The sequence below is a fragment of the Ilumatobacter nonamiensis YM16-303 genome (genome assembly GCF_000350145.1).
GTDB classification, from domain to species: Bacteria; Actinomycetota; Acidimicrobiia; order Acidimicrobiales; family Ilumatobacteraceae; genus Ilumatobacter_A; species Ilumatobacter_A nonamiensis.
On record NZ_BAOL01000037.1, the window covers coordinates 1 to 44,474 of the forward strand.

At 67.5% G+C, this 44,474-nt stretch carries 40 protein-coding genes; 18 read left to right on the top strand and 22 right to left on the bottom strand.

From position 1 onward, the window contains the following. Positions 1-56 precede the first annotated feature (56 nt). The 4 genes from ON45_RS04815 (at position 57) to ON45_RS21065 (ending at position 3,712) form a co-directional block, all read left to right on the top strand. A complete protein-coding gene (locus ON45_RS04815; protein ID WP_040492401.1) occupies positions 57-1,604 on the top strand; it encodes a glycosyltransferase family protein in 1,548 nt (515 codons plus the stop codon). Next, positions 1,601-2,203 carry a class I SAM-dependent methyltransferase gene (locus ON45_RS04820; RefSeq protein ID WP_040492402.1) on the top strand — a complete coding sequence of 201 codons (603 nt, stop codon included), beginning with the start codon at positions 1,601-1,603 and terminating at the stop codon, positions 2,201-2,203. Before ON45_RS04815 ends, ON45_RS04820 begins: the two co-directional genes overlap by 4 nt. Before the next feature lie 3 nt (positions 2,204-2,206). Further along, positions 2,207-3,130 carry a lysylphosphatidylglycerol synthase domain-containing protein gene (locus ON45_RS04825; RefSeq protein ID WP_040492404.1) on the top strand — a complete coding sequence of 308 codons (924 nt, stop codon included), beginning with the start codon at positions 2,207-2,209 and terminating at the stop codon, positions 3,128-3,130. Positions 3,131-3,262: 132 nt separating this feature from the next. After that, on the top strand, positions 3,263-3,712 hold the full coding sequence (locus ON45_RS21065; RefSeq protein ID WP_051062477.1) for a Fur family transcriptional regulator: 450 nt from the start codon (positions 3,263-3,265) through the stop codon (positions 3,710-3,712). Positions 3,713-3,716: 4 nt separating this feature from the next. Here ON45_RS21065 and ON45_RS04835 read toward each other — a convergent pair whose 3' ends face one another. Then, on the bottom strand, positions 3,717-4,484 hold the full coding sequence (locus tag ON45_RS04835) for a metal ABC transporter ATP-binding protein (RefSeq protein ID WP_051062492.1): 768 nt from the start codon (positions 4,482-4,484) through the stop codon (positions 3,717-3,719). 106 nt (positions 4,485-4,590) lie between these two features. Between ON45_RS04835 and ON45_RS21070 the strand changes: the two genes are divergently transcribed. From ON45_RS21070 to ON45_RS04850, 3 genes are all read left to right on the top strand, one after another. Further along, a complete protein-coding gene (locus ON45_RS21070) occupies positions 4,591-5,712 on the top strand; it encodes a metal ABC transporter substrate-binding protein (RefSeq protein WP_051062479.1) in 1,122 nt (373 codons plus the stop codon). A 39-nt stretch (positions 5,713-5,751) separates the two neighbouring features. Next, positions 5,752-6,633: a zinc ABC transporter permease AztB gene (gene aztB / locus ON45_RS04845; protein ID WP_085946504.1), complete on the top strand. Its 882-nt coding sequence runs from the start codon at positions 5,752-5,754 to the stop codon at positions 6,631-6,633. A gap of 72 nt (positions 6,634-6,705) precedes the next feature. Further along, positions 6,706-7,689 (top strand): glycosyltransferase family 2 protein, encoded by a 984-nt coding sequence (locus tag ON45_RS04850; protein WP_040492405.1) that lies wholly within the window; start codon positions 6,706-6,708, stop codon positions 7,687-7,689. On the opposite strand, the gene ON45_RS04855 is transcribed toward ON45_RS04850, so the two are convergent. The 8 genes from ON45_RS04855 to ON45_RS04890 all read right to left on the bottom strand — a co-directional run bounded on the left by ON45_RS04855 (position 7,675) and on the right by ON45_RS04890 (position 17,208). After that, a complete protein-coding gene (locus tag ON45_RS04855; protein WP_040492408.1) occupies positions 7,675-9,336 on the bottom strand; it encodes a hypothetical protein in 1,662 nt (553 codons plus the stop codon). The two genes, ON45_RS04850 and ON45_RS04855, sit on opposite strands and share 15 nt — an antisense overlap. A 28-nt stretch (positions 9,337-9,364) precedes the next feature. After that, a complete protein-coding gene (locus ON45_RS04860) occupies positions 9,365-10,447 on the bottom strand; it encodes a phosphatase PAP2 family protein (protein WP_051062481.1) in 1,083 nt (360 codons plus the stop codon). 67 nt (positions 10,448-10,514) lie between these two features. Further along, positions 10,515-11,105: a dienelactone hydrolase family protein gene (locus ON45_RS04865; protein WP_040492410.1), complete on the bottom strand. Its 591-nt coding sequence runs from the start codon at positions 11,103-11,105 to the stop codon at positions 10,515-10,517. Between the two features lie 9 nt (positions 11,106-11,114). After that, the gene (locus ON45_RS04870; protein ID WP_040492411.1) at positions 11,115-11,942 is read right to left on the bottom strand and encodes an FAD binding domain-containing protein; all 828 of its coding nucleotides are present in this window, start codon (positions 11,940-11,942) and stop codon (positions 11,115-11,117) included. Then, on the bottom strand, positions 11,939-14,386 hold the full coding sequence (locus ON45_RS04875) for a xanthine dehydrogenase family protein molybdopterin-binding subunit (protein WP_083914354.1): 2,448 nt from the start codon (positions 14,384-14,386) through the stop codon (positions 11,939-11,941). Before ON45_RS04875 ends, ON45_RS04870 begins: the two co-directional genes overlap by 4 nt. Positions 14,387-14,423: 37 nt before the next feature. Then, complete coding sequence (locus ON45_RS04880; protein WP_040492448.1) at positions 14,424-14,882, bottom strand: (2Fe-2S)-binding protein; 459 nt, start codon at positions 14,880-14,882, stop codon at positions 14,424-14,426. Positions 14,883-15,084: 202 nt separating this feature from the next. Continuing rightward, positions 15,085-15,762 (bottom strand): DNA alkylation repair protein, encoded by a 678-nt coding sequence (locus ON45_RS04885; RefSeq protein ID WP_040492412.1) that lies wholly within the window; start codon positions 15,760-15,762, stop codon positions 15,085-15,087. Positions 15,763-15,798: 36 nt separating this feature from the next. Beyond that, positions 15,799-17,208 carry a WS/DGAT/MGAT family O-acyltransferase gene (locus ON45_RS04890; RefSeq protein ID WP_040492413.1) on the bottom strand — a complete coding sequence of 470 codons (1,410 nt, stop codon included), beginning with the start codon at positions 17,206-17,208 and terminating at the stop codon, positions 15,799-15,801. A 100-nt stretch (positions 17,209-17,308) separates the two neighbouring features. Between ON45_RS04890 and ON45_RS04895 the strand changes: the two genes are divergently transcribed. Both ON45_RS04895 and ON45_RS04900 read left to right on the top strand, forming a co-directional pair. Further along, positions 17,309-18,094, top strand: coding sequence for an alpha/beta fold hydrolase (locus ON45_RS04895; RefSeq protein WP_148288530.1), 786 nt, complete (start codon positions 17,309-17,311; stop codon positions 18,092-18,094). 24 nt (positions 18,095-18,118) lie between these two features. Beyond that, complete coding sequence (locus ON45_RS04900) at positions 18,119-19,603, top strand: wax ester/triacylglycerol synthase domain-containing protein (protein ID WP_040492414.1); 1,485 nt, start codon at positions 18,119-18,121, stop codon at positions 19,601-19,603. A gap of 108 nt (positions 19,604-19,711) precedes the next feature. Here the strand turns inward: ON45_RS04900 and ON45_RS04905 are convergent, their stop codons facing one another. Continuing rightward, a complete protein-coding gene (locus ON45_RS04905) occupies positions 19,712-20,959 on the bottom strand; it encodes an MFS transporter (protein WP_040492415.1) in 1,248 nt (415 codons plus the stop codon). An 80-nt stretch (positions 20,960-21,039) separates the two neighbouring features. Between ON45_RS04905 and ON45_RS04910 the strand changes: the two genes are divergently transcribed. Next, positions 21,040-21,564, top strand: coding sequence for an ArsR/SmtB family transcription factor (locus tag ON45_RS04910; protein ID WP_040492416.1), 525 nt, complete (start codon positions 21,040-21,042; stop codon positions 21,562-21,564). A 65-nt stretch (positions 21,565-21,629) separates the two neighbouring features. On the opposite strand, the gene ON45_RS04915 is transcribed toward ON45_RS04910, so the two are convergent. From ON45_RS04915 to ON45_RS04925, 3 genes are read right to left on the bottom strand one after another with little or no spacing between them, the layout of a single operon-like run. Continuing rightward, positions 21,630-22,091 carry a hypothetical protein gene (locus ON45_RS04915; RefSeq protein WP_051062484.1) on the bottom strand — a complete coding sequence of 154 codons (462 nt, stop codon included), beginning with the start codon at positions 22,089-22,091 and terminating at the stop codon, positions 21,630-21,632. Then, positions 22,088-22,783, bottom strand: coding sequence for an HAD hydrolase-like protein (locus tag ON45_RS04920; RefSeq protein ID WP_040492418.1), 696 nt, complete (start codon positions 22,781-22,783; stop codon positions 22,088-22,090). The genes ON45_RS04915 and ON45_RS04920 overlap by 4 nt, the downstream gene beginning before the upstream one ends. 36 nt (positions 22,784-22,819) lie before the next feature. Then, a complete protein-coding gene (locus tag ON45_RS04925; RefSeq protein WP_040492419.1) occupies positions 22,820-23,815 on the bottom strand; it encodes a potassium channel family protein in 996 nt (331 codons plus the stop codon). A 49-nt stretch (positions 23,816-23,864) separates the two neighbouring features. On the opposite strand from ON45_RS04925, the gene ON45_RS21075 reads away from it, so the two are divergent. Then, positions 23,865-24,314: an SRPBCC family protein gene (locus tag ON45_RS21075; RefSeq protein WP_051062486.1), complete on the top strand. Its 450-nt coding sequence runs from the start codon at positions 23,865-23,867 to the stop codon at positions 24,312-24,314. Here the strand turns inward: ON45_RS21075 and ON45_RS04935 are convergent. The 3 genes from ON45_RS04935 to ON45_RS04945 are packed head-to-tail and all read right to left on the bottom strand — an operon-like array spanning position 24,301 to position 26,920. Further along, positions 24,301-25,122 carry an ABC transporter permease gene (locus ON45_RS04935; RefSeq protein ID WP_040492421.1) on the bottom strand — a complete coding sequence of 274 codons (822 nt, stop codon included), beginning with the start codon at positions 25,120-25,122 and terminating at the stop codon, positions 24,301-24,303. The two genes, ON45_RS21075 and ON45_RS04935, sit on opposite strands and share 14 nt — an antisense overlap. Continuing rightward, positions 25,119-25,952 (bottom strand): ABC transporter permease, encoded by an 834-nt coding sequence (locus ON45_RS04940; protein WP_040492422.1) that lies wholly within the window; start codon positions 25,950-25,952, stop codon positions 25,119-25,121. The genes ON45_RS04935 and ON45_RS04940 overlap by 4 nt, the downstream gene beginning before the upstream one ends. Then, positions 25,949-26,920 carry a daunorubicin resistance protein DrrA family ABC transporter ATP-binding protein gene (locus tag ON45_RS04945; RefSeq protein WP_040492424.1) on the bottom strand — a complete coding sequence of 324 codons (972 nt, stop codon included), beginning with the start codon at positions 26,918-26,920 and terminating at the stop codon, positions 25,949-25,951. The genes ON45_RS04940 and ON45_RS04945 overlap by 4 nt, the downstream gene beginning before the upstream one ends. A 104-nt stretch (positions 26,921-27,024) precedes the next feature. Here ON45_RS04945 and ON45_RS04950 point away from each other — a divergent pair, with 104 nt between their 5' ends. Continuing rightward, positions 27,025-27,693 carry a pyridoxamine 5'-phosphate oxidase family protein gene (locus ON45_RS04950; protein WP_040492425.1) on the top strand — a complete coding sequence of 223 codons (669 nt, stop codon included), beginning with the start codon at positions 27,025-27,027 and terminating at the stop codon, positions 27,691-27,693. 4 nt (positions 27,694-27,697) lie between these two features. On the opposite strand, the gene ON45_RS04955 is transcribed toward ON45_RS04950, so the two are convergent. Both ON45_RS04955 and ON45_RS04960 read right to left on the bottom strand, forming a co-directional pair. Then, the gene (locus ON45_RS04955; protein WP_040492427.1) at positions 27,698-28,252 is read right to left on the bottom strand and encodes an HD domain-containing protein; all 555 of its coding nucleotides are present in this window, start codon (positions 28,250-28,252) and stop codon (positions 27,698-27,700) included. After that, the gene (locus ON45_RS04960; RefSeq protein ID WP_040492429.1) at positions 28,249-30,549 is read right to left on the bottom strand and encodes a xanthine dehydrogenase family protein molybdopterin-binding subunit; all 2,301 of its coding nucleotides are present in this window, start codon (positions 30,547-30,549) and stop codon (positions 28,249-28,251) included. The genes ON45_RS04955 and ON45_RS04960 overlap by 4 nt, the downstream gene beginning before the upstream one ends. Positions 30,550-30,740: 191 nt before the next feature. Here ON45_RS04960 and ON45_RS04965 point away from each other — a divergent pair, with 191 nt between their 5' ends. Further along, on the top strand, positions 30,741-32,618 hold the full coding sequence (locus ON45_RS04965; protein ID WP_206537646.1) for a potassium transporter Kup: 1,878 nt from the start codon (positions 30,741-30,743) through the stop codon (positions 32,616-32,618). 3 nt (positions 32,619-32,621) lie between these two features. Here the strand turns inward: ON45_RS04965 and ON45_RS04970 are convergent, their stop codons facing one another. The 3 genes from ON45_RS04970 to ON45_RS04980 all read right to left on the bottom strand — a co-directional run bounded on the left by ON45_RS04970 (position 32,622) and on the right by ON45_RS04980 (position 37,124). After that, entirely contained in the window at positions 32,622-34,184 is a 1,563-nt protein-coding gene (locus ON45_RS04970) for a SulP family inorganic anion transporter (protein WP_083914360.1), read from the bottom strand. Between the two features lie 215 nt (positions 34,185-34,399). Beyond that, complete coding sequence (locus tag ON45_RS04975; RefSeq protein WP_040492431.1) at positions 34,400-36,343, bottom strand: 1-deoxy-D-xylulose-5-phosphate synthase; 1,944 nt, start codon at positions 36,341-36,343, stop codon at positions 34,400-34,402. Positions 36,344-36,389: 46 nt separating this feature from the next. Further along, positions 36,390-37,124: a class I SAM-dependent DNA methyltransferase gene (locus ON45_RS04980; RefSeq protein ID WP_040492454.1), complete on the bottom strand. Its 735-nt coding sequence runs from the start codon at positions 37,122-37,124 to the stop codon at positions 36,390-36,392. Between the two features lie 76 nt (positions 37,125-37,200). On the opposite strand from ON45_RS04980, the gene ON45_RS04985 reads away from it, so the two are divergent. From ON45_RS04985 to ON45_RS05005, 5 genes are read left to right on the top strand one after another with little or no spacing between them, the layout of a single operon-like run. Beyond that, the gene (locus ON45_RS04985; protein WP_148288531.1) at positions 37,201-38,184 is read left to right on the top strand and encodes a hypothetical protein; all 984 of its coding nucleotides are present in this window, start codon (positions 37,201-37,203) and stop codon (positions 38,182-38,184) included. A gap of 11 nt (positions 38,185-38,195) precedes the next feature. Beyond that, positions 38,196-38,921, top strand: coding sequence for a DUF4129 domain-containing protein (locus ON45_RS04990; protein ID WP_148288532.1), 726 nt, complete (start codon positions 38,196-38,198; stop codon positions 38,919-38,921). Continuing rightward, positions 38,921-40,216, top strand: a complete 1,296-nt coding sequence (locus ON45_RS04995; protein WP_040492437.1) for a DUF4350 domain-containing protein — start codon at positions 38,921-38,923, stop codon at positions 40,214-40,216. Before ON45_RS04990 ends, ON45_RS04995 begins: the two co-directional genes overlap by 1 nt. After that, positions 40,213-41,238, top strand: coding sequence for an AAA family ATPase (locus ON45_RS05000; RefSeq protein WP_083914363.1), 1,026 nt, complete (start codon positions 40,213-40,215; stop codon positions 41,236-41,238). The genes ON45_RS04995 and ON45_RS05000 overlap by 4 nt, the downstream gene beginning before the upstream one ends. A gap of 47 nt (positions 41,239-41,285) precedes the next feature. Next, positions 41,286-42,584: a DUF58 domain-containing protein gene (locus ON45_RS05005; RefSeq protein WP_040492439.1), complete on the top strand. Its 1,299-nt coding sequence runs from the start codon at positions 41,286-41,288 to the stop codon at positions 42,582-42,584. A 123-nt stretch (positions 42,585-42,707) separates the two neighbouring features. Here ON45_RS05005 and ON45_RS05010 read toward each other — a convergent pair whose 3' ends face one another. Beyond that, complete coding sequence (locus ON45_RS05010; protein ID WP_158412195.1) at positions 42,708-44,135, bottom strand: HNH endonuclease signature motif containing protein; 1,428 nt, start codon at positions 44,133-44,135, stop codon at positions 42,708-42,710. Positions 44,136-44,474 lie beyond the last annotated feature (339 nt).

Consider the following 44,474-nt stretch of genomic DNA (forward strand, 5'->3'; position numbering starts at 1 on the left):
CCATCGGGTGTCTGACACCCGATGGTTCACGGTTTTCGAGCCGTAGCATCGCGTCGATGGTCGACCGCCTGAGCTCGCTGACGCTCGACTGGCGGCGGCTCGCCCTCCCGGCGGTGCTTCTCCTCGCGGCCGTGCTGGCCGTCATGCTGCATCGTCCGGGACACCTGCTCGGTGACGACTTCGCGCTCTACCTCCGCCAGGCGCGCAGCATCTTCGACGGCGACACGGGAGCGGTGATCGCCGACAACCGCTTCTCGGTGCTCAACTCCGATCCGCTGTTCAGCCCGGTCGGATACCCGTGGGGCTGGCCGCTGCTGCTGTCACCGTTCGTGTACCTCTGGGGTTTCGATTACGACCGGCTGAAGCTGGTCGAGGTCGCATTGATGCTCGTGTGGCTCACGTTCGTGCACGGAATCGTCCGTCGCCGGATCGGAGCCCTCCCCGCGCTCGCCGTCGTGACCGTCCTCGGGACGGCCCCGATCCTGCTCGGCCACACCGAACAGCTGTTGAGCGAGTTCCCGTTCCTCGCAGCGTCCGGATTGTTCCTGTGGATGCTGGACCGGACCCTCGATCGCGGTCGGCTGATCGACGCCTCGATCCGCGACCTCGTCGTGCTGGGGGTGATTGCCGCCGCGGTCTTCAACATCCGTCGCGAGGGCATCGTCCTGCCGCTCGTGATCGCCTCGATCCAGGCAGCAGAACTGTGGAAGGTGGGTGGGGACCCGGCGCTCGCGAGAGTCCGAGCCGACTGGGCCCGGATCGTTGCCCCTCACCTCGCGTTCTTCGGTGCGGTCGTGACGTTCCAACTGCTGCTGCCGACGACGCTCTTCCCCGAGAACGGCAACAGCCCGGGCAACCTCGATGATCGCTGGAAGGAGTTCCCGCTCATCCTCAGCGACCAGCTCGGTCTCGGCGAAACGATGTGGGTGGGGCTGGTGGTGCTCGCGCTGGCAGCGGTGGGGATCGTGGTCGGTCTCCGGACTCGGCCACGACTGGACCTCCCGATCCTCGTGCTCGCGGTGCTCAGTGCGCTCACGATCGGGACGCATGTCCGGCGGGTCGATCGCTACTGGTTCCAGGTGACCCCATGGGTGCTCTACTTCGCCGTCGCGGCGTGCGTCGCCGCCGGCGTGTGGCTGTGGCGAGGTCGCCGATCCGTCGGCCGATGGCTCGGCGTCGCCCCCGTCGCCGTGCTCCTGATCGCACACGCGGTCACGCTGCCGACCGAGATCGATGATGTGCGCCAGTTCGCCGCAGACGGGCGGACCCTGAGCGGTCCGTCGAACCCCGACAGCGTTCCGCTCTACGACGCGGTGAACGAGATGACCCCACCCGACGCGGTGATCGCCTTCTATCGTGCACGGACGATGACGCTGCTGACCGATCGCCGCTCGTTCCAGTCGAACCATCTCGACAAGGTCAGCCTCGGTGCCGACTACTTCGCCCAGCGCCGACGTGACTCCGGATGGCAGCCCGATGTCGACGAGATGGCGACGTCGGGGTTCGTGGAGATCTGGTCGGACGACACGTGGATCCTGTGGCGAATCCCCGACCCGGATGACGGCGCGACCGCCGAATCAGATGTTCCGATGGAGGAAACATGACCGACACCGACGTCCCCACCGGGAACACGTACGACAAGTACGGCACCACGAATCCGATCGAACGGAAGATGATGGAGGGCTTCTTCGCGGCGCTCGATCGGTTCGTCGACGGCTTGGCGCCGACTCGGATCCTCGAGGTCGGAGTCGGCGAGGGCATCGTCTCCGAGCGGCTCGCGACGCGCTTTCCGGATGCGAAGATCGTCGGACTCGATCTCCCGGACCCGGAGCTCGCCGCCGAGTGGACGGCGCAGGACCTGATGTGCATGTTCGCGGACGTGGTCGCGCTCCCGGCGCCCGACGATGCCTTCGACCTCGTCGTGGCGATCGAGGTGTTCGAGCACTTCGACGACCCGCCCGCTGCGCTCCGTGAACTGGCTCGCGTGTGTACGTCCGATCTGCTGGCTTCGGTTCCGTTCGAGCCGATCTGGAGGATCGGGAACATGGCGCGTGGCCGGTACCTCCGTGACCTCGGGAACACGCCTGGCCACATCAACCACTGGGGTCGCCGCGGGTTCACCAAGTTCGTCGACGGTGAGTTCGAGGTGCAGGGCGTGGCGAGCCCGCTCCCGTGGACGATGGTCCACGCTCGTGTGCGCTGAAGCGTGAACCGACAACGCCTGGTCGCCAGCCTCGGCGCAGTCATCGGCATCGCTGGGATCGCGTTCGTCGCCGCCAAGCTGTACTCCGGGCGCGACGAGTTCATCGAGGCCCTGCGCCAGTCCGATCCGGCCTGGCTGATCGCCGCCGGTGTCGCCGGCCTGACGGCGATTCTCGGGATCGGCGTGGTGTGGATCGCGATCGTGCGCGCCCGCGACGCCGTGGCCCCGGCGGGAGCCGGAATGAGGTGGTTCTGCGTCGGTCAACTCGGCAAGTACGTCCCCGGCGGAATCTGGCCGGTCGTCGGGCAGGGAGAGTTGGCACACCGCGGTGGTGTCGGGCGGACCGACGCGTACGCCGGCACCGCCGTCTCGATGCTGTCGACGCTCGCGGGCGCGGCCACGGTGGCGGTCGTCGCTGGATTCGCCTCGCCGGACGACCGGTGGGTCCCGGCGCTTCTCCTGGGTCTCGGGCTCGTTGTCGGACTGGCGGTGCTCGGACTCGATCCACTGCGGCGCCGCGCCGCGGCGGTGACGGCTTCGCTGTCCCGCGGTCGGCTCACACTGCCGTCGGCCCTCAGCTTCACGAGATGGACCCTGTTCCACGTGCCGGTGTGGCTGGCGTTCAGTGCGGCCAATCTCTTCGCAATCATCGCATTGAACGGTCCGCACGGGGTCGGATTCACCGTCGACCTGGTGTTCGTCACCTGCGTTGCGTGGATGGCCGGATTCGTCATCGTCGGGCTTCCGGGAGGCATCGGTGTTCGGGAAGCCGTCTTCGTGTCGCTGATGACGCCGACGCTGGGAGCGGGCTTGGCAGTGACCGTCGCGGTGGTCGCCCGATTCGTGTCGATCCTCGTCGATCTCGTTGCCGCAGGAGGCTCGGTCGTGGTCGCTCGGCGCGTCGACGATCGTCGTGCCGCCGCCTGACGCGTGACGAGCCGCGACCGGCACCACGAGACCGGTACGTCGAGTCGGCGGATCGCTCCGCCCGATGCCCCGGGTGACCCGGCGAGGTGCGCCTGCGTGAGCGGCCCCGGAATCGCTAGTGTTCCCGTCGTCATGGCTGCGACCACCGAACTCGACCGCGTCGTCACCGATCGGCTCGAGCGCCACGAGCTCCGATACACCTCGGGACGGCGAGCGATCGTGGCTGCGCTGCGAGCTGCGGACGGTCCGATCACGCTGCCCGATCTGTTGGATCTCGCGCCGACGCTTCCGCAGAGTTCGGCGTACCGCAATCTCGCCCTCATGGAAGAGGCGGGCGTGGTGCGCCGAGTCGTGCACCGCGCCGACTATGCCCACTTCGAGCTGGCCGAGGAACTGACCGAACATCACCACCACATGATCTGCGAGAGCTGCGGCTCGGTTCAGGACTTCACGCTTCCTGCCAAGGTCGAGCGGACGCTCGACGCGGCGTTCCGCGAGATCGCCGAACAAGCCGGAGCGACCGAAACCAGTCATCTGATCGACCTCTTCGTGGTCTGCGGCGACTGCCCCGCTGATCGATGACGAATCAGTGGTGGTGTGCGTCGTCGACGGTGATCGAACCGTCGCCCAGGTCGAGCACTCGGCCCTGATAGGCGCGGCGCAGGTTGCGGGCAACGAGTACGTCCGACGGTGATCCGGCGGCGATGAGGTCGGTGTTCAGCATGAGCACTCGGTCGGCCCTGGCCGCCTCGTCGAGATCGTGGGTCGCGACCACGACGACCCGGCCGGAATCGCGCTGTTCGTCGATCGCATGCCGGATGAGCTGGGAGGACGCGAGGTCCAGACCGGCAACCGGCTCATCGAGCAGGATGATCTCCGCGTCTTGCGCGAGGCCCTGGGCGATGAACACTCGCTGGCGTTGACCGCCGGACATGTCCGCCAGCTGGCGGTTCGCGAGGTCGGCGACACCGAGGAGTTCGAGGACGTCGTCCACCCGGCGACGGTCACGAGCACTGGCGCGACGGAGTCGCCGCCGTGACGGTTGCGCTAGCGCGACGACTTCGCGCGCGGTGACGAGGAGATGTCGTGACGCGTGCTGCGACTGCAGGACGTATGCGACCCGCGAGCCGAGACGGGGCGGCTCGCCACCGATGAGGACCGTTCCCCGACGAGGTGAGATCAATCCGCTGATGACGTGCAGCAGCGTCGACTTGCCCGAACCGTTCGGACCGACCACGGCGGTGTAGCCGGGCTCGATTCGGACCTGATCGATTCTCAGCACGGAGTTCCCGCCCCGGTCGACATCGAGGTCGTCGATGTCGACCGCGAGCCGCTCGGTGTCGGTTGTGTTCATGGGATCCATTCGTTCGACCCGAGCAAGAGTTGTGATTCTTGGAATCATTCCCATAACCTCCGAAGCTATGGGAAGAATTCTCAATACTATCCGGGCCTCGGCGATTGTGACCCTTGCAGCCAGCGCCGTCGCGTGTGGGTCGGATTCGAGCGCGGACGATGCCGGCGCACAAACGGACGGGTCGGCAGCTCCGGAGACCGCCGACCTGCCCACGATCGTCGTGACCACGAACATCCTGGGCGACATCGTCTCCGAAGCCGTCGGTCCCCATGCCGAGGTCGAGGTGATCATGTCGCTCGGGACCGATCCGCACGACTTCGCACCGTCGGCCCGTCAGGCCGAGACGATGGAGAACGCCGACCTGCTCGTCGTGAACGGCGCAGGCTTCGAGGAGGGGATGCTCGACATCATCGCGAACGTCCAGGACTCCGGGACACCGGTCTTCACGTTCGCCGACCAGGTCGAGCTCCTCCAGTTCGACGGCGAGCGCAGCCACGAGGACGAGCACTCGGACGAGGAGGAGCACGCCGACGAGGAACACAGCCACGACGACGACCACTCGGACGACGAGGGGCATGCTGACGACGAGCATTCCGACGAGGAAGAGCACTCGGACGACGAGGAGCATGCTGACGAGGAGCATTCCGACGGGGAAGAGCACTCCGACGACGAGCATGAGCACGAGGAGGGAAGCGACGACCCGCACATCTGGACCGACCCGACTCGCATCGCCACGGCCGTCGCCGAGTTGGAGGTCGCGGTCGCGGAACTCGACGGTGTGGACGACGCCGCACTGGCGACATCGTTCGATGAGTACGTCGCTTCCCTCGATGAACTCGACGCCTCCATGGAGTCGACGCTGGATGTCGTTCCCGACGAGGGCCGAATCCTGGTGACCAACCACGAGGTCTTCGGCTACTTCGCCGATCGATACGACTTCGAGGTTCTGGGCGCGATCATCCCGTCGCTGACGACGAACGCCGAAGCGTCGGCGTCCGACATCGAAGAACTCGCCGCGTTGATCACCGCCGAAGGGGTTCCCGCGATCTTCGGCGAGACCACCCAGTCATCACAGCTGGCCGACGTTCTCGCGGACGAGATCGGAGGCGACGTCGAAGTCGTCGAGCTCTACAGTGAGAGCCTCGGCGAGGAGGGTTCCGGCGCCGAGACCTACATTGCGATGATGAGCACCAACGCGAACCGCATCGCTGAAGCACTCGCGCCGTGACCCAACGGGTCTCGTCCGTGCGAGACGGCACCGAACGACATGATCAACTTCTTTCTTGACGCTTACGCATCGGACATCACGCGACGAGCGCTCGTCGGAGGTCTTCTCGCCGCCACGATGACATCGTTGATCGGGACATGGGTCGTGATCCGTGGGCTCGCGTTCTTCGGCGATGCGATGGCGCACGGTGTTCTGCCCGGGATCGCTCTCGCGGTGGTGTGGGGGTTCGATCTCACCCTGGGCGCCGCAGCCAGCGCGATCGTGATGGTGCTCGGGATCAATCTCGTCCACCGCACGACGAAGCTGTCCGACGACACCGGGATCGGATTGCTGTTCGTCGGCATGCTCGCATTGGGTGTCGTGATCATCAGCAAACAGAACTCGTTCGCGGGCGACCTGACCGGGTTCCTCTTCGGCGACGTCCTCGGCGTCCGCAACAACGAACTTCTCCTCGGCCTCGCAGCCCTCGTCATCACGATCGTCGGCGTCGTCGTCGGACACCGCTCGTTCCTCGCGCTCTCGATCGGTGCGGACAAGGCGGCGACACTCGGCCTCCGACCGGGGCTCGCACACGTGGCGATGCTGGTGTTGCTGTCACTGACGGTCGTCGCCAGCTTTCGTGTCGTCGGGACATTGCTCGTGTTCGGATTTCTCGTGGCGCCGCCCGCCACCGCTGTGCTGCTGGTGCGACGCGTCCCCACCGCCATGGTGGTCGCCGTCGGCTTCGGTTGGCTCGCCGTCGTGCTCGGGCTCGCGATCAGCTACCACGCGGACACCGCAGCGTCGGCGACCGTTGCCGGCATCGCCGTGGGGCAGTTCTTCGCCGTGCTGATCGTCTCCGAAGCGGTCCACGCGATCGGCCGGAGGCGACAGTCGGGTGCCGCCAGAAGCGATGCTCCGGTCGCGAGCGCTTCGACGTGACGTCGTTGGAACCGTCCGGCGCCCGGTGCGCACCACGTCTCCCGCACGTTCGATCGCTACGCTCTGCTCGCAGTGTCCAGGCCCGTCAAGCTCATCATCCAGATTCCGTGCTGGAACGAAGAGGCAACCCTTCCTGAGACGCTCGCCGACCTCCCACGTGAGGTGCCCGGCGTCGATGTCGTCGAATGGCTCGTCATCGACGACGGCAGCGACGACCGAACGGTGGAGGTCGCCCGCGAGAACGGCGTGGACCATGTCGTGTCGCATGCGCGGAACAAGGGGCTCGCCGCTGCGTTCATGACCGGGCTCGACGCGTGCCTCGCTGCGGGCGCCGACGTCATCGTCAACACCGATGCCGACAACCAGTACCGGGGTGATTCCATCGTCGACCTCGTGGCCCCGGTGGTGACCGGTCGGGCGGACGTGGTCGTCGGAGAGCGGCCCATCGACAGCATCGACGACTTCTCGCGGTCGAAGAAGTTCCTGCAGCGCCTGGGAAGCAGGATCGTGCGACGTTTCTCGGGCACCGGCGTGAAGGACGCCGCGAGCGGATTCCGTGCGTACAACCGTGACGCCGCGCTCCAGGTGCAGGTGTTCGGCCGGTACTCCTACACGATGGAGACGATCATCCAGGCCGGGTGGAACCGGTTGGCCGTGGAGTCGGTGCCGATCGAGGTCAACCCCAAGACCCGGGACTCCAAGCTGGTGCGCAGTGTGCCGCAGTACCTGTGGCGATCGGGTCAGGCGATCGTGCGGAGCTTCGCGCTCTACAAGCCGTTCCGGTTCTTCTTCTTCCTCGGCTGCGTGCCGCTGCTGATCGGAATGCTCCTCGTGCTGCGTTGGCTGCTCCTCTACGCGATCGAGGACGAGTACCAGAGCCGAGTTCCGAGTCTGCTGACCGGATTCGGCTTCCTGGTCGTGGCGGTCCAGATCTGGGGGATCGCGTTCCTCGCGGATCTTCAGGCGGCCAACCGGCGCGTGCTCGAGGACCTGCGGGTGGCCGCCCGACGTCGGGAATTCGACGCGAACAGCTCCGATTCGTCACCGGACGACTGACCGGTCCCACAGACTCATCCGGCCGAATCGGTCGGTCCAGAGGAGGAGCGCGCCGGCCTCGTCCAGTGCGGTGTCGCCGGGTGGAGCGAACACCAACGGGGACGATGCAACCTCGGAGGAATCCTCCACCACCGTGAACTCCGACTCGGGCAGATACATCTGATAGAGCATCAGCCGGTTGGTGGAATTCGACGCGGCCGGAACGAGGAAGTCGACGGGTGCTCCCGATGCGAGTGGTCCATCGGCCAGTTCGGCCACGGCGTCGTGACCTCCGCGGCCCGACCATTCGCGATCGAGGATGTCCGCGGTGAAGGCGTCGCCGACGACGACCAGCGCAAACGCTGCGATGGTGCCGGCGAGGAGGGCGCGACTTCGGAGGAACGTGGTCGCCAGCAGGACAGCACCCACCGCAAGCGCGAGCACCGTGATACGGAACACGTCGATCCGGTCACTCGATCCACGGAACGGCTGGAGCCCGAGAATCATCGGCTCCAACCCGTTCGAACTCGCCAGCGCATCGTGGCGAGAGATGACCGTGACGGCCGCCGTCGCGATCGTCGCCGCTGCGATCCCCACGGCGGCGACCACCCGGCTTCGCGCCGTTGTCGCGGTCGCCGCCGTCACGAGCGTGGCGAGTCCGATCAGCAGCACCGGGGCGGTGACGACGTCCGAGTACCGGCCGTAGACCACCTGGTCGGCGCGCAGACGCCCGGCCATGAACGCGATCGACAGGCCGGCGCACGCGGCGACGGTGAGACCGACGAGGCGCGCATCGTCGCGCGTGGGCACGCGGGTCGTCGAACGGTCGGACCCGGAGGCGAAGCTGTTGCGGGCGAGTACCCATCCTCCGACGCCGATCAGCCCCGCCGACGCCACGAGCTGGTACCAGGTCTGCCCGGCGAACGACAGGAGCAGCGCACCAGGATCGGTCAACCGATCGGCGACGGCGCCGGCGGAATTGTTCGATGTCGGGTTCCGCCACAGTTGTGCGACGATGAGCCGGGTCGCGATCTCGACCGCGATCAGCCCGCCGACTGTGCACGCTGCGGCGATCGTGGCGTCGACGGCGGAGAGGGATCGCCGGCGGACGGCGAGCGCCATCACGACGAGCGCGATCACGACGAGCGGCAGGAGGCGGCTGTGCGCCCCGACCGCCGCGGCTGCTGCGAACCCGAGCAGGACGCCGCTCGATCGGGACGGCGCCGACCAGAACCGGAGCAGCGCGAGCAGCGCCACGAGGAACATCGCGGCGGTGAGCGATTCGGACCAGACGAAGTCGGTGGTGAACAGGCGCGCGGGCGTCAGCGAGACGATGACGGCGATCGCCGCACAGCCCCACGGGCCGAGCGATGTCAACCGTCGAGCCAACACGACCAGCAACAGGGCGGCCACTGCACCGAGCACGGCGTTGACGACCAGCGCGAGTCGGAACACGATCGCCGGATCGCTGGTGAACCAGTGGATCGGCGCCAGGAGCGCGGCGTATGCCGGTCGCCACGTGCTGTGGTCGTGCATGGTCCATGACGTGCCACCGCCGAGGAACCGGGCCATCGCCAACTGAGCGGGTTCGTCGGGCCAGATGGAGTATTCGGTGCGCCCCCAGGACGCGCCGACCCGCACGAGGAACACAGTGACGGCGCTGAGCAACCCGGCACGTCGCCAGGTTGTCGGTTCGTCAGGCAGACGCCGACTCCAGCGACTCGGGCTCCTCGAGGGTGGGTTCGCCGGCAGGAACCGGAGCGGTCGCGTCCCAGCGTCGTTCGATGCGATTCCAGATCAGGAACGAGACTCCCACGGTCGCCCATCCTGCCAAGGCATCGGCGAAGTAGTGCTCTCCGAAGTACATCAGTGCGACCGCCATGCTGAACGGATAGAGCAATGCCAGGTACCGCAGCCCGACCGGACGGATCTTCGGCCAGAAGAAGACCACGACGAACAGCGCGTACGCAGAGTGGAGCGATGGCATCGCAGCGACCTCGTTCGCCCAGTCGCGTCCCACGTCCCACGCCTCGACGAAACTCTCGAGCCCGATGTGTCGCCAGCCGTTGCCGGTCGGACGCCGGACCGGGGGGAGTGCGTCGAAGGCGTACCCGGATCCGTTGACACCACCCGCCGCCATCCACGGGGGCGCCGTCGGGAACAGGATGAAGCCGACGCACCCGATCAGGATCACGGTGGCGAAGCGCCGCATGTATCGGATCCACTGGTCGCGATTCGTGAGCCAGAGCACGGCCATCACCAGCGGCGGCAACACGAAGTGCGAGTAGTACACGAACGCCGCGATCACGTCGTACCACCGAACGGTTCCGACCGGAGCCAGGAAACGCTCCTGAAGCCAGACCACGCCGTCGGTGCCGAAGAACAGGAATCGATCGATGTTGCGCACCGATTCGACCTGGACGGGCATCCCCAGACCGTCCGCGATGCCGCGGCTCTCGTCGTAGGCGAGCCACATCGCCACGAAGAACCCGAGGTCACGCGCGGTGCGCCACCACTCGTGCGCCGGTCGACCGACGCTGGCGACGCACAGGAAGATCGCGAACGACCAGAGCACCGAGATGCGATCGATGATGATCCCGTTCTCCAAGAACCACCAGACGTACACCGATGTGTAGAGGCTGATCAGACACCAGCGGATCATGCGCCATTCGACGCCGAAGGCCCGCAGCACGGCGCTGAACGCCCCCACGACTGACGCCAAGGCGATCGAGTACCAGAGGACGCGCCACAGCCCTCCCGTCTCGAGCGCCACCACCATCGGCAGGACGCTACTCGCGCGTCACTCTCCGTTCACCTCGATGCAGTCGGCGCTCGTCTCGCCGGTGTCAACCGATGCGGTCGAGAAACGCGCGCGATCGCTCGACGACCAGCGCCGTGGCGTCCGCGTCGTGGGACGGGAGCGAGCTGTCGACGAAGAGGTGATGGCTTCCGGGGTACGTGTACAGCTCGCCGATGGTCGATCCGACGGACTCGACGAGCTCGCGTGCGGCGTCGGCGTCGCCCTCGTGAGCGAAGAACTCGTCGTCGTCCATGCCGTGGATCTGGACGGGGAGGGAATCGGGCCAGGGCCCGAACGCCCACTCGCCGGTGATGGGGATGCACGCCTCGTACAGCAACGCACCGCGAGCACCCGGCCGCGTCTGGGCCAGGCGCTGGGCGGTCATCACACCCAGCGAGATCCCCGCGTACACCAACTCCGGCGGCAGTTCACCGAGGGCATCCTCCGTGCGCTCGCGCACGGTGTCATCGCCGATGTCGTTCTTGATCGCGAACCCGTCCTCCAGGCTCGACGCGACGGCCCCGGCGTAGAGATCAGGGGTGTGGACGCGGTGGGTTCCCCCGGCGAGGCGCTCGGCGAACTCGCGCACACCGTCGGTCAACCCCAACACGTGGTGGAACAGGACGACCTCGGCCATGTGCTGCCCTTATGAGGAGCTGGCTTCTTCGAGGGCGCGGCGGGTGAGGACGCGGGCGAGGTGTTCGCGGTACTCGATGCTCGCGTTCAGGTCGGCGGTCGGGTCGCACCCCTCCGGCGCCTGCGCCGCCGCGTCCTCGATCGATGCTCCGCTCGACAGCGCCTCGGACACGCCGCTGGCGAGAATCGGGACCGAACCCATGTTCACCAGGCCGATGCCGGAATCACCGTTGCGGCGCCAGGCGGCCACACCGACGATCGCCCAGTCCTGCGCACGACGGTTGAACTTCTGGAAGCTCCACCCGGCACCGTTCATCTTCGGCACGCGGATCTCGGTGAGCAGCTCGTCGGCCGCGAGGGCGGTCGTGAGGAAGCCCTGGTAGAAGTCGCCCGCAGCGATCTCCCGCGTGCCGTTCGGACCCTGCGCCACGTACGTCGCACCGAGGGCCAGCGTGGTCGCCGGCAGATCGGACGCCGAGTCGCTGTGGCAGATCGAGCCGCCGATGGTGCCGCGATGGCGGACCTGCGGGTCGCCGACGTGGGAGGCGGCATGGGCGAGCAACGGGACGTGCTGTGCGAGCAGGTCGGAGTTCTCGACGTCCATGTGGCGTGTCATCGCGCCGATCGCGATCACGTCGCCGTCCTCGCGAATGTAGGACAGGTCGGTGAGACGGCCGATGTCGATCAGCACGGTCGGCTGCGCGAGGCGCAGCTTCATCAGCGGCAGGAGGCTGTGCCCTCCCGCGAGGAACTTGGACTCGTCGCCGTGTTGTCCGATCAGGCTGATGGCCTCCTCGGCGGACTCGGCGCGGGCGTAGTCGAATGCTGCGGGGATCACTGGTTCTCCTGAGAGTTGGGGGCTGCTTGGGCTTCGTGAATGGCGGTCCAGACCTTGACGGGACTGGCGGGCATCTGGATGTCGCGCACGCCGAGCCCGGACAGGGCATCGACGATGGCGTTCATCACACACGGGGCGGCGCCGATGGTGCCGGCCTCGCCGACCCCCTTGACGCCGAGTGGATTGGTCGGTGACGGCGTGATGCTCTCGCCGGTGGTGATCGGTGGAACGTCGCTGGCGGCAGGCACCAGGTATTCGGCGAGCCCCGACGTCTGGAGGTTGCCGTCGCTGTCGTACACGGCTTCCTCGTACAACGCCTGGGCCAAGCCCTGGATCACGCCGCCGTGGACCTGGCCGTCGACGATCAGCGGGTTGACCTTGTTGCCGCAGTCGTCGACGGCGACGTACTGGAGGACGTCGGTGTGGCCGGTTTCGGTGTCGACCTCGACCACGCAGATGTGTGTGCCGAAGGGCCACGAGAAGTTCGGCGGGTCGTAGGTGACCTGGACCTCGAGGTTCGGTTCGACGTCGTCGGGGAGGTCGTGGGCCGTGAACGCCTCGAAGGCGATCGCAGCGAGCGGCATCTCCTTGTCGGGCGAACCCGCCACGCTGAACACGCCGCCGGAGAACTCGAGGTCGTCCTCGTTGGCCTCCATCTGGTGAGCGGCGATCTTGCGCGCCTTGTCGATCACCTTGTCGCAGGCCATCCCGATCGCCACGCCACCGACCGGCAGCGAACGCGAACCGTACGTGTCGAGGCCGAGCGGTGCGATCGCGGTGTCGGAGTGCAGCACGTCGACATCGGCCGGATCGACCCCGAACTTGTCGGCGGCGATCATCGACCAGGCGGTCTCGTGACCCTGCCCGTGCGGCGCGGTGCCGGTGACCACCTGGATCTTCGAGGTCGGCAGGACCCGCACGGTGGCCGATTCCCAGCCGCCGGCCGAGTAGTTCAGCGAGGCCAGCACCCGTGACGGGGCGAGGCCGCACATCTCGAAGTACGTCGAGACGCCGATTCCGAGTCGCTTCGTGGCGCCCTCGACGTTCTGGCTTCGCTGGCGTTCGCGGAGCACCGCGTAGTCGACCATTCCCTCGGCGACCGTGGCCGCCTTGTCGTGGTCACCCGAGTCGTAGACGAGACCGGTGTAGGCCTCGTACGGGAATGACTCCTTGGGGATGAAGTTGCGGCGACGGAGTTCGAGCGGATCGATGTCCATCTTGCGTGCCAGCGCGTCCATCGCGTGCTCGATCGCGTAGGTCGCCTCGGGTCGACCGGCGCCGCGATAGGCGTCGGTCGGCGTCATCGTCGTGAACACGGAGGTGCACGAGAAGTCGAACGCCTTCGGGATCTCGTAGACACCGCCGTAGAGGAACGCCCCGAGCAGCGGGACGCCCGGCGTGACCAGCTGGAGGTAGGCCCCCATGTCGCCGATGAGGCGGACCCGGAGGCCGGTGATCTTGCCGTTCTCGTCGGCGGCCAGTTCGATGTCCTGGATCTGCGCACGACCGTGGATCGTGGCCTGCGCGTTCTCGCCGCGCTCCTCGTTCCAGCGGACCGGTACCTTGAGGGTGCGCGCGAGCTGCACGCAGAGCAGCTCCTCGGCGTACACGTTGAGCTTGGAGCCGAAGCCGCCACCGACCGCCGGGCACACGACCCGCATCTGCTGCTCGGGGATCCCGAGCGTGAGTGCGGTCATCACCTTGAGGATGTGCGGCACCTGGGTCGCCGAGTACAGCGTCATGTCGCCGCCGTACGGCTGGGGAATCGCCACGACTGCGCGTGGCTCCATCGCCATCGGGATCAGGCGCTGCTGGACGTAGCGTTCCTTGACGACGTGGGCGGACTCGTTCATCGCCTTCTGGCAGTCGCCCTCGTTCTCCTCGATCACGAGCGGCCACGTGTACGACACGTTCGTGCCGATCTCGTCGTGGATCACGACGTCGTCGGCGAGCGCCTGTTCGAGATCGATCACGGCGGGGAGCGGTTCGTACTCGACGTCGATCGCCTCCAGCGCGTCACGCGCGATCGCGTCCGAGGTGGCGAGGACGCACGCCACGCCGTCGCCCACGTACGTCGCCTTCGTGGCGGCGAGCGGGAAGTGCGCCGGGTTCTTCATGTCGTCGGTGACGGGCCACGCGCAGGGCATCGGCGCGGCCCACTGATCGGCCAGGTCGGCTCCGCTGTACGCATGCAGCACGCCGTCCATCGCGAGCGCGCCGGACACGTCGACCGAGACGATCTTGGCGTGGGCGTACGGGCTGCGCAGCACCGCGAGGTGCAACGCGCCGGGAACCTTCATGTCGTTCGTGAAGACCGCTTCCCCCGTGAGCAGCGCCGGGTCCTCCTTGCGGAGCAGGCGCTTGCCGAGGACCCCGTTGCCGGCGGCGATCGAACCCTCGCTGGCGGCCTCGTTGTCGGTGACCAGGTCGTCGATGATCGTCATGTCTGGACCCCCATCCAGTCGATGTCGTCGATGTCCGTCAGGCGCTCGCCGCAGCGAGGACCGACTTGACGATGTTGTGATAGCCCGTGCAGCGGCACAGGTTGCCTTCGAGGCCGATCCGGACTTCCTGCTCGGTCGGGTTCGGGTTCTCCTCGAGGAGACTCGTGGCGGCCATGACCATCCCCGGGGTGCAGTAGCCGCACTGCAGACCGTGGTTCTCCATGAACGCCTGCTGCATCGGATGCAGTGTCCCATCGGCGTCGGCCATCCCCTCGATCGTGGTGATCTCCTGCCCGTCCGCCTGGGCGGCGAGTACGGTGCAGCTCTTCACGGCCTCACCGTTCAGGTGGAGGGAACAGGCGCCGCACGATGATGTGTCGCAGCCGATGTTGGTTCCGGTCAATCCGGCGTGTTCGCGGACGTAGTGGACGAGCAGCGTGCGTGCCTCGACGTCGTGCGTGTGTTCTTCGCCGTTGATCGTGATGGTGACGTCCACGAAGACCCCCAAGTGGTGTGTGGTGTGAAGTGTTGCCCGATGAAGCCGCGTCTGTGACGCGCGTCCCCATCATGCCTCATGAGTGACCGCCACGCGAACAGGAGCGCACCACCACCCCACCTCCGAGCGTTTGCGTTGCACTTTTGGCTGCCCGGCCGACCAGTTGTGCAACGCGAACGGGGTGGTGACGGGCGGGGAAGGGTCAGAGGTGTTTGCTCGCCTCGCGGACGGTGAGCGGCGACAGATCCTCGACGTGTGCATCGATGAATGTCCGCACCGCTCCCGGGTCGATTCGCGCGTATTGGCGCAGCGCCCAACCGATGGCCTTCCGGATGAAGAACTCGGGGTCACCCGCGCGTCGCAGCGAGTAGCGGAACAGGCGATCGACGTCGGTCCGTTCCTGGAAACGGAGCTGGTGGATGATCGCCGTACGGGCGAGCCAGAAGTCGGGATCGTCGATCCATTCGTCGAGCGCATCGACGAGGCCCGGGTGGGCGAGCACCATGGTGCCGACCGTCGGCGAGGCGAGTGCATCGACGGTGTCCCACCACGAGTCGGTGGTGATGAAATGGCGGAGATCGTCGAGATGATCGACCGCGAGCCGCCTCGCGTTCGCCGCCAGAAGGTCGCTCGCGACGTAGTGGAACTCGCGCTCCGGCTGGGAGCGGAGTCGGTACGCGGTGTCGACGACGCCATCGATGTCGGCCCGCTTCGACGCGTTGATCAACGGGCGCGACGCCAGGCGCCGCGCCGGGGTCTTCACGCCGAGGAACGGAAACCGGCCCTTCATGTATGCGGCCATCGGTGTCGCGTCGGCCGGCACGGCGACAGCCGCGAGACGGTCCCGCAGACCGTCGACGGCGTCCGGAGCGGTGTCCATCCCGGGTCCCGACCCTCCGTCGAAGTCGCCGCGTCGTCAGGTGGCCGCCTGAAGGGCGTGGAAGCTGTCGTTGATGCAACTCGCGTAGTGGGCCGGGTCGGGCATCATCTCGCGATCGGCGGTGAACGACAGCACGAACTGGTCGATGTAGGTGCCGACGATGTTGATGATCCCCATGCCGTCCACCACCGGACCGGCACCGAAGGAACGCACGAGCTCGGCGCCCACGAAGTAGAGCGGTTGTCGGGGTCCGGGCACGTTCGTGACCACGGTGTTGACGGCGGTGGCGGTACCCGTGCGGGAGAATTGTCCCGCGAGTCGGGTGCCGAGTCCGATCAGCGCGCCGGGTGCGAACTGCGAGAGCTCGGTGAGGTTGCGGGCGCCGATTGCCTCGGTCATCTCCTTCGACGCCGTCGTGGAGGCGTGCACTGCGGCGAGTCGCTCGACCGGATCGTCGAGATCGGTCGCGAGCGAGACCAACATCGCCGACACCTGGTTGCCCAACGCCTCCTTCTCGGTGTCGGCGCGCACCGAGACCGGCGTCATCGCGCGCAGCGGGGTGTCGGGCAACTCGGCCGCGTCGAGCAGGTACTGGCGCAGTCCCCCTCCGAGTACCGAGAGCGCGACGTCGTTCACCGTGGCGCCAGGCACCAACGCGCGCATCGGCTTGAGGTCGGCGAACTCGAAGAAGCAGGCGTCGATCACCCGGTGTGGGCTGACCGGCCCGTTGAACCGGCTCGCCGGAGCGGTCGCGAGTGGAGCGGCCTCGCGCTGACGCTGCTGGACCCGCACCGCCCGCGCCGCTCCCGGCACCATCTTCGTCGCGAGCCGGAGGCCTCGGCGAGGGACGGTCAACGCGTTCACGCCGGCACGCCCCAGGAGATCGATGGTCGACGGATCGTCGTCGGGCTGCCACGGTACGTCGGGCGGATCGGGGATCTCGAGTTCGGGTGTCTGGGTGTGGATCGCCGTGATCATCTCCACACCGGACATGCCGTCGACGGCGGCGTGATGAATCTTGGTCACGAGACCGAACGCCCCGACGGGAACTCCGTCGATGGCGTCGAGTCCCTCGATCACGTACATCTCCCACAGCGGCCGTGACAGGTCGAGTGGGCGGGCGTGGATGCGGGCGACCTGGATGCAGAACTGTCGCCAGTCGCCGGGTTTCGGGAGTGCGATGTGGCGGACGTGGTACTCGAGGTCGAAGTTGGCGTCCTCCACCCACCACGGGTGGTCGAGGTCGCTCGGCACGCGCGCCACCTTCTGCCGGAACGCACGGGCGAGGTGCAGACGTGGTTCGATCTCGCCGAGGATGCCCTTGAACGTCACGAGTCCGTCGGGAGCGGTCGATTGGTCGTAGATGCCGATCGACGTGATGTGCGTGGGTGCGTGCCCCCGTTCGGAATAGATGAACGATGCGTCCTGGCCACTGAGCTGTTCCATCGGATTCTCCCCTCGATTGCTGTACATCGTCGCGCGTCCGGACAACGTCATCGGACAACGCCGCAGTGGCGGCGTCGAGCACGTGGTCTACGCTCGGCGCGTGACGGCAGATCGACCAGATCGGAGCCCGGGACTGCTCTACCTCCTCGGCGAGGCGCGCGCTCCGTTGGAGGCCGCCGCACTTCTCCCGGCGCTGCCCTCGCTCATGTCGGCACCCAAGGGCGACGGACATCACGTCGTCATGATCCCCCCGTTCGGTGCCGGCGATGCGTTCACCACCGTGCTGCGGGCCTATCTCGGCCGGATGGGGTACACGGTGCACAAGTGGGGCCGGAGCGAGATCCTCGCCTTTCATCGGATGCACACCATCGCGGTGCCCCGGATGCGCGAGGTCGTCGAGGAAGCCGGCGGCCCGGTCAGCCTGATCGGTCACAGCCTCGGTGGCATCTACGCCCGCGAAGTCGCCAGGGTGGACCCCGACAACGTCCGTCGGGTCATCACGGTCGGCAGCCCCTTCGCCGGCGACCTCAAGTCGAACATCGTGTGGCCGGTGTACGAGTCGGTCACCGGAACACGCATCGCGAGCATCCCCGACGACGTGATGGAGCGCCTCAACGAGCCCCTTCCGATGCCGACCTCCGCGATCTACAGCCGCACCGACGGCGTCGTGTCGTGGTTCGCGTGCATCGACAAGGAAGCACCGATGGCGGAGAACATCTCCGTGCCCGGCAGCCACGTGGGGCTGCTGCACAACCCTGCCGTTCTGTACGTCATCGCCGATCGGCTCGCCCAGGCCGACGGCGTCCACGAACCGTTCGCGCCGGAGAACTGGACCCGGCACGTGGCGTCGACCGGCCCGTGGCGGCGGACGAAGGACGCGCCGTGAGCGGCGTCGACGTGCGGGCGTGACATGACCTCGATGCGCGGGATCGACGCGGCGTTCCTCGCGATGGAGCGACCGGACGAGCCGCGTCACCTCGGGTCGCTGATGATCTTCGAACCGTCGGATCTCGGACCTCTCGACCGGGATGCGGTGGCGGCGGCGCTCGAAGCCCGCCTACCGACGATGCGCTCCGCTCGGCGTGTCGTGGTGCCCTCGACCAGCGGGCTGACCCGGCCCAGTTGGCGGATGGTCGAGCGCGTCGATCTCGAGGTCCATCTGCGCAGTGCAACCCTGCCGGCCGACGAGGATCCGCGCCGGGCCCTCGATGAGCTCGTTGCTCGCCTCCACGCCGAGCCGCTCGACCGCCGCCGGCCGCTCTGGCAGATGCACGTCATCGGTGGGTTGCCCGACGACCGGGTGGCCGTGTACGCGAAGGTCCACATGGCGGCGATCGACGACGAGACGGGCGTCGAGCTGATGACCGCGCTGCTCGACCACGACCCCGGCGGCCGTCCGACCATGGAGGACGTCGAGATCCTCTCCGATCCCGCCAACCGGTTGCTCGACCGGATGGGCCCGGTGTCCGAACAGGTCCGCCGTGGGATCGGGTTCCCCGGACGGCTCATCGGGCGGACGGCTCGAGCGGTCGGGGAGCAGCTGCCCGGTCTGGGCGCCACGGCGACCGAGGTCGCACACCGTTGGCCAGGCATGGAGGCCTTTGCCCGATTGTTGCCGAGCGGTACCGGCGACGACGAACATCCCACCGGCCGAGCCCCGCGTCTGACGTTCAACGAACCGATCGGTCCGCGGCGGGTCTACGCCATGGGCACCCTGCCGATCGAACAGCTGATTGCAGTGCGTGCCGCTGCGGATGTGAAGACGTCGCCGGTGTCGTTCCACGCGGTGGTGCTCGCCGCCTGCACCGGAGGACTCCGACGGTGGTTGCTCGCTCGAAACGAACTCCCGACCTCACCGATCGTCGCCGTCGTGCCGGTGCTGGCGCGCGGCGAGAACGACGCCGACGCCCACGTCGCGGGGATCATGGTCGCACTGCCGACACACCTGGCCGACCCGGTGAAGCGGCTGCAGGCGACCGCCCGCAACCTCGAGAATGCGAAGGAGCGGTACGGCGAGATTCCGGTGTCGCTCGCCCAGGACATCGCCATGTTCGCACCGCCCGCAGTCGCTGCGCTGGCGAACCGCCTCGACGACGCGATGCCCCACCGACAGTTCATCAGCCCGACCGTGAACCTCGGCATCACGAACGTGCCGGGACCACGACGCCAGGTGTTCCTCGCGGGGCGGCCGTTGCGGACGAGCCACCCGGTGCTCACGGTCAGCGACATCACCCCGCTGCACCTGGGCGTGCAAGGCGGGGCGACCGACGTCGGGCTCGGCGCGGTCGCCGACGGCGACGCGATCGACGACCTGACCGAGCTGGTCGACGCCTTCGGTCTGGAGCTGTCGGAACTCGCCGCGGCGTACGAAACGGGCGGGTCGGCGTCGTCCTGAGCGGTTTAGCAGCGAAGCATCACGCTTGCTCGGTGGACACGGAGTCCCGAGGGCGACTTCGACGCCGGTCCGGTTCTCAGGCCGCGAAGCGTGCCCGTTCGATCGTCGTCAACGGCCATCTCCTCGCCCGTACGCGTCTTCGGCGTCAGCGAGTGCGGTTTCGGTGAGGGTCGCGACCGGGATGAAGAGCAGCGCGGTCAGAATCGCCATCGAGGCGAATACGGATCGAAGGCCGAAGGTCTCGGCGATGATTCCGCCGAGTGCGGCGCCGACGGGCAAGGTGCCCCAGGCGAGGAGTCGGTAGACGCTGTTGAGTCGGCCGAGGAGGTGGTCGGGGGTGACCGCTTGTCGGAACGAGACGGTGATGATGTTCCAGGCCATGATCAGCGCGCCGCCGACGAACATGGCGGCTGCGATGAGCCAGACGCTGTCGGTGACGGCCGGGGCGCCGGTGAAGACGACCATCCCGGCAACCGAGAGGGTCAGGATGCGTGAGCGTCCGATTCTCCGCTCGAGTCGATCGTTGACGGTGGTGATGGCGATGCTGCCGGCGGCAGAGGTCAAGAACAGCAGCCCGAACTGAGCTTGGTCGAGACCGAGGATCGAATCGTCGCCCACGGCATACAGCACGAGAACGGCGCCAGAAGCCGACGATGCGAGGTTCGCGACGCCGACCATGGCGGCCATGGTTCGCAATGTCGGTCGCGACATCAGGAAGCGAACGCCTTCGGCGATGTCGGCACGGATCTTGGTCGGATCCTCGTTGCGTTCGGGGCGGAACGTGCCTCGAAGCGCCCAGAGTGCGACGATCGCGAAGATCCACAGCACCGTGGTGGTCCAGAATGCGGCGGCGACGGCGATCCCGACGAGGAGACCGGCCAGCGGTGGTCCGATGAACTGTTGAGATCCGAGTTCGATTGCCGCGAGTCGTCCGTTTGCCTTCCCGAGCTGTTGTCGATGGACGAGACTGGGCAGGATGGTCTGGCTGGAGGTGTCGTAGAAGACCTCGGCGATGCCGGTCGCCACGGCCACGACGTAGAGGATCGGAATCGACCCGTTCCCGGTCTGGAGCACGACGGCCAGGACGGCAACGGCAGAGGCGCGTGCGACGTTCGCGGCGATCATCGTGCGTCGCCGGTCGAGGCGGTCGGCGAGTGCGCCCACGGGGAGGGCGAACAGCAACCACGGAAGGCTCCGCGCCAACTCGAGTCCAGCGACCAGCGTGGGCGAGCGTGTGAACACGATTGCCGCCAGCGGGAGCGCCAGCTTGAACACCCCGTCTGCGAGGTTCGAACCGCCGCTCGACAGAGCGAGCCGCCAGAAGCGCGTCCCCAGCGTCGGCAACGTCTCACTCATTTGAGAGTTCTCCAATCACCGCGATGACCTTACGCAGTAATTGGAGAAATCTCCAATCAGCCTCGCTACGGTGAGTGGCCATGGTTCGAGATCGCACACCTGCAACGGCCACGCAGGCGAAGGCGCTCGCCAGTCCGATCAGACTGCGAATTCTCCGTCTCTGCTTGAACGACGAGATGACGAACAAGCAACTGGCCGAACGGCTCGAGTGCGACCCGTCGACGCTGCACTACCACGCCAAGATCCTGCTGGACGCCGGCTTCCTCGAACGCGCCGAGCCGCGACACGGTTCGAGCGGTGCCCTCGAGAAGCCGTTCCGGTCGACTGGCCTGTCGTGGACGCTCGACATCGGAACCGGCAACGTCGACGCCACGCTCGCCATGCTCGACGCGTTCCGTGCCGAACTCGCCGAGGCAGGCGGTGCTTCGGTCGAGTCGTGGTCACGGTTCACGTACCACCTCGACGCCGCAGCGCTCGACGACATGGCCCGACGCATTCAAGCGATCCTCGACGAGTACGTCGCCAGCGATGGCGAGCGGCGTCGCGCCGGTCACCCTCAATACGGCGGCATCTTCGCCCTGCATCGCATCGACCACGCGGACTGAACGGGTCGCGTGGGGGTTCGGCCGCGGACCCGAGGTCGGAAGTGGGAACCGGGGCCCGAGCCCCGTCAGTCGAAGAGGTTGATCGTGTCAGCGATCGTCGCCCACACGAGGAACGCGATGATCGCCGTTCCGAAGATCGTGTAGTGCCAGCGCTTCGAGTGGTCGGCGCGCCAGAAGCGACGGATCGAATACACGATCGAGATCATCGCGAGGATGCCGATCAGGATCCCGACGACCGGCCCGACACCGCTCGCGATCCCGACTGCGGGAAGCACGAACGGGAAGATGATGTACATCAGCAGGCAGCGACACGTGGTGAACGCGAGCGACTTCTGGAACGCGGAACGGGCCTCGGCGGCGGTCGACGAGGTGCCCTCGGGGAGGCGCAGCACACGCCGCATGAAGCGGTCGGCACTCGAACTCGACTGCGGCCGGACCGCTTGGCCGGCGATCGGGTCGACCGCATCCTCGGCCTCGGAGATCTCGACGAGTTCGCCGGACGTGTCGTTGTGGGCCGTAGTGCTCATGACAGGTCAGAACGGTACGCGGCACCGATCGCTCCGGCAACTTCGTGCGGATGTTCCACGATGGTGAGGGCCCCCGCCTCGGTGAGCTCCTCGACCGACCCGAACCCCCACCCGACGCCGATGCAGTCGATCGTGTTGAGATGCGCGCCCTCCACATCGTGGTCTCGGTCGCCGACCATGATCACGTGATCCAGCGCGATCCGGTCGTGCGGGCTGACCCCGAGCAGGTGCAGTGCATGGGTGATGACCTCACCCTTGGTGCGGCGACCTTCACCGACCGTGTCGGAGGCACCGACCTTGCGGGCGAAGTAGTCGGTCAACCCGAAGTGCTCGATGATCCGGACCGCGGTGCTCTGCGGTTTGGCGGTCGCGAGGCTGATCGTGTGACCGTCCGATCGAAGTGACTCCATCATCTCTCCCACGCCGTCGTACATGGTGTTCTCGAACAGTCCGACGTCGTCGTAGCGCAGCCGGTAGACCTCGATCACCTTCTCGATGTCCTCGACGTGAATGCCGTGTTTGGGGAAGCTCAGCTCGAACGGCGGACCGATCATCGACCGGATCGCCTCGTCGTCCGGAGCCGCGTATCCGCAGGTGGTGAAGGCATGGATCAACGATCGCCCGATGCCGGGCGATGAATCCGAGATCGTCCCGTCGAGATCGAGCAGGACGTGGGTGCGGGGTGCGTTCATCAGCTCTGTTTCGTGAAGTGGGGGTCAGAGGAGGGGTCAGACGTGGGGAGTCGCGAACTTGGCGAGTCGGTCGAAGTCTGCCGTCGTTCCGACCGCGATGATGACATGGTGTTCGCCGATCACGGTGTCGCCGGTCGGGTTGGTCGTGAACGATCCGTCGGGCGCGCGGAGTGCGAGCACGAGCGCGCCGCTCTCCTCGCGCAGGTTGGCGTTCCGCAGGGTCTTGCCGGCGATCGGGGAGTCGGGCGGGACGTCGAACTCGCGCATGCGGAACTCGATCGAGCGGTCGTGCATCACGACATCGAGGAACTCCGCAACGTGCGGACTCGCGACGAACGACGCCATGCGCGCAGCGCCCAACTCCTGAGGGTTCACGACCCGGTCGGCGCCGGCGTGCTCGAGCTTGCCGATGCTCTCGTCGGCGCGGGCCCTGGCAACGATGAACAGGTCGGGGCGCAGGTCGCGTCCCGACAACGTGACGAACAGGTTGTCCGCGTCGCCATCGAGCGCGGCGATCAACGAGCTTGCTCGGTCGATCCCGGCGCTCCGCAGCGTCTCGTCGCGGGTCGCGTCGCCGATGACGCGGGGGAACTCGACGTCGCGGACTCGCTCCGCGTCGGCATCGACGATCACGACCTCGTGTCCTTCCATGCGGAGGTCGTGCGCCACTGCGGCGCCGACGCGACCCCAACCGCACACGATGGTGTGACCCGACATCTTGTTGATCTGGCGGTCCATACGTCGCCTCCCGACGAACTCGCTGAGCTGGCCCTCGACGACCGACTGGACGACGAGGGTGAACGTGTACAGCACCGTCGACACGCCGACGACGATGAGCACGATGGTGAAGGACTTCTCGGCGGGGCCGAACTCTGCCAGCTCGCGGAAGCCGACGGTCGTGATCGTGGTGACCGTCTGATAGAGCGCGTCGAGAACGGTGAAGCCGAAGATGACGTACCCGATCGTGCCGAAGAGGGTGACGCCGCCGACCATCGCGACCGCAAGGCGTAAGCGCTCGGCGGTCGTTCTCATCGGGGCGCACGCTACTGCGCGTGAGCAGGAACGATGAGAGAGTGGGGGCATGGCCGACATTCGCTTCGAGGTCCGACATCGGTTCGCGGCCCCGCCCCGACGGGTGTGGGACGAGCTGGTCGATTGGCAGGCCCACGAGCGGTGGATCCCGCTCACGAAGATGCAGGTCGACCCCGGTGATCCGACCGAAGTGGGACATGAGCTGACCGCACGAACGGGCGTCGGTCGGGTCGCGTTGCCGGACCGCATGCGAGTGACGGCGTGTGAGTGGGACGATGGCGCCGCCGCAGGAGAATGTGTCGTCGAGAAACTCGGACCGGTGTTGCGCGGCCGAGCCGGGTTCACCGTCGGCGCTGACCCGGAGGGCTGCGTGGTGGACTGGTTCGAAGACGTCACGGTTCCGTACGTCCCCGGTTTCGTCGCTCCGCTCGGCGGGTGGATCGGCGCGTTCTTCTTCCGTCAGGGGATGCGGAGGCTCGAGCGGGTCATTCGTCGCTGAGCTTGTCGAGGCCGCGGCGCGCGAACACCATCGTCAGGGCCACGATGACGACGAGCGCGAGCAGCCCCGTCCAGGTCTCGTTCCAGGTCATCGGCTGATCGAGGAAGCCGAGCCTGGCGAGGCCGATCACCTGGTTGAACGGGTTGATCCGTGCGACGTGCTCGAGCCACCCCTCCATGACGGACAGCGGCGTCTGCGCCTCGGTGAGGAAGATCAGCAGGAAGAACGTGAGCTGCATGATCGCCGCGGCGCGCATGTCGCGGAAGCGGTAGGCGAGCCCGAGGCCCCAACCGGTGCCGATCGACGCGATCCCGAGACCGGCGAGGTACAGCGGGATCAGCCCGGACGGGCCGTGGGTGAGTCGGGCACCGAACAGGGACCCGACCGCGAACACCACCGTCGTGACGATGAACGAGCGTACGAGCGCCGAGAGGAGCGGGCCGACGATCAGTGACGCGCGCGGTGCGGGCGTGAGCCGGAGTCGGTCGTAGAACCCGCCTTCGAGGTCGCGGATCGTGGCGAACCCGATGCCGATCCCTGCGAACCCGGACCCCATGATCACCCCGAGCGGGAGGAACCAGTTGATCGAGCGGTCGGTCGGGAAACCCGGGATCTGGGTGATCGCGAAGAAGGTCCCCGCGAACGCGATCGTCTGGAAGATCGGCATCACCAGCGACGGCACGAAGGCCGAGGGCAGCCGCACGATGTTCACCATGCTGCGCTTCATCAACCCGACCGAGGCCGGGAACGTGCGCGTGTTCGCGACCGAGCGTTCCGGCAGCCCTGTCGTCTCGTCGACGATGGTCATCGCGCCCCCAATCGCCGTTTCAGTGTTCGGAGCGACAGCGTCACGGTCAACACCGCCAGAATCGCCGGGATCACCACGGCGCGGAACGCTGCGGACCAGGTGAATCCCTCGATCGTGAGGTCGCGGAACCCCTCGACGAGGTACGAGATCGGATTGATGTCGGCGAGCCGGGCGTAGATTCCGCTCATCGTCTCGCGCGGGAAGAACGCGGACGAGAAGAACAGCGCGATGAACAACAGCGGAAACGCTCCCTGCACCGCTTCGGACGAGCCGGTGCGGATGGCCATCGCCGACATGAGTGCGCCGACGGCAAGGGCGAGAACGGTGCCACCGATGGCCATCGTGATCACGCCGGGAACCCCGCCCTTGATCGTCAGGCCGAAGGGAAGCAGCACCGCGATGAACACGACGGTCTGAAGGAACCCGTACGCCATGCCACCCGCCATCCGGCCGACGATGATTCCGGAGCGGGTGGACGGTGAACTGAGGAGACGGTCGAAGAACCCGTTCTCGATGTCGGTCGCGAGGGCGGTCGCGCCGACGGTGGATCCGAACAGGATCCCCTGCACGATCGCCCCGGCGAGCGCGAAGTCGAGATACGAATCGACCTCCGGGAAGCCGGGGATCGCGGTGGCCCGCGAGAACGACGCGGTACCGAGCGCGGCGAAGAACAGCGGGAAGATCATCGACGGGACGACGAGCGCGGGCTGGCGCCAGAGTGCCAGGATCGAGCGCTTCGACATCGCCCACGTCTGGGCCACGTTGGATTGATGGAGTTCCGGTCGGGTGCGCGGAGCGGGGCCGGCCGTCGTGGTGGGTGCCGTCGTCATGCGTCGGCGCCTTCGAGCCGATAGCCGGTCGCCTCCGCGAACACGTCGTCCAGGCTCGGTTCGTGCAGCTCCAGGTTGCGGACGGTGATGCCGGCGTCGTCGAGGGTGCGGATCACGTTCGACACGGCGCTCGGACCGTCGGTCAATCCCACACCGAGCGTTCCCTCCGGGCTCGGCCGGAGTTCGCCGAATCCGGCGAGCAGCGTGGTGGCCGGCTCCGTGGCGGCCGCGTCGACGCTCACGAACAGCGTCGGGCTCCCGACCTCGGCCTTCAACTCGGACGGTCGGCCCTTGCGGACGATCACCCCGTGGTCGATGATCGCGATCCGCTCGGTGAGTTGGTCGGCCTCCTCGAGGTACTGCGTCGTCAGCATCACGGTGGTGCCGTCGTTGTTCAGGCGGCGGATCTCCTCCCAGAGCGAGATCCTGCTCATCGGGTCGAGGCCCGTGGTCGGCTCGTCGAGGAACAGCACCGTCGGCTCGTGGATCAGCGACAGCGCGAGGTCGAGGCGGCGCCGCATTCCGCCCGAGTAGGTACCGACCCGGCGATTGCCGGCGGCGGTGAGCCCGACGCGTTCGAGGAGTTCCCCCGCCTTGGTCGCGTGGGTCGATTTCGGGAGCCCGTAGAGCACGGCCTGCAGGTGGAGCAGTTCGCTCCCGGTCATCAGCGGGTCGATCGCGGCATCCTGGAGCGCGACGCCGATGTTCCTGCGAACGTCGTTCGCCTGCTCGACGACGTCGAACCCGGCGACCCGGCCGATGCCGCCGGTCGGCCGCAGCAGCGTCGTCAGCATCCGCACGGTGGTCGACTTGCCCGCACCGTTCGGCCCCAGGAACCCGAAGATCTCGCCCTGCTGGATCTGCAGATCGACCCCGTCGACGGCCTTGACCTGCTCGTCGCCGGTTCCGAAGGTGCGCTGCAGACCGATCGCTTCGATCGGCAACGAGTTGGTGGACGTGGTGGGCATCGGTACATCGTGCCAAACCGTGCGGTCACTCCGGCCAGTCGTTCCTCAGATCGTCCGGATTCGGGCGGGGTGGTCGTGGACGGTCCGTACGCGATGATGATGCGATGAACGAGTTCTACGGCCCGGCGCAGCGCGCCCTCCAGGACGACTTCGACACGCGACGTCTCGCGGACACGCTGCAGGCGGCGATCATCACGGAGGAGATCGACGACGACCGCAAGTCGTTCATCGAGTCGCGCGACTTCTTCTTCTTGTCGACCGTCGGCGCGGACGGTTGGCCGACGGTGTCGTACAAGGGTGGACCGGTCGGGATGGTGCAGGTGGAGGACCCGCGCACGATCGTGTTCCCGAGCTACGACGGCAACGGGATGTTCCTGTCGATGGGCAACGTCGACACACACGGGGGAGAGGGCGCCAAGATCGGGATGTTGTTCGTCGACTTCGAGACGCCGAACCGGCTCCGCCTCCACGCGACGGCTCGAGTGCACCGCGACGATCCCGCCATGGACCGCTTTCCCGGCGCCGACCTGATCGTTCGGGCGCGGGTCGAGAACAGCTTCGTCAACTGCGCGCGGTACGTCCACCCGCACACTCGCGTCGCCTCATCGGAGTACGTGCCCGATGCCGACGGTGCGCAGCCGTATCCGGCGTGGAAGCGCATGGACCTGATCCAGCCGGTCCTCTCCGACCGCGATCAGGGCCGCGCCGCTGCGGCAGGCGGCGAGATCGACGTCGAGGAGTACGCCCGCCGACTGGCCGACGGCACCAGTTGACCGCTCAGGCGCTGCGGAGGATCTGGCGAACCAGCGGCTCGTAGTGCTCGAGCGGGTTGCTCGTGTAGTTCGCGTCGAACGCGGTCTGGTCGAACTCACCGGTGAACTCGGCGGTGCGATCGAAGTGCGGGCTGTCGCGGTACTGCTCGCGGGCCTGGCCGTCGAGGCCGATGTAGTCCCAGAAGTAGTACCCCTGGAACTCGCCGTGGTGCTTCACCATGAAGTAGTTCGCCTCGGACACGAACGGCTTGACGATGCCCGCAGCGATGTCGGGATGGTTGTACGGGCTGAGCGTGTCGCCGATGTCGTGGATCAGCGCGCAGAACACGTACTCGTCGTCCTTCCCGGCCTTCTCGGCGCGCGTGGCCGTCTGCAAGCTGTGTTCGAGCCGGTCGACGGGGAAGCCGCCGTGGTCGGCCTTCAGGTCGCGGAGCAGCGACAGGACCCGGTCGGCGACCATCGACTGCGTGACCTCCAGCTGGGGGATGATCTTCGCCCAGTCCTCGGCCGTCGACTCCTCGAACGTCGTGAACGTGGCGCGCTGTGCGGTGTCGGTCATGATTCGTTCCCTGCCTGTTGGATGGCTTGCCAGACTCGCTCGCTCGTGGCGGGCATGTCGATGTGGGTGACGCCGAGGTGGCTGACGGCGTCGCACACCGCCGACTGCACCGCGGGGGTGGAGCCGATCGTGCCCGACTCGCCGATGCCCTTCGCCCCGAGCGGGTTGACGAACGTCGGCGTCTCCATGTGGACGACCTCGAAGCTCGGGAGCTCGGTCGCCGAGATCATGCCGTAGTCGGCGAGGTTCGACGTGACCGGGTTGCCGTCCTCGTCGTAGCGGACCTCCTCGATCAGCGCCTGAGCCGTGCCCTGGGCGATGCCGCCGTGGATCTGACCGTCGAGCAGCAGCGGGTTGATCACTCGGCCGGCGTCGTCGCAGGCGACCTGGCGCAGGTGCTTGACCTGGCCGGTGCTCGTGTCGACCTCGACCACCGACACGTGCGCCCCGAACGGGAACGTCGCCATGTCGGTCGTGAACAGCGTGTCGATCGTCAGCTCGTCGCCCTGCTCGCGGGAGGCGACGGCGAGTTCGGCCCAGCCCTTGGCCACGGCCGGGGTCCCAGCGACGTGGAAGGCGCCGTTGTCCTTGTCGAGGACGATGTCGGCTTCGTCGGCCTCGAGCAGCTGCGCGGCGAGCTTCTTCGCCTTGTCGACCAGCTCGATCGCGCCCTGGTGCACAGCGGCTCCGCCCTGCTGGAGTGAGCGTGATCCCATCGTGCCGCCGCCACTCGGGACGAGGTCGGTGTCGCCCCAGACGAGGGTGATCCGGTCCATCGGGATGCCCGTCTCCTCCTCGGCGAGCATCGACCACGCGGTGTCGTGGCCCTGCCCGTGCGGGGAGGTGCCGGTGTAGACCGTGGCGGACCCGTCGTCGTGGACTTCGATCTTCGCGGCTTCCTGCTTCGGGTCGACACCGCCGGTGATCTCGACGTAGACGCTGACGCCGATTCCGAGTTGCTTGTCGGCACCCGATTCGCGACGCGCCGCCTGTTCGGCACGCAGGTCGGAGTAGCCGGCGGTGTCGAGTGCCTTGTCGAGGGCGGTCTCGAAGTCGCCGACGTCGTACACCTGGCCGACCGCCGTGGTGTGCGGTTCCATGAACTTGGCGATGAGGTTCTGGCGCCGGACCTCGGCGGGATCCTTGCCGATCTCGTGGGCGAAGAGGTCCATCGCGCGCTCGATCGCAGCCGTCGCCTCGGGACGACCGGCGCCCCGGTACGCCGTGGTCGGCGTCGTGTTGGTCACGACCGAGGTCGTACGGACTTCCATGTTCGGGATGTCGTACACGCCCGACGCCATGGGACGGGTCATGAACGGGGCGAGGATGGTGCCCATCCCGACGAACGCACCGGAGTCCTGGATCGCATGGAGTTGGTAGTGCGTGACCTTGCCCTCACGGGTGCCGCCGATCGTGACGTACTGCAGCTGTGCGCGGCCGTGGCCGAGGTTCATCATCGACTCGCTGCGCGTCTCGCGCCAGCGGACCGGTCGGCCCAGGTCCTTCGACAGCGATCCGAGCAGCAGTTCCTCCGCGTAGGAGTCGATCTTCGCGCCGAATCCGCCGCCGACATCCGGTGTGATCAGGTGGATCGCGTCGGCATCTCCGCCGTTCGCAGCGGTGAACGCGTCCTTCGCTCCTTGAGCGCCTTGGGTCGAGATCCACTGGACGAGGCGACCGTTGTCCCAGGTGGCTGCCGATGCGCGCACTTCGAGCGGGCACGGAGCGACGCGCTGGTTGAGGAACCGGCCGGTGACGGTGACCTCGCAGTCGGCGAAGAACTCCTCGGCCGACGAGTTCTCGGGCATCCCGAGCGCGGTCGTGTCGAACACGGCGTTGCTCCCTGCTCCTTCGTAGATCAGCGTCTCGGATGCGAGCGCGTCCTCGAGGTCGATCAGGGCGGGCAGGAACTCGTAGTCGACGAACACCATCTCGGCGGCGTCGGTCGCCTGCTGGAGGGTTTCGGCGACGACGACCGCGACGGGTTCGCCGACATGGCGGACCTTGTCGCCGGCGAGCAGTGTGCGCGCTGCGGCGGGGTTGAACGGTGACGGAACCGGTTCGAGGCCGAGGGTCTCGGCGGTGTGAACGGCGAGAACACCGGGCATTTCGAGCGCGCTCTCGATGTCGATGGATTCGATCGTTCCGTGGGCGACGGTCGAACGGACGAAGGCTGCCTGTACGGCTCCCGCCAGGCGCGGATCGTCGACATCGTCGGCGTAGACGCCGCCCGTCGTGAGGAACTTCGGATCTTCCTTGCGCTGGACTCGAGTGCCCAGGATGCTGCCACCAGCCACGTGTACCCCTTGTGTGTCGCGAAACGGACCGAACGGTCCGCTCGACCCAACGTAGTCGCACGGTTCCGCGGGCGCGGCAGCGGTGCCGGAAGTGCGTCAGCCGGATGACGGCGATCGTTCGACGTCGGGCCGGAAGGATGATGCGGGTCTGCACCGCCGATGTGAGGTCCGGAACGTCGTAGTTTCTGGTCGTGCAATCAGAACACTCGTCGACGGCGCGGTTCGCCCTCGCCTTCGGAACGTTGGGGATCGTGTTCGGCGACATCGGAACCAGTCCGATCTACGCGTTCCGCGAGTCGTTCGAGGTGTCCGATCTCGAGGTGACGCAGGCGAACGCCTACGGCGTGGCCTCGGTCGTGTTCTGGTCGCTCCTGATCGTGATCTCCGCGAAGTACCTCACGCTCGTGATGCGAGCCGACAACCACGGTGAGGGCGGGATCCTGGCGTTGACGGCGCTGGTGATGCCGCACCGGGGTGCACCACCGACCAGGACCACGGCGGCGATCATCTCGCTCGGCGTGTTCGGCACCGCGCTGCTCTACGGCGACGGCCTCATCACGCCCGCGATCTCGGTGCTCTCGGCGGTCGAGGGCTTCGAGGTGGCGACCACCGCATTCGCCGACTTCGTCATCCCCGTCTCGATCGCGATCCTCGTCGCCCTCTTCGCCGTGCAATCCCGCGGAACAGCCGGGATCTCACGAGTCTTCAGCCCGATCATGGTCGTCTGGTTCACGGTGTTGGGGGTGCTCGGGGCGCGGCAGATCGTCGAGCACCCGGAGGTACTGCAGGCGGCGTCGCCGTCGTACGGGGTCGAGTTGTTCATCGACCACCCGGTGAAGGCGTTCCTCGCGCTCGGGTCGGTCTTCCTGGTCGTCACCGGCGGGGAGGCGCTCTACGCCGACATGGGCCACTTCGGACGGATCCCGATCACGTGGTCGTGGTACGGGCTGGTGCTCCCGTGCCTTCTGTCGATCTACTTCGGTCAGGCCGCGCTGCTCGGCAACGGCGACGGTGCGCTGGGCAATCCGTTCTACGACATGGCGCCGTCATGGGGCGTCGCTCCGCTCGCCGTGCTCGCGACGTGCGCGACGGTGATCGCGTCGCAGGCGCTGATCTCGGGAGCGTTCTCGTTGACCGCGCAGGCCGTGCAGCTCGACTACTTCCCGCGCCTCGCGATCCGACACACCTCACCGCACCATGTCGGACAGGTCTACGTCCCCCTCGTCAACTGGCTCCTCATGGTCGGCTGCATCTCGCTGATCCTGATCTTCCAGTCGTCGAGCAACCTCGCGGCGGCATACGGCATCGCGGTGACCACGACGATGCTGATCACGACACTGATCTTCTATCGAGTGGTTCGCGACCGGTGGGAGTGGTCCGCTCCGAAGGCTCTGGTCATCCTGATCCCGTTCATGATCGTCGACATCGGATTCCTGTCGGCGAACATCCCGAAGATTCCGGCGGGCGGCTGGCTGCCGCTGCTGGTCGGGTTCGTCCTGGTCGCCCAGATGACGACGTGGCGGCGCGGTCGGGCGCTCGTCAACGAGAGACTGCGGGCCTCGTTCCGCCCGCTCGATGCCGTGCTGGCGGACGTCAAGTCGAACTCGCTCCCGCGTGTTCCCGGAACGGCCGTGTACCTGTTCCGCGACCACGGCAACGCTCCACCCGCGTTGGCCGCCAACGTCCGCCATCACCGGGTGCTCCATCAGCAGGTGATGCTCGTGTCGGTGTCGGTCAGCGACGAACCGCACGTCGGCGTGCGCAAGCGCTCCCATCACATCAACCTCGCCGACGGTGTCGTCCACGTGCTGATCAGGTTCGGTTACCTCGATGAGCCGGACGTCCCGCACGTGTTGCGCGCGATGGAGATCCCGCACTTCGAGTTCGATGTCGACGAGGTCACGTACTTCCTCGGCAGGGAGTCGGTGAAGGCGGGCAACCGCCCGGGGATGAGTCCGGCGCGCGAGGAACTGTTCGTCCTGCTCCACCGCGGTGCGGCGAGCGCCGCCCGCTTCTACCACCTGCCCGCGGAACAGGTCGTCGAAGTGGGCGCCCAGGTCGAACTCTGACGCTCAGTGAGAGCTGACCTTGCCGGACGTGCGGTCGTGGAGATCGGCGGCGTGGCGGTTGAGACCGACGATCTCGGCCTCGACCCCGCGCTCGGCGAACTTGGCGACGACCGCATCGAGTGCGACGATCGCGCTGGTGTCCCACACCCGGGCGTCGGTCAGGTCGATCTCGACCCGCTCGACCTTCACCGAGTCGTAGTCGAAGGAATGCACGAGGTCGTTCGTCGAGGCGAAGAACAACTGCCCGGTCACGGCGTAGATCCGCTCGTGGTTGTCGGGATCGACCACGCTCGTGACGTTCACCAGGTGCGACACGTGGCGGACGAAGAACACGGCCGACAGCAGCACACCCGCGGCGACGCCGTAGGCGAGGTTGTGGGTGAACACGACGATCGCCACGGTGGTGACCATCACGGCCGTCTCGGTCTTCGGCATCGACTTCAACGTCTCGGGAGCGACGCTCTTCCAGTTGAAGGTGCCGATCGCCACCATGATCATCACGGCGACCAGCGCCGCCATCGGGATCTGGGCGACCACGCTGCCGAGCACGAGGATCAGGATCAGGAGGAACACGCCGGACGACAGCGTCGACAGGCGGGTGCGGCCGCCCGAGCGGTGGTTGATCATCGACTGGCCGATCATGGCGCAGCCGGCCATCCCACCGAGGAAACCGGTCGCGATGTTGGCGATGCCCTGGCCCCGCGACTCGAGGTTCTTGTCGGAGTCGGAGTCGGTCATGTCATCGAGCAACTGCGCGGTGAGCAGCGACTCGAGCAGGCCGACGAAGGCCAGCGTGATCGAGAACGGCAGGATGATCTGCAGCGTCTCGAACGTGAACGGGACGTCGGGGAGCGCGAAGAACGGCAGCGAGTCGGGCAGTTCGCCCATGTCGCCGACGGTCGGCAGTTGCCAGCCCATCGTGATCGCGAGTGTTGCGAGGACGACGATCGCCACGAGCGGCGACGGGATCGCCTTCGTCACCCGGCTGCGAATGAGCGGGAGGCCGTAGATGATCGCGAGGCCGGCGGCGATGAACACGAGGTTCAGCGTGAGTTCGTTCTCGCGGACGAAGCTCGACTCGTCCGACAGCAGGATGTGGGGGACCTGCGCGAGGAAGATCAGGATCGCCAGGGCGTTGACGAAACCGAGCATGACGGTGCGCGGGATGAACCGCATCAGCGCACCGACGCCGAGCGCGCCCAACGCAATCTGCAGCGCACCGGCCAGCACGGTCGCAGCGAACAGATAGCCGATGCCGTGCTCGTCGACGAGTGGGACGACGACGAGCGCCATCGCGCCGGTCGCCGCGGAGATCATGCCCATCCGACCGCCGGTCATCGAGATGATGATCGCGATCGAGAACGATGCGTACAGCCCGACCTTCGGGTCGACTCCGGCGATGATCGAGAACGAGATCGCCTCGGGAATCAGAGCGAGGGCGACGACGAGGCCCGACAGGAGGTCGGCCTTCGGGTTCGACAGCCACGCCGTGCGGAGGTTGGTGACCTTCGCGCGTTCCAGGCCGTTGTCGGCGCGCTCGGGCAGGGCGGTTTCGGTTGCTGTCATGGGGGCTCCACCAGTTCTGGGTCGGACGTTCCGGACCCACATGGGCCGCGCATCGCAGCGCCGATCAGAAGGGGGCGCCTCTGCCAAATCGCTCGGCAGCGCATGCACCGTACGCGGATCAGGCCGCCATTCCGCGACATGTCACGCACGTCACCCGCCGGCCGGTTCCGCGTGGGCGTCGAAGATGCGTGTCGGTGACGGGCACCGACGCGCGTTCAGGTGGAGCGGACGGTGGCGACGAGGCCGTCGACGTCGAGGCCGTAGCGGGCGTGGATGTTGCCGGCCTTCGGATCGTGAGGGTGGAACTTGGTGGGGAGTCCGAGCGGGGTGACCGGGACCGATCCGTCGATCTCGCAGACCTCGGTGGCGATCGCCATTCCGATGCCTCCGTCGCGAATGCCGTCCTCGATCGTGACGACGTGACGGTGCCGCGCAGCGTCGGCGATCAGGTCGGGATCGAGGGGGGTGCACGACCGGGCATCCCACACGGTGACCTCGACACCCTGCTCCGCGAGAACCGCAGCAGCCTTCTCGGCGGTCTCCAGCATCTTGCCGATCGCGACGACGCACACGCTCGACTCGGGATCAGCGGCCTCGATCACCTTGCGGCCGTGGAGACCGACGCCGACCTCGTGCTCGCTGACCTGGCGTGCCGCACCTCGCGGGTAGCGGATGGCGACGGGGCCATCGTCCGCGAGCGACGTCGCGTCGTGCAGCATCTGCGCGAGTTCCTGTGCGCTCGACGGCACCAGCACCCGCATGCCGGGGACCTTCGACAGCAGCGCCATGTCGTACACGCCGTGGTGACTCGCCCCGTCCGGCCCGGTCACCCCGGCTCGGTCGAGGCAGAAGATGACCGGTAGGCGGTGCATCGCCACGTCGTAGACGACCTGGTCCCAGGCCCGGTTGAGGAACGTCGAGTAGATCGCGACGACGGGTCGCAGCCCGCCCATCGCCATGCCGGCCGCGCTGGTGACGGCGTGCTGCTCGGCGATCCCGACGTCGAAGAACCGATCGGGGAACCGTGCCTGGAACGGGATCAACCCGGTCGGGCCAGGCATCGCGGCAGTGATGGCGACCAGACGCGAGTCGTTCTCGGCTTCCTTGATGACGGCGTCGGCGAACGCTTGCGTGTACCCGCTGGCGACGGCCTTCGGAGGTCCGACCACCGGGTCGAACACGGGTGCATCGTGCAGATGCTTCTCGTCGTCGTCCTCGGCGGGCGAGTACCCCCGGCCCTTCTGGGTCAGGACGTGGACGACGATCGGCCCCTCGGCCGACAACTCGATCGCGTTGTGGAACGCGTGCTCCATCTGTTCGACGTCGTGACCGTCGAACGGGCCGATGTAGCGCGAGCCCAGTGCCTCGAAGAACGATGGTGGTTGGAGGAACTCGCGCACTCCGGCCTTGAACGCCTCCATCGCCGAACCTGCCTGGTTGCCCACGACCGGGAGCCCCTGGAGGAAATCCTCGAGGCGCCGTTGGCGACGGACGTAGACGGGATTCTGGCGGATGTCGGTGAGCGCCTCCGACAGTTTCTCGGTCACCCGGTCCGGGATCGACGGATGGTTCGCCTGTGGGTCGTATCCCTGCGAGTTCGCCGACAGGTTCGAGATCGTCGGGGCGTAGGAACGACCGTTGTCGTTGAGTACGACGATCACACCGCGCTGGTGGTGACCCATGTTGTTGAGGGCCTCGTACGACATCCCACCGGTCATCGCCCCGTCGCCGACCACCGCGACGATGTGGCGTTGCGGGTTGGTCCCCAGGTCCCGTGCGGAGGCCAGGCCGTCGGCGTACGAGAGCACGGTCGAGGCGTGACTGTTCTCGATCAGGTCGTGCTCCGACTCCTCGCGGCTCGGATACCCGGACAGCCCGCCGGCCTGGCGCAGCGTCTCGAACGCCGACTGGCGGCCGGTGACGATCTTGTGGACGTAGGCCTGATGACCCGTGTCCCAGATGATCGCGTCGGTGGGCGACTCGAACACGCGGTGCAGCGCGAGCGTGAGTTCGACCGCGCCGAGGTTCGACCCGAGGTGGCCACCGACTTCGGACACCGCGGCGACGATGAAGTCCCGGATCTCGCCGGACAGGTCACGCAGTTGGTCGTAGTCGAGGTCGCGCAGGTCGGCGGGTTCGCTGATGTTCTCGACGTACATGCGTCGGCCACGCTATCCGAGCGGCGGGCACGGGGATCAGCGGTGCTCAGATGCGATACACCGAGACGTGGTGATCGGCCGCCTCGTCGTACGGGTTGCCCGCCATGTCCGCGAACCGTTCCTCCAACGTGAAGCCGGCATCGGTGGCCATCGCGTCCAGCTCCTCGGGTGGCGCCCAGCGGATCGCCCACGGTCGCAGTCGCACCCCGCCCGCTTCGGTCAGCTCGACGAATTGACCGGTGGTGCGCTGATCGTGGGGTCGATGGTCGGACACGGAGAGCACGACGCGGTCGGCGGCGATCGAACGGACGCTGACATCGCCGCCGGCTGGTGCCGTCGGATCGGGAACGATCGCCTCGACGACGAAACAGCCGCCGGGTGGGAGGCGGGCCGCCACGACGCGGAAGCACTCGCGTTGCTCGGCTTGATCGAGCAGGTTGAACAGCGTGTTGTACGCGACGAGGCAGGAGTCGAACGGTCCGTCGGGAAGGTCGCGCACCATGTCGCCGTGGATCGCGACCACGCTGTCGCCGCCCGGCTGGGCGGCGATGCGTTCGAGCATCGCCGCACTCGAATCGATACCGGTGACACGGAGACCGGCAGCCGCCATCGGACCGGCGAGCCGCCCGGTTCCGACTCCGAGCTCCAGCACGGTGCCCCCGGCCCCGGTCAGGGTGAGCATCCGCGACACCGTGGCGTCCACGTCGGTCACGTCCGAGTACCACTCGTCGTACACATCGGCGAACCCGTCGCCGTAGCTCGTCGAGTCGTATCCGCGCACGGTCGGGAGGTTAGCGACGCGCTCGATCGGTCGACCGTGGCGGTGGGCGGTCTGCCCATGACGCATGATGGGGACGATGACGGCGAAGCACGACGCATGGGAGCGGCTCGACGTCCCCGCCGTCACCCCGTCGGCTCGGGCTCAGGCTCCGGTGGCCGACCCGGCGCCCCGCCTCCGCCTCCGCCGATCCCGCGGTCCGGTCCTCGCTGCACTCGATGGCGGGGGCGACGTGTTCCAGCGCCGGATGCGCGACGTGCTGATCGGGGCGACGGTCATCCTCGTGCCCGCCGTCGCGCTGAATGTCTGGGTCACGATCGTGGGATTCGACCAGCTGGGTGCAACCGACTCCGACCTGCCCGGTTTCCTCGGCAACGACACCGGCGGCGGGATCGAGGACCTCGCGGTGTGGTCGGCCGCGGTGTTCGCCAGCTTCCTCGCTGCGGTCGTGGGGCACTTCGCCTCGCTGATCCTGCTGGGGGAGCGATTCGGCAATCGCGCGTCACTGGGGCGGGCGCTCGGCCTCACCGGTCGGCGTCTCCCGGCGCTCTTCGCGGCCTGGATCCTCACCCACTGGTGGTTCCCACTGATGGCGTTGATCGTCGTGACCGCGAAGCCCGAGCACGTCGGCGTGTGGCTGTTCTTCTTCTCACTCCTCTGCTGGGTTTCCGCTGCAGCCACGCTGTTGGTCGTCCCGGCGATGGTGGGCGAGGGACTCGGTCCGTTCGCGGCGGCGAAGCGGAGCTGGCGCCTGGCTCGGCTGCGCTTCGGGGTCTGCGTGCTGTTCGTTCTGCTCGCGACCCTGCTCGCCGGACTGCTCGGCCTCGGAATCGGAACACTCGTCCCGCTGCTCGAAGCGACCGGATTCATCTCGCTCGGCGGGGCGACGCCGATCGTGCAGGGCGTGATGCTGCAACTCGTCGTGCTCATCGTCGTCCCCTTGATCGCGTTGGCCACGGCACAGGTGTACGTCGAGATCCGGATCGCTGGTGAGGGGCTCGACCTGGTGATCGAAGCGGACTCGGCGTTCGGGTCCCGATCCACGGAACAGCCGGCACCGTGAACATCCCGGCGATGACGGCGGTCGCGGTCTCGCGGTTCGTCGGTCCCTTCGGCCCGAGCGATGTCGATCCCGATGAGGCACGCGATGCGGCATGTGAAGCGACCGCCACGTCGCAGGTCTGCAACCCGCCCGAACCCGACCCGATCGATCTCCCCGAACCGAACCTTCCCGAGTTCAGCCCTCCGGCCGAGGGCATCGGGGTGTTGAGCCAACTCCTCGTCGGGGTCCTGGTGGTGGCGCTCGTGCTCGCGATCGCGTGGCTGGTGTACCGGTGGTGGGACGGACGAGACGTCGACGGCGGGGACGACGAGGTGAACGGGGGTGACCGCGACGAGGAGATCGACGAACCGATCGACGTGCGGGTCATCGACCGCGAGACCCCGCCCGGGCGTTGGCGCCGGCTCGCAGCGGAACATCGCGACTCCGGCCGCTTCCGCGACTCGATCCGCTGTGAGTATCGCGCGCTCGTCGGCGACCTCGCCCGGGCGGGATACGTCGACGAGATCCCGGGCCGCACGTCCGGCGAGGAGCGTGATCAGGTCGCGCAGATCGCGGAGGGGCGCGGCGATGCGGACGGTGACGTCGCGGAAGCGTTCGATGTTGCTGCGGACACCTTCGACGTCGCGTGGTTCGACGACGGGGTGGTCACGAGCGATGACGACGACCGATTCCTCGCTGCGCAGGCCGCGGTCCTCGGCACCGTGCTCGCCGGCTCCCGTGCGGGACGGAGCGGCTGATGGCGCGCGTGGCGGCATCGGGAGAGGGCACGGCATCGGCGGGCGTCAAGTCCGTGGCCGCGGTGATCTTCGTCGTCGTGATGGCGCTCGTCGTGCTGATTCTGGTGCGCGCTCGGCCGGCGCCCGAACCCTACGACCCGCGGTCCGGCCAATCCAACGGTGCGCGTGGACTGGTCCTCACGCTGGAGGAGTCGGGTGCCGACGTCACCGACACGGGCGACGTCCCCACCGCCGACGACGTCGACCGCACGCGCATTCTGATCCTCGACGATCGGCTCGACGACGAACAGCGTGAGGCAGTCCTCGATTTCGCCGCCGCAGGCGGCGTCGTCGTGGTTGCCGACCCGACCAGCGGACTCCACGGCGGCACGGGCGATGAGGACGCCGTCGGGACCGTTCCGGTCACGGGTAGCGAGTCACGAGTCCGACGGGACGCAGACGCGGAGGCCAACGTCCGCACCGGCGACTGCACCATGCAGGTGCTGGCGGAGTTGCGCGGCGTCTTCGTGCCCGACGGCGTGCTGCTCCCGGTTGCAGCAGATGAGCTCCGGTGCTTCACCGATGGGTCGGGTGGTCTCGGCGAGACGTCGGCGGCGTTCGCCGTCGTACGCGACGTCGGCGAGGGTGCGATCGTCGGGCTCGGCGACAACGACGCGTTCACCAACCAGTACCTGCGGTACGCCGACAACGCCGGGGTCATGGTCGCCCTGCTGGTTCCGGAGCGTGGTGCCGACGTCACCTTCGTCACCGGACATGGCGTGAGCGCACGCGTCGAAGAAGTCGGCTCGGGTGACGAGAGCCTGCGCGACCTGGTCCCGACGTGGGTGTGGATGTCGCTGGTGCTCGGCGCCGTCGCGTTCGTGGTGTTCGCGATCTCGCGGAGCTCGCGAGTCGGGCGGATCGTCAGCGAGCCACTCGGCTCGCCGATCGCCGGAAGTGAACTCGTGGAGGCCACCGGCAACCTGATGGAACGCGCCGGTCATTCGTCGCGAGCGGGATGGCTGCTCCTCGAGCAACTCCATCGCGACCTGTGTCGCTCCCACGGCGTTGCGCTCGGGGCGTCGTTGGCCGACCTGGATCGCGCCGTCGCGAACCGTTCGGGGACGTCAGCGGGCGAGATCGAAGGGCTCCTGCGCAGCACGGTTGCGACCCGCGCGGGACTCGCCGAACTGACGACGGCGATCGACCGCGTTCGCGTCCAGGTCTTCGGCGACGGTGCTGCCGATCGCGCGTCCACCTCCGATCCGGACTCCACCTCCGATCACGTCATCGATGAAAGGGTGACCAGCTCATGAACCAACCCGGCAACCCACTCGCACCGCCACCGACGTCTGCATCGATGTCCACCTCGTCGTCGGGCGAGTCCGCAGCGCGCCGCGCGGTGATGGACGTCCGCGACGAGGTCGGCAAGGTGATCGTCGGCCAGCAGGGCGTGCTGAGCGGTGTGATCACCGCCCTGCTCGTCAACGGGCACGTGCTGCTCGAAGGCGTTCCCGGCGTGGCCAAGACGCTGCTCGCCAAGACTCTCGCCGCCGCGTTCGACATGGAGTTCACCCGGGTCCAGTTCACGCCCGATCTCATGCCGTCCGACGTGGTCGGCTTGTCGGTACTCGACCAGGTTCCGGGTCAGGCTCCCCAGTTCCGGTTCCGCGAGGGGCCGGTCTTCACGAACCTGTTGCTCGCAGACGAGATCAACCGCACTCCTCCGAAAACGCAGGCGGCGCTGTTGGAGGCGATGGAGGAGCGGCAGGTGTCGATCGAGGGGACCACGCATCCGCTGCCGGAGCCGTTCCTGGTGATCGCGACGCAGAACCCGATCGAGTACGAGGGCACGTTCCCCTTGCCCGAGGCGCAGCTCGACCGGTTCCTGTTCAAGCTCGTCGTCGGCTATCCGACCGAGGAGCAGGAGAACGACATGCTGCAGCGCCACCACGGCGGAATGAACCCGCACGCGACGTCCGATCTCGTGCAGGCGGTCGCGGGCCCGGCCGACCTCGCCGCCGCTCGTCGCGAGATCGATCGGATCACCGTGGAGCCCGCGATCCTGCGCTACATCGTGCAGCTCGGCCGCGCCACCCGAGAGTCGCCGTCGCTGCAACTCGGCGTGTCGCCGCGCGGCATGACGTGGCTCCTTCACGCGTCGAAGGCCTGGGCCTGGCTGTCGGGCCGTTCGTTCGTGACGCCCGACGAGGTGAAGGCGATCGCCAAACCGTGCTTGCGGCATCGCGTGCTGGTTCGCCCGGAGCTCGAACTCGAGGGCACGGCGGCCGACAGCGTGCTCGACGGGCTGCTCGCCACGGTGCCGACCCCCCGCTGACCGCGATGGCCCCATCCGACCGATCGCGGGGACCGCGCAGTGTCCCGGTGCCGACCGGTTGGGCCGCGCTCGTGATCGTGCTGCCCGCGCTCGCATTCGCGATCATCCGGCCGACCGACTGGTGGGTCGTCGCGTTGGTGCTCGGCGCAATCGTGCTGCTCGCGGTCGGGGACTTCTTCGCCGCCCCCCACCCGCGTGGGATCGAGGTCGTGCGGGAGTTCCCGGCATCGCTCACCCTCGGTGAGCGGGGCGAGTTGGGGTGGCTGGTCCAGAACCGGGCCGGGCGGGCGGTCCGGGTGTCGGTCGCCGACGCGTTGTGGCCGAGCCTGCAGGCGAGCCGACGGTTCTCGGAGTTCGCGCTGGCCGCCGATCGGCAGCACCGCTTCGGCGCGACGATCGAACCGCTTCGTCGGGGACGCTTCCCCTTCGGAGCGGTCACCATCCGCACGCTCGGGCCGCTGCGGATGGTCCGACGCCAGCAGACCCGCACGGTCTCCGGCTCGCTCGCGGTGCTCCCGGCGTACCCGTCACGCGACGCGATGCTCACGAGAATGCGGATCCCACTCGAAACGGGAATCCGGAGCGTGCGCACCAGAGGTACCGGGACCGACTTCGACCAACTGCGTGAGTACCGACCGGGCGACGACATCCGCCGCGTGGACTGGGCGGCGACCGCCCGGCAGCCCAAGGCGATCGTGCGTGAATACCGTGCCGAACGCAATCAGCACGTGGTCGCACTCCTCGACAACGGACGCGTGATGGCCGGCACGGTCGGCGGCGCGCCGCGGGTCGAACACGCGATGGACGCGGTGCTCGGATTGACCCAGGTGGCGACGCGGATCGGGGACAACATCGGCCTGCTCACCTTCGACAACCAGGTGCGCGGGATCGTGCCGGCGTCGAACGGCAAAGCGCAGTTCGGGCGGGTCACCGAGGCGATGTACCTGCTCGACACGCAGTACGACGAGAGTGCCTACCGCACCGCGTTCACGACCGCTGCAGCACGTTTCCGGCGACGGTCGTTGTTCGTCGTGTTCACCGATCTCGTGGAGTCGATCGTGGTGGATTCGCTGCTCCCCGCTCTCCCGACGTTGACGAGAACGCACCTGGTGCTGATCGCGGCGGTCCGCGATCCCGACGTGTCCGACTGGGCGTCGGCGACGCGCCACGACGGTGTCGACGAATCCTTTCGCTCGGCGGCGGCCGTCGCGTCATTGAACTCGCGGGAGCGGGCGATCGCGAAGCTCTCGGCGACAGGAGCGATCGTGGTTGACTCCCGGCCCGGCGACCTGGCGACCGACGTCGTGGACCGCTACCTCGAACTCAAGGCCCGGGGTCGCCTGTAGAACCGGCCCGGATCAGGCCGCGCTGCGGGCATCGAGGCGATGTACGTCGCCGCTCGAGGCTGGCTCCCGCGACGAATTGACGGCGACTCGACGTCGAGCGCCGGGCCGAAACGGCGACGTGATTCAGGACGCGAGTGGTCGGGCGAGTCGCTGGAGTACGTGGCGACGGATGCGTTCGAGTTCGATCGGATCAGGCATCTCGGGATGGTCGTCGGTCGCCGCGAACGTGGGTGGCCGGCAACCGACGGGCAACATGATCGTTCCATCGGCGCGGATGGTGAAGGTGCGCCCGTTGGTGGCTCGTCGCGATCGCCATCGGTGCCGGTGTTTGTCGTTGTTGTGGCCGGCGCATCTGATCGCCGTGTTCCGCTGGTCGGTTCGGCCGCCGTCGACCCATCCGGTGGCGTGGTCGACCTGGCAGAAGTCGGCAGGCAGCGCGCAGCCGGGATGTTCACAGCCGGTGATCAGCAGCTTCGCTGCCTGGCGTGCGGATCCGGTGAACACTCGAGACTTCCGACCGAGGTCGATCACGGTGCCCGCAGTGTCGACCACGACTCGGCGCACGTGGCCCGAGAGCGCGGCGCGCAGCACGTCGTGTGGATGGAGCTGTTGACCGCGAGTCGTTTCGCAGCGGGTGTCGGGATCGACGGACAGGGCGTCGAGGAGATCGGCGGGGTCGGTGGATCCGGTGAACGGGTTGATTCGATGCCCGTCGAGGTCCGTGGTGGCCGCGAGCCCGCTGTCGGCGAACAGACGGGCCCACGTGTCGGCATCGATCAGGATGTTCACGAGCGGATCGGTCTTCGCACCGGTCGCTGTGTCCGACGCAGCTGCTCTTCGGAAGATCGCGATGAGCGCGTCGTGCCGGCGCTGTTTGGGAGTGCGTGCGAGGTCGAACCCGTCTGAGGCATCGCCGTGCTCGGCGCGGCGGGCCGCGAGATCGGCCTGGAATTCGGCCTCGACGAATCGCTCGAAGATCGAGATCGCTTCCGCGGCAGCCAGCGGATCTCCGCCGTGGGCGTCGACCTTCAGGGTGCCGCCGACCTCGGACACGTGTGCGTCGCGGTGTTCGATCTGCTCGTCCCGTTCGTGGTGGGAGCCGTCGGTGTCGGCGGTCCGGATGAAGTGGTCGACGCAGGCGACGAACTCGCGATGCGGGAGCTGTTCGGCCTGCTCCAGGAGCATCGGAGCGAACGGTCCGACCTGATCCCGAACCCGGCGATTGCTCTGGATGCGCCCGAACTCGGTGGCTTGGGATCGACCGATGTGTCCGCCCGACCAGGCGTCTCCCAGGCCGTCGATCCGGTCGACGGCCTGGGAGAGCGAGCGGAGGCGCGACGCTTCACCCGTCGAGTAGTTGAGGGTGGCCCGCAGATAGGCAGCCATGGATCGATGACCGTCGGCCGCGTACAGGCGCCGGTGGTCGGCGACCGCCACCGCAGCGGCCAACTCCGCATCGAGTCGTCGCCGCTCCGATTCGTTGGCACGGATCCGCTCGTCGAGCGCTGCATCGGACAAACCGACCAACTCTTCGACGAGATCGCTGAGCATGACGACAGTATAACGAACACACGTTCGACATGCAACCATGCAGCGATTCGCTCGGGACTTTCCATCGCCGAGGCCGCAGACAGCATCTGGGCCACCAACAGCGCCGAGGTCTATGTGCTGCTCACCGAGGAACGGGGCTGGACACCAAGGCGCTACGAACGATGGCTTGCCGAGAGCTGGTCGCGCCTGCTCCTTCCAGACGACTGAGCGAACACTCCAGCAGACTTCGGCGCCGATGCGCGCGACCGGGGATCTGACAGGTCCCGCCGGCCTCGATGTGGCCTCCGCGACGTGGTTGTCAGGTGGGCGAGCGGTGTCCCCAGAAGCTCGGTTCGGTGA

Bases quoted from the DNA above. Each gene is read 5' to 3' on its own strand.
- ON45_RS04815 (WP_040492401.1), top strand. From the start codon at position 57: ATGGTCGACCGCCTGAGCTCGCTGACGCTCGACTGGCGGCGGCTCGCC.
- ON45_RS04820 (WP_040492402.1), top strand. From the start codon at position 1,601: ATGACCGACACCGACGTCCCCACCGGGAACACGTACGACAAGTACGGC.
- ON45_RS21065 (WP_051062477.1), top strand. From the start codon at position 3,263: ATGGCTGCGACCACCGAACTCGACCGCGTCGTCACCGATCGGCTCGAG.
- ON45_RS04835 (WP_051062492.1), bottom strand. From the start codon at position 4,484: ATGAACACAACCGACACCGAGCGGCTCGCGGTCGACATCGACGACCTC.
- aztB (WP_085946504.1), top strand. From the start codon at position 5,752: ATGATCAACTTCTTTCTTGACGCTTACGCATCGGACATCACGCGACGA.
- ON45_RS04860 (WP_051062481.1), bottom strand. From the start codon at position 10,447: ATGGTGGTGGCGCTCGAGACGGGAGGGCTGTGGCGCGTCCTCTGGTAC.
- ON45_RS04865 (WP_040492410.1), bottom strand. From the start codon at position 11,105: ATGGCCGAGGTCGTCCTGTTCCACCACGTGTTGGGGTTGACCGACGGT.
- ON45_RS04875 (WP_083914354.1), bottom strand. From the start codon at position 14,386: ATGACGATCATCGACGACCTGGTCACCGACAACGAGGCCGCCAGCGAG.
- ON45_RS04885 (WP_040492412.1), bottom strand. From the start codon at position 15,762: ATGGACACCGCTCCGGACGCCGTCGACGGTCTGCGGGACCGTCTCGCG.
- ON45_RS04890 (WP_040492413.1), bottom strand. From the start codon at position 17,208: ATGGAACAGCTCAGTGGCCAGGACGCATCGTTCATCTATTCCGAACGG.
- ON45_RS04900 (WP_040492414.1), top strand. From the start codon at position 18,119: ATGACCTCGATGCGCGGGATCGACGCGGCGTTCCTCGCGATGGAGCGA.
- ON45_RS04905 (WP_040492415.1), bottom strand. From the start codon at position 20,959: ATGAGTGAGACGTTGCCGACGCTGGGGACGCGCTTCTGGCGGCTCGCT.
- ON45_RS04910 (WP_040492416.1), top strand. From the start codon at position 21,040: ATGGTTCGAGATCGCACACCTGCAACGGCCACGCAGGCGAAGGCGCTC.
- ON45_RS04915 (WP_051062484.1), bottom strand. From the start codon at position 22,091: ATGAGCACTACGGCCCACAACGACACGTCCGGCGAACTCGTCGAGATC.
- ON45_RS04920 (WP_040492418.1), bottom strand. From the start codon at position 22,783: ATGAACGCACCCCGCACCCACGTCCTGCTCGATCTCGACGGGACGATC.
- ON45_RS04925 (WP_040492419.1), bottom strand. From the start codon at position 23,815: ATGAGAACGACCGCCGAGCGCTTACGCCTTGCGGTCGCGATGGTCGGC.
- ON45_RS21075 (WP_051062486.1), top strand. From the start codon at position 23,865: ATGGCCGACATTCGCTTCGAGGTCCGACATCGGTTCGCGGCCCCGCCC.
- ON45_RS04935 (WP_040492421.1), bottom strand. From the start codon at position 25,122: ATGACCATCGTCGACGAGACGACAGGGCTGCCGGAACGCTCGGTCGCG.
- ON45_RS04940 (WP_040492422.1), bottom strand. From the start codon at position 25,952: ATGACGACGGCACCCACCACGACGGCCGGCCCCGCTCCGCGCACCCGA.
- ON45_RS04945 (WP_040492424.1), bottom strand. From the start codon at position 26,920: ATGCCCACCACGTCCACCAACTCGTTGCCGATCGAAGCGATCGGTCTG.
- ON45_RS04950 (WP_040492425.1), top strand. From the start codon at position 27,025: ATGAACGAGTTCTACGGCCCGGCGCAGCGCGCCCTCCAGGACGACTTC.
- ON45_RS04955 (WP_040492427.1), bottom strand. From the start codon at position 28,252: ATGACCGACACCGCACAGCGCGCCACGTTCACGACGTTCGAGGAGTCG.
- ON45_RS04970 (WP_083914360.1), bottom strand. From the start codon at position 34,184: ATGACAGCAACCGAAACCGCCCTGCCCGAGCGCGCCGACAACGGCCTG.
- ON45_RS04975 (WP_040492431.1), bottom strand. From the start codon at position 36,343: ATGTACGTCGAGAACATCAGCGAACCCGCCGACCTGCGCGACCTCGAC.
- ON45_RS04985 (WP_148288531.1), top strand. From the start codon at position 37,201: ATGACGGCGAAGCACGACGCATGGGAGCGGCTCGACGTCCCCGCCGTC.
- ON45_RS04990 (WP_148288532.1), top strand. From the start codon at position 38,196: ATGACGGCGGTCGCGGTCTCGCGGTTCGTCGGTCCCTTCGGCCCGAGC.
- ON45_RS04995 (WP_040492437.1), top strand. From the start codon at position 38,921: ATGGCGCGCGTGGCGGCATCGGGAGAGGGCACGGCATCGGCGGGCGTC.
- ON45_RS05000 (WP_083914363.1), top strand. From the start codon at position 40,213: ATGAACCAACCCGGCAACCCACTCGCACCGCCACCGACGTCTGCATCG.
- ON45_RS05010 (WP_158412195.1), bottom strand. From the start codon at position 44,135: ATGCTCAGCGATCTCGTCGAAGAGTTGGTCGGTTTGTCCGATGCAGCG.